This window comes from Mesorhizobium alhagi CCNWXJ12-2 (genome assembly GCF_000236565.1).
Lineage (GTDB): Bacteria > Pseudomonadota > Alphaproteobacteria > Rhizobiales > Rhizobiaceae > Allomesorhizobium > Allomesorhizobium alhagi.
In genome coordinates, this window is sequence record NZ_AHAM01000058.1 from 1 (window position 1) to 52968 (window position 52968).

63 protein-coding genes, 1 tRNA gene and 1 pseudogene (1 of these 65 only partly in view) are annotated in these 52968 nt (G+C 63.9%); 25 read left to right on the plus strand and 40 right to left on the minus strand.

The annotated features are described in order from the left end of the window. Nucleotides 1–174 precede the first annotated feature (174 nt). The 11 genes from MAXJ12_RS08200 to MAXJ12_RS38710 all read right to left on the minus strand — a co-directional run bounded on the left by MAXJ12_RS08200 (nucleotide 175) and on the right by MAXJ12_RS38710 (nucleotide 8731). Nucleotides 175–591, minus strand: a complete 417-nt coding sequence (locus MAXJ12_RS08200) for a phage tail fiber protein (RefSeq protein ID WP_008835344.1) — start codon at nucleotides 589–591, stop codon at nucleotides 175–177. After that, nucleotides 591–1217 (minus strand): hypothetical protein, encoded by a 627-nt coding sequence (locus tag MAXJ12_RS08205; RefSeq protein WP_008835345.1) that lies wholly within the window; start codon nucleotides 1215–1217, stop codon nucleotides 591–593. The genes MAXJ12_RS08200 and MAXJ12_RS08205 overlap by 1 nt, the downstream gene beginning before the upstream one ends. Before the next feature lie 2 nt (nucleotides 1218–1219). After that, the gene (locus tag MAXJ12_RS08210) at nucleotides 1220–1918 is read right to left on the minus strand and encodes a phage adaptor protein (protein WP_008835346.1); all 699 of its coding nucleotides are present in this window, start codon (nucleotides 1916–1918) and stop codon (nucleotides 1220–1222) included. Between the two features lie 10 nt (nucleotides 1919–1928). Further along, nucleotides 1929–2405 (minus strand): hypothetical protein, encoded by a 477-nt coding sequence (locus tag MAXJ12_RS34325; RefSeq protein WP_008835347.1) that lies wholly within the window; start codon nucleotides 2403–2405, stop codon nucleotides 1929–1931. Nucleotides 2406–2505: 100 nt separating this feature from the next. Continuing rightward, nucleotides 2506–2964 (minus strand): hypothetical protein, encoded by a 459-nt coding sequence (locus MAXJ12_RS08220; protein ID WP_008835348.1) that lies wholly within the window; start codon nucleotides 2962–2964, stop codon nucleotides 2506–2508. An 82-nt stretch (nucleotides 2965–3046) separates the two neighbouring features. Then, a complete protein-coding gene (locus MAXJ12_RS08225; RefSeq protein WP_008835349.1) occupies nucleotides 3047–4150 on the minus strand; it encodes a N4-gp56 family major capsid protein in 1104 nt (367 codons plus the stop codon). 140 nt (nucleotides 4151–4290) lie between these two features. Beyond that, nucleotides 4291–4527, minus strand: a complete 237-nt coding sequence (locus MAXJ12_RS08230; protein WP_139043828.1) for a hypothetical protein — start codon at nucleotides 4525–4527, stop codon at nucleotides 4291–4293. A 24-nt stretch (nucleotides 4528–4551) separates the two neighbouring features. Beyond that, a complete protein-coding gene (locus tag MAXJ12_RS08235; protein WP_008835351.1) occupies nucleotides 4552–5499 on the minus strand; it encodes a hypothetical protein in 948 nt (315 codons plus the stop codon). Between the two features lie 82 nt (nucleotides 5500–5581). Beyond that, nucleotides 5582–7843 (minus strand): portal protein, encoded by a 2262-nt coding sequence (locus MAXJ12_RS08240; RefSeq protein ID WP_008835352.1) that lies wholly within the window; start codon nucleotides 7841–7843, stop codon nucleotides 5582–5584. After that, a complete protein-coding gene (locus MAXJ12_RS08245) occupies nucleotides 7836–8267 on the minus strand; it encodes a hypothetical protein (RefSeq protein ID WP_008835353.1) in 432 nt (143 codons plus the stop codon). The genes MAXJ12_RS08240 and MAXJ12_RS08245 overlap by 8 nt, the downstream gene beginning before the upstream one ends. Continuing rightward, nucleotides 8264–8731: a hypothetical protein gene (locus MAXJ12_RS38710; RefSeq protein ID WP_008835354.1), complete on the minus strand. Its 468-nt coding sequence runs from the start codon at nucleotides 8729–8731 to the stop codon at nucleotides 8264–8266. The genes MAXJ12_RS08245 and MAXJ12_RS38710 overlap by 4 nt, the downstream gene beginning before the upstream one ends. Nucleotides 8732–8772: 41 nt before the next feature. Here MAXJ12_RS38710 and MAXJ12_RS39975 point away from each other — a divergent pair, with 41 nt between their 5' ends. Then, nucleotides 8773–8853, plus strand: a complete 81-nt coding sequence (locus MAXJ12_RS39975) for a hypothetical protein (RefSeq protein WP_420492368.1) — start codon at nucleotides 8773–8775, stop codon at nucleotides 8851–8853. 5 nt (nucleotides 8854–8858) lie between these two features. Here MAXJ12_RS39975 and MAXJ12_RS37565 read toward each other — a convergent pair whose 3' ends face one another. The 12 genes from MAXJ12_RS37565 to MAXJ12_RS36605 all read right to left on the minus strand — a co-directional run bounded on the left by MAXJ12_RS37565 (nucleotide 8859) and on the right by MAXJ12_RS36605 (nucleotide 14693). Then, complete coding sequence (locus MAXJ12_RS37565; protein ID WP_008835356.1) at nucleotides 8859–9032, minus strand: hypothetical protein; 174 nt, start codon at nucleotides 9030–9032, stop codon at nucleotides 8859–8861. After that, nucleotides 9029–10606, minus strand: coding sequence for a terminase large subunit (locus tag MAXJ12_RS08255; protein ID WP_008835357.1), 1578 nt, complete (start codon nucleotides 10604–10606; stop codon nucleotides 9029–9031). Before MAXJ12_RS08255 ends, MAXJ12_RS37565 begins: the two co-directional genes overlap by 4 nt. Then, complete coding sequence (locus MAXJ12_RS34330) at nucleotides 10603–11319, minus strand: terminase small subunit (protein ID WP_008835358.1); 717 nt, start codon at nucleotides 11317–11319, stop codon at nucleotides 10603–10605. Before MAXJ12_RS34330 ends, MAXJ12_RS08255 begins: the two co-directional genes overlap by 4 nt. A 2-nt stretch (nucleotides 11320–11321) precedes the next feature. Then, on the minus strand, nucleotides 11322–11738 hold the full coding sequence (locus MAXJ12_RS08265) for a hypothetical protein (protein WP_008835359.1): 417 nt from the start codon (nucleotides 11736–11738) through the stop codon (nucleotides 11322–11324). After that, nucleotides 11735–11974: a hypothetical protein gene (locus tag MAXJ12_RS08270; protein ID WP_008835360.1), complete on the minus strand. Its 240-nt coding sequence runs from the start codon at nucleotides 11972–11974 to the stop codon at nucleotides 11735–11737. Before MAXJ12_RS08270 ends, MAXJ12_RS08265 begins: the two co-directional genes overlap by 4 nt. Next, on the minus strand, nucleotides 11971–12282 hold the full coding sequence (locus tag MAXJ12_RS08275) for a hypothetical protein (RefSeq protein ID WP_008835361.1): 312 nt from the start codon (nucleotides 12280–12282) through the stop codon (nucleotides 11971–11973). Before MAXJ12_RS08275 ends, MAXJ12_RS08270 begins: the two co-directional genes overlap by 4 nt. Then, nucleotides 12279–12710: a hypothetical protein gene (locus MAXJ12_RS08280; protein ID WP_008835362.1), complete on the minus strand. Its 432-nt coding sequence runs from the start codon at nucleotides 12708–12710 to the stop codon at nucleotides 12279–12281. Before MAXJ12_RS08280 ends, MAXJ12_RS08275 begins: the two co-directional genes overlap by 4 nt. Next, nucleotides 12710–12979 (minus strand): GapR family DNA-binding domain-containing protein, encoded by a 270-nt coding sequence (locus MAXJ12_RS08285; protein ID WP_040585455.1) that lies wholly within the window; start codon nucleotides 12977–12979, stop codon nucleotides 12710–12712. The genes MAXJ12_RS08280 and MAXJ12_RS08285 overlap by 1 nt, the downstream gene beginning before the upstream one ends. A gap of 116 nt (nucleotides 12980–13095) precedes the next feature. After that, nucleotides 13096–13968: a helix-turn-helix domain-containing protein gene (locus MAXJ12_RS35070; protein WP_085983895.1), complete on the minus strand. Its 873-nt coding sequence runs from the start codon at nucleotides 13966–13968 to the stop codon at nucleotides 13096–13098. Next, nucleotides 13965–14339 (minus strand): hypothetical protein, encoded by a 375-nt coding sequence (locus MAXJ12_RS08295; RefSeq protein ID WP_008835365.1) that lies wholly within the window; start codon nucleotides 14337–14339, stop codon nucleotides 13965–13967. The genes MAXJ12_RS35070 and MAXJ12_RS08295 overlap by 4 nt, the downstream gene beginning before the upstream one ends. Further along, nucleotides 14327–14467 carry a hypothetical protein gene (locus MAXJ12_RS37570; protein WP_008835366.1) on the minus strand — a complete coding sequence of 47 codons (141 nt, stop codon included), beginning with the start codon at nucleotides 14465–14467 and terminating at the stop codon, nucleotides 14327–14329. The genes MAXJ12_RS08295 and MAXJ12_RS37570 overlap by 13 nt, the downstream gene beginning before the upstream one ends. Further along, nucleotides 14451–14693 (minus strand): helix-turn-helix domain-containing protein, encoded by a 243-nt coding sequence (locus tag MAXJ12_RS36605; protein WP_139043831.1) that lies wholly within the window; start codon nucleotides 14691–14693, stop codon nucleotides 14451–14453. The genes MAXJ12_RS37570 and MAXJ12_RS36605 overlap by 17 nt, the downstream gene beginning before the upstream one ends. Nucleotides 14694–14808: 115 nt before the next feature. On the opposite strand from MAXJ12_RS36605, the gene MAXJ12_RS08300 reads away from it, so the two are divergent. Continuing rightward, on the plus strand, nucleotides 14809–15117 hold the full coding sequence (locus MAXJ12_RS08300) for a helix-turn-helix domain-containing protein (RefSeq protein WP_008835368.1): 309 nt from the start codon (nucleotides 14809–14811) through the stop codon (nucleotides 15115–15117). Here the strand turns inward: MAXJ12_RS08300 and MAXJ12_RS36610 are convergent. Further along, on the minus strand, nucleotides 15104–15304 hold the full coding sequence (locus tag MAXJ12_RS36610) for a hypothetical protein (protein WP_008835369.1): 201 nt from the start codon (nucleotides 15302–15304) through the stop codon (nucleotides 15104–15106). The genes MAXJ12_RS08300 and MAXJ12_RS36610 overlap by 14 nt on opposite strands. A 492-nt stretch (nucleotides 15305–15796) precedes the next feature. Here MAXJ12_RS36610 and MAXJ12_RS38530 point away from each other — a divergent pair, with 492 nt between their 5' ends. From MAXJ12_RS38530 to MAXJ12_RS38715, 13 genes are all read left to right on the plus strand, one after another. Further along, complete coding sequence (locus tag MAXJ12_RS38530; RefSeq protein WP_008835371.1) at nucleotides 15797–16039, plus strand: hypothetical protein; 243 nt, start codon at nucleotides 15797–15799, stop codon at nucleotides 16037–16039. Then, a complete protein-coding gene (locus MAXJ12_RS08310; RefSeq protein WP_008835372.1) occupies nucleotides 16039–16263 on the plus strand; it encodes a hypothetical protein in 225 nt (74 codons plus the stop codon). Before MAXJ12_RS38530 ends, MAXJ12_RS08310 begins: the two co-directional genes overlap by 1 nt. Next, nucleotides 16260–16562 carry a hypothetical protein gene (locus tag MAXJ12_RS34335; RefSeq protein WP_008835373.1) on the plus strand — a complete coding sequence of 101 codons (303 nt, stop codon included), beginning with the start codon at nucleotides 16260–16262 and terminating at the stop codon, nucleotides 16560–16562. The genes MAXJ12_RS08310 and MAXJ12_RS34335 overlap by 4 nt, the downstream gene beginning before the upstream one ends. Continuing rightward, entirely contained in the window at nucleotides 16559–18352 is a 1794-nt protein-coding gene (locus tag MAXJ12_RS08320) for a ParB/RepB/Spo0J family partition protein (protein ID WP_008835374.1), read from the plus strand. The genes MAXJ12_RS34335 and MAXJ12_RS08320 overlap by 4 nt, the downstream gene beginning before the upstream one ends. Beyond that, entirely contained in the window at nucleotides 18349–18852 is a 504-nt protein-coding gene (locus tag MAXJ12_RS08325; protein WP_008835375.1) for a hypothetical protein, read from the plus strand. Before MAXJ12_RS08320 ends, MAXJ12_RS08325 begins: the two co-directional genes overlap by 4 nt. Next, a complete protein-coding gene (locus MAXJ12_RS08330) occupies nucleotides 18849–19190 on the plus strand; it encodes a hypothetical protein (RefSeq protein WP_008835376.1) in 342 nt (113 codons plus the stop codon). Before MAXJ12_RS08325 ends, MAXJ12_RS08330 begins: the two co-directional genes overlap by 4 nt. Next, a complete protein-coding gene (locus MAXJ12_RS37575) occupies nucleotides 19187–19363 on the plus strand; it encodes a hypothetical protein (RefSeq protein ID WP_008835377.1) in 177 nt (58 codons plus the stop codon). The genes MAXJ12_RS08330 and MAXJ12_RS37575 overlap by 4 nt, the downstream gene beginning before the upstream one ends. After that, the gene (locus MAXJ12_RS08335; RefSeq protein WP_008835378.1) at nucleotides 19363–19761 is read left to right on the plus strand and encodes an HNH endonuclease signature motif containing protein; all 399 of its coding nucleotides are present in this window, start codon (nucleotides 19363–19365) and stop codon (nucleotides 19759–19761) included. Before MAXJ12_RS37575 ends, MAXJ12_RS08335 begins: the two co-directional genes overlap by 1 nt. Nucleotides 19762–19966: 205 nt before the next feature. Beyond that, nucleotides 19967–21178: a site-specific integrase gene (locus MAXJ12_RS08340; RefSeq protein WP_008835379.1), complete on the plus strand. Its 1212-nt coding sequence runs from the start codon at nucleotides 19967–19969 to the stop codon at nucleotides 21176–21178. Between the two features lie 3 nt (nucleotides 21179–21181). Beyond that, nucleotides 21182–21538 (plus strand): hypothetical protein, encoded by a 357-nt coding sequence (locus MAXJ12_RS08345; RefSeq protein WP_008835380.1) that lies wholly within the window; start codon nucleotides 21182–21184, stop codon nucleotides 21536–21538. Then, nucleotides 21535–21765, plus strand: a complete 231-nt coding sequence (locus MAXJ12_RS08350; RefSeq protein ID WP_008835381.1) for a hypothetical protein — start codon at nucleotides 21535–21537, stop codon at nucleotides 21763–21765. Before MAXJ12_RS08345 ends, MAXJ12_RS08350 begins: the two co-directional genes overlap by 4 nt. Then, nucleotides 21762–22007: a hypothetical protein gene (locus MAXJ12_RS08355; protein WP_008835382.1), complete on the plus strand. Its 246-nt coding sequence runs from the start codon at nucleotides 21762–21764 to the stop codon at nucleotides 22005–22007. The genes MAXJ12_RS08350 and MAXJ12_RS08355 overlap by 4 nt, the downstream gene beginning before the upstream one ends. Next, a complete protein-coding gene (locus MAXJ12_RS38715; RefSeq protein ID WP_244421460.1) occupies nucleotides 22004–22393 on the plus strand; it encodes a hypothetical protein in 390 nt (129 codons plus the stop codon). The genes MAXJ12_RS08355 and MAXJ12_RS38715 overlap by 4 nt, the downstream gene beginning before the upstream one ends. Before the next feature lie 71 nt (nucleotides 22394–22464). Here the strand turns inward: MAXJ12_RS38715 and MAXJ12_RS08365 are convergent. After that, nucleotides 22465–22539, minus strand: a tRNA-Val gene (locus MAXJ12_RS08365). An 86-nt stretch (nucleotides 22540–22625) separates the two neighbouring features. Then, nucleotides 22626–22988, minus strand: a complete 363-nt coding sequence (gene cpdR, locus MAXJ12_RS08370) for a cell cycle two-component system response regulator CpdR (protein WP_008835384.1) — start codon at nucleotides 22986–22988, stop codon at nucleotides 22626–22628. Between the two features lie 208 nt (nucleotides 22989–23196). Between cpdR and MAXJ12_RS08375 the strand changes: the two genes are divergently transcribed. Next, the gene (locus MAXJ12_RS08375) at nucleotides 23197–24087 is read left to right on the plus strand and encodes an N-formylglutamate amidohydrolase (protein ID WP_008835385.1); all 891 of its coding nucleotides are present in this window, start codon (nucleotides 23197–23199) and stop codon (nucleotides 24085–24087) included. 315 nt (nucleotides 24088–24402) lie between these two features. Further along, on the plus strand, nucleotides 24403–25179 hold the full coding sequence (gene hisN, locus MAXJ12_RS08380; protein ID WP_008835386.1) for a histidinol-phosphatase: 777 nt from the start codon (nucleotides 24403–24405) through the stop codon (nucleotides 25177–25179). Nucleotides 25180–25182: 3 nt separating this feature from the next. Here hisN and MAXJ12_RS08385 read toward each other — a convergent pair whose 3' ends face one another. Together MAXJ12_RS08385 and MAXJ12_RS08390 are read right to left on the minus strand one after the other, a co-directional pair. Continuing rightward, a complete protein-coding gene (locus MAXJ12_RS08385) occupies nucleotides 25183–26133 on the minus strand; it encodes an alpha/beta fold hydrolase (protein WP_040585460.1) in 951 nt (316 codons plus the stop codon). Between the two features lie 398 nt (nucleotides 26134–26531). Next, the gene (locus tag MAXJ12_RS08390) at nucleotides 26532–27560 is read right to left on the minus strand and encodes an isopenicillin N synthase family dioxygenase (RefSeq protein ID WP_008835388.1); all 1029 of its coding nucleotides are present in this window, start codon (nucleotides 27558–27560) and stop codon (nucleotides 26532–26534) included. Nucleotides 27561–27961: 401 nt separating this feature from the next. Here MAXJ12_RS08390 and MAXJ12_RS08395 point away from each other — a divergent pair, with 401 nt between their 5' ends. Then, nucleotides 27962–28432: an Hsp20 family protein gene (locus MAXJ12_RS08395; RefSeq protein WP_008835389.1), complete on the plus strand. Its 471-nt coding sequence runs from the start codon at nucleotides 27962–27964 to the stop codon at nucleotides 28430–28432. 45 nt (nucleotides 28433–28477) lie between these two features. Here the strand turns inward: MAXJ12_RS08395 and MAXJ12_RS08400 are convergent, their stop codons facing one another. Then, nucleotides 28478–29527 carry a threonine aldolase family protein gene (locus MAXJ12_RS08400; protein WP_008835390.1) on the minus strand — a complete coding sequence of 350 codons (1050 nt, stop codon included), beginning with the start codon at nucleotides 29525–29527 and terminating at the stop codon, nucleotides 28478–28480. Nucleotides 29528–29985: 458 nt separating this feature from the next. Between MAXJ12_RS08400 and gltB the strand changes: the two genes are divergently transcribed. From gltB to MAXJ12_RS08420, 4 genes are all read left to right on the plus strand, one after another. Beyond that, on the plus strand, nucleotides 29986–34689 hold the full coding sequence (gene gltB, locus MAXJ12_RS08405; protein ID WP_008835392.1) for a glutamate synthase large subunit: 4704 nt from the start codon (nucleotides 29986–29988) through the stop codon (nucleotides 34687–34689). A gap of 66 nt (nucleotides 34690–34755) precedes the next feature. Continuing rightward, on the plus strand, nucleotides 34756–35028 hold the full coding sequence (locus MAXJ12_RS08410; protein ID WP_008835393.1) for an antitoxin: 273 nt from the start codon (nucleotides 34756–34758) through the stop codon (nucleotides 35026–35028). Between the two features lie 2 nt (nucleotides 35029–35030). Then, the gene (locus MAXJ12_RS08415) at nucleotides 35031–35426 is read left to right on the plus strand and encodes a type II toxin-antitoxin system VapC family toxin (RefSeq protein ID WP_008835394.1); all 396 of its coding nucleotides are present in this window, start codon (nucleotides 35031–35033) and stop codon (nucleotides 35424–35426) included. A 26-nt stretch (nucleotides 35427–35452) separates the two neighbouring features. Further along, nucleotides 35453–36907, plus strand: a complete 1455-nt coding sequence (locus tag MAXJ12_RS08420) for a glutamate synthase subunit beta (protein ID WP_008835395.1) — start codon at nucleotides 35453–35455, stop codon at nucleotides 36905–36907. Between the two features lie 24 nt (nucleotides 36908–36931). On the opposite strand, the gene MAXJ12_RS08425 is transcribed toward MAXJ12_RS08420, so the two are convergent. Next, the gene (locus tag MAXJ12_RS08425) at nucleotides 36932–38203 is read right to left on the minus strand and encodes an SGNH/GDSL hydrolase family protein (RefSeq protein ID WP_008835396.1); all 1272 of its coding nucleotides are present in this window, start codon (nucleotides 38201–38203) and stop codon (nucleotides 36932–36934) included. A gap of 117 nt (nucleotides 38204–38320) precedes the next feature. Further along, nucleotides 38321–39547 carry a lytic murein transglycosylase gene (locus MAXJ12_RS08430; RefSeq protein WP_008835397.1) on the minus strand — a complete coding sequence of 409 codons (1227 nt, stop codon included), beginning with the start codon at nucleotides 39545–39547 and terminating at the stop codon, nucleotides 38321–38323. A gap of 207 nt (nucleotides 39548–39754) precedes the next feature. On the opposite strand from MAXJ12_RS08430, the gene galU reads away from it, so the two are divergent. Then, entirely contained in the window at nucleotides 39755–40657 is a 903-nt protein-coding gene (galU, locus tag MAXJ12_RS08435) for a UTP--glucose-1-phosphate uridylyltransferase GalU (RefSeq protein ID WP_008835398.1), read from the plus strand. A gap of 3 nt (nucleotides 40658–40660) precedes the next feature. Here the strand turns inward: galU and MAXJ12_RS08440 are convergent, their stop codons facing one another. Then, nucleotides 40661–42355 (minus strand): outer membrane beta-barrel protein, encoded by a 1695-nt coding sequence (locus MAXJ12_RS08440; RefSeq protein WP_008835399.1) that lies wholly within the window; start codon nucleotides 42353–42355, stop codon nucleotides 40661–40663. A 147-nt stretch (nucleotides 42356–42502) separates the two neighbouring features. Here MAXJ12_RS08440 and MAXJ12_RS08445 point away from each other — a divergent pair, with 147 nt between their 5' ends. Then, on the plus strand, nucleotides 42503–43504 hold the full coding sequence (locus tag MAXJ12_RS08445; protein ID WP_008835400.1) for a KpsF/GutQ family sugar-phosphate isomerase: 1002 nt from the start codon (nucleotides 42503–42505) through the stop codon (nucleotides 43502–43504). A 4-nt stretch (nucleotides 43505–43508) separates the two neighbouring features. Here the strand turns inward: MAXJ12_RS08445 and MAXJ12_RS08450 are convergent, their stop codons facing one another. The 7 genes and pseudogenes from MAXJ12_RS08450 to omp10 form a co-directional block, all read right to left on the minus strand. Further along, nucleotides 43509–43967: an NfeD family protein gene (locus MAXJ12_RS08450; RefSeq protein ID WP_008835401.1), complete on the minus strand. Its 459-nt coding sequence runs from the start codon at nucleotides 43965–43967 to the stop codon at nucleotides 43509–43511. 11 nt (nucleotides 43968–43978) lie between these two features. Further along, a complete protein-coding gene (locus MAXJ12_RS08455) occupies nucleotides 43979–44929 on the minus strand; it encodes an SPFH domain-containing protein (protein ID WP_008835402.1) in 951 nt (316 codons plus the stop codon). Nucleotides 44930–45068: 139 nt separating this feature from the next. Next, nucleotides 45069–46133 carry a ferrochelatase gene (gene hemH, locus MAXJ12_RS08460; protein WP_008835403.1) on the minus strand — a complete coding sequence of 355 codons (1065 nt, stop codon included), beginning with the start codon at nucleotides 46131–46133 and terminating at the stop codon, nucleotides 45069–45071. Nucleotides 46134–46162: 29 nt separating this feature from the next. Then, nucleotides 46163–48478, minus strand: coding sequence for a bifunctional metallophosphatase/5'-nucleotidase (locus MAXJ12_RS08465; protein WP_008835404.1), 2316 nt, complete (start codon nucleotides 48476–48478; stop codon nucleotides 46163–46165). 142 nt (nucleotides 48479–48620) lie between these two features. Continuing rightward, nucleotides 48621–49876: pseudogene (locus MAXJ12_RS08470) on the minus strand (phenylacetate--CoA ligase family protein). Nucleotides 49877–49902: 26 nt separating this feature from the next. After that, a complete protein-coding gene (locus MAXJ12_RS08475) occupies nucleotides 49903–50580 on the minus strand; it encodes a zinc metallopeptidase (RefSeq protein WP_008835405.1) in 678 nt (225 codons plus the stop codon). 24 nt (nucleotides 50581–50604) lie between these two features. Next, nucleotides 50605–50997: an outer membrane lipoprotein Omp10 gene (gene omp10 / locus MAXJ12_RS08480; protein WP_008835406.1), complete on the minus strand. Its 393-nt coding sequence runs from the start codon at nucleotides 50995–50997 to the stop codon at nucleotides 50605–50607. A 326-nt stretch (nucleotides 50998–51323) separates the two neighbouring features. On the opposite strand from omp10, the gene MAXJ12_RS08485 reads away from it, so the two are divergent. Then, entirely contained in the window at nucleotides 51324–52436 is a 1113-nt protein-coding gene (locus MAXJ12_RS08485; protein WP_008835407.1) for a TauD/TfdA family dioxygenase, read from the plus strand. A gap of 45 nt (nucleotides 52437–52481) precedes the next feature. Here MAXJ12_RS08485 and MAXJ12_RS08490 read toward each other — a convergent pair whose 3' ends face one another. Further along, on the minus strand, nucleotides 52482–52968 hold the end of the coding sequence (locus MAXJ12_RS08490) for a homospermidine synthase (RefSeq protein WP_008835408.1). Its footprint extends 959 nt past the window's final position; 487 of the gene's 1446 nt are visible here — the last part of the coding sequence; the start codon falls outside the window, past its right edge — the gene reads right to left on this strand; it ends in the stop codon at nucleotides 52482–52484.

Consider the following 52968-nt stretch of genomic DNA (forward strand, 5'->3'; position numbering starts at 1 on the left):
TTACGGCGTCAACGGCAAAGTTCATCGTGGCTGCGCCGAACGCCTGGCGCACCGGGTCCGCCACCGCGTCGATCGACACGGAGGCCGAGCCCTCGAAGGTCGTGGCGAAGTATCCGCCGTTCACCTCGAGGGCGTTGATCTCCCGTCCATTGATCGCGCCGCGGCCGAGCAAACTCATGTGATGCTGACGTCCAGTTCGCCGACGCGGATCAGCAGCTCGTCGGTGTTGTAGAGGATCTTCTCGACGGTCAGGTCATCCTCGATGAGGCAGTTGCCGGAAGTCGCGGCGTCCCAAATCGCGAAGTGGGTTATCGTGAGTGGCCCGACGCCATCCATGGCCGGGAAAGCCATCTCCTTGGCGTTCTCCGTCGCCTTGGATGCGGCAGCATCAAAGCCAGAGGCCACTGCTGCGGCGTCTGCCGGGTCCATGCGGACGTAATCCGGCCAAGCCGCCAGCGACACCTCGTTGGCGCCGGTACCGGCCGGGTCGGCCGTGTGCAGCGAGACATAGACGCGGCTGGGGGCAGTGTACGTCACGCCGCGCAGCACGTGGTCGAGAAGGGCGTTGGCGAGATAGATCGAGGCTGCCATCAGAGGTAACTTCCTTTCGTCCGCAGCCGAGCGCCCTGCTGGCCCTTGGCGACACGGAATTTGAGACCGTTGACCAGGCGTTCGAAATCGCTCTCGAGCTTGAGCCCGAGTTGCGGATTGGCGAACTCGCCCGGCGTTTGCAGGATCTTGGCGGCAGCGCCCTTGCCGAGCTCCTCGCCGAACTGGTCGACGAGGAAGGCGGGCAGGGTCAGCGCGGTGCGCGACGGCTTGAGGATGAAGCGCACGGTTAGCGTGCCCGTTGCCGGCGGCACCACTGTCACGCTGTTGAGGTTCTTTTGCGTGATGAAGCGGGCGGAGCCGGCGTCCGCGTCATCGTCCTCCCAGCCCGGGCGGTTGTCATCCAGCCAAGCGATCGTGCGTGGCGTCAGTTCGATGTCATCGAGCTTGGCGCGCTCGATCTCGATGATTTCGGCGTCGGGGATGGTGCAGAGCGCCTCCGCCTCGGGCGTGGCGACATCCAGTGTGTCGTTCTCGCGCCACATGCGGCCGGCCATGCAGATCCGGCGCGCCGCATCGCGGATATTGCGCAGCATCAGGGGCTCGGGTGCCCGTGGCGCATGCGTCATCACTTCGGGGAGGATGGCGTCGATGTCGCGGGAGGCCATGGTCAGCTACCCCGCGCGTTCGGGCTGGTGGCGCGTTCCACCTGGATCTTGAGGCCGACGGCGCTGGCGAACAGCTGGTAGTGCCCCTGCGCGCGGCCGGGATTGCCGCCGAGATCGTCCTTGCCGAGCGCGCGGAACATCACATAGTCGAGCAGCGGCACGGAGTATGGCTCCGGCAGGCCGATTGAGCCTGTGTAGGAGCCGATCACGGTTTCGTCGCCGCTGGCCGCCAGCGGGGCCGGCAGCTGCGATACTACCGCCTCGACGATGCCATTGCCGTCATTGCCGGGGTAGCAGTAGAACTCGAGCGGGTTCGCCTCGTCATAGACGTACTGGCGAACCTCTTTGCGGTAGGGCGTCTGGCCGCGATCGTGCCAGAAGGGATCCACGGCATCGAGCGTCTCGCGCGATGTCGGCGTGACGATGCGGCCACCCTCGCGCGGATCGTTCTGGCTCTTGAGGTTGCGTACGATGCGCACCAGCATCAGGGGGGTGGGAGTGCCTGTGGCCGGAACGCTCTGCAGCGTACCCACTGCCAGGGTCAGGATCCTGCTCGAGGTGGATGCCGATGGCTTGGCGAGCACGATGGCCTTGATGCCATCGTTGATCCAGTCTCGCAGCTCATTGAGCGGCCAGCGGATATGGTCCTCGTCGTTGAGGAGGACCGCAGCGCGTTCCATGATCTCCTGGCCGGTCGGCATCGGTCAGGCCTTAGCTCTGCGGGGCGTTCGCGGCCGCCTCGGCGATGAAGGCCTGCGCCTGCTCAACCCACTTGTCGCGGGTAATGCGGCCCATGAGCTTGAGATCAGCGTCGAGCTTGGCGATCTGCTCCTCGGTCAGGCCTGCAACCGCGGCCATGGTGCCGAAGCCGGCCGCCTCGAGCTTGGCTTTCAAGCCAGGTCCGATTCCGTTGATGCCGATGATGTCAGGCTCGTCGCCGCCCTGTCCAAGGCCCGGCTCGCCGGCGCCCTTTGCCGGATCCTTCGCAGGCTTGGCGGGCTTCGCCTTCTTCTCGGGCTCGGGAACCTCGGGTACTTCCCGGTAGTGGACAACCGAAAGCAGGATCGCGATGTGCCGCTGCTTGTCCACGTGGCAGACGAAGCGGCCATATTTGTCGCGCTGGAAAGTGTAGGTATCGCCGGCGACACTGGTTTCGACCTGGCGGCCGGCGGTGCATTCGATCAGCATAACAGTCCTCCTGTTGGCAAAAGGCGGCCCGCGAAGGAGAGGAGGAAAGTTCCCCCTCGCGGGCCGCCTGTCTTACGGTGCTGCGACCTCGCCCCGATGGCTACGCAGCCACGTACGACACGGTGAGGCCGATGGTGCCCGCGGCCGCGGTGGCGGCGTCCGTGACCAGCTTCGCGCCGATCGAGCGCGCCTGGCCCGTCGCGGTGGTGCGGAAGGCGGTGACGATCGTCGGGCGCGCCACGCCGCCGGCCTGCGAAAGCGTGCTGCCGTCGAAGAACTCGTCGTCGGTGGTGCGGCCGGTATCGGTGCTGCCGACTTCGCCGGACATGATGCCGATGTCCCACACGATGGCGGGCGTGCCGGTGTCGAGATCGTCGCTGTCGAAGATCATGTCGACGACGCGGCAGTTGGCGGGGAGGATGGCGAGTTCCACGGTGTCGCCTTCCACGATGTCCGCCGGCACGGCGAACGCAAAGCGGTGGGTGACAACGTGGCCGGCGAAGGCCGGGTAGGGGACAGGAGCGATGCCCTGCGCCTCGTTGCTCTGATGGATGGTCATCGATGTTCTCCGGGTTTAGGGCGCTTCTGGCGCTGTCTGCGGAACAAGGCGGAAGCCGGCGCGCTGGGCGCGCCGGCTCTCATTACGCTGCGGCGTTCGGATCGGCGGCGGCGGTGTCGATCGACAGGACGCCGAAGTCCTTGCTGTTGAAGCGGGTCTTCTTGATGCCCATGATGATGCCGGAGGCGACGGTCGGCTCGTTGCCGTGGTCGAACGTCTCCTCGGTCCAGGTGAAGCGCAGGCCGCTCGAGGAGCCGTAGGCCACAACGCCGGCCTGGCGGCCCATGAACAGGGCGCGAGCCGCTACGACGTTGGCGCCAGCGCCGTAGTCGTTGAAGCGGATGACGCTCTCATGGCTGTGCAGGACAACCTTGTTGATCATCCCCAGCCCGCCCTTGAACAGCGGGTTGTTGCGCCCTTCGGCCGCCGCGGCGGCTTTCTGGATCTCGAGCCAGCCGCCGGAATCGGCGACGCGCAGATCGTGCTCCTGGAACGGCGACATGAGGCAGCAGTAGTGCGCTTCGCCGTTGATCATCACCGGCATCATGTTGGCGGTGGTGGGATCGGTCGAGCGCATCATGCGCGCCTTAACCTCGGCCTTCTCGATGACCGTGCGGGTCATCTTGTCGGTCGCGGCCAGTCCCGCCTTGGCGGTCACGGCGCCGGCATAGATCAGGTGGCCCGTGTCGGGCGCCTGGATCGAGTTGCCGGCAAAGCCTGCCCAGGTGGTTTCCTCGGTGAAGTCCTCGTTGATGCCGCGCGCACCGGAGAGGTACACGAAGTTCATCTCGTCCGTGTACTTCGACCAGTAGTCGGACAGGCGGTCCTTGGCGATTTTGCGGATGTTGTGGACCGTGCGCTTGCGGCTCATCTTGCCGCCGGCGGACACGCCGTGGCGCATCTGGTCGATATAGACCTCATCCGAGAAGAAGCGCAGGTTTTCCTCGGAGCCCTGCAGACGGGCATCGCCGGTCTTGGGCTTCTGGCGGAGCTGCACGGACAGGTCGAAGGTGATGGTGTCGCCGGCGTCCGATTCGAGATCGGTCAGCCGCTGAATGACCTTGTTGTCATCCTCGCCGACGAACTTGCGGTCGAAGTAAGACTTCTTCACCATGTCGATGAAGAGCGAACCAGACCACTTCTTTTGGGCTTTGGGATCGCCGAAGGCGATGACGGTACCAGCCATGACGTAGCTCCTTTGGAGTTGGAGCACGTCATGCGCTTTTCGAGGTTCTAATTACCGCGATTGCGGCAAAAACACAACTGGCCGAAAGCGGAGGGCGGTTCAGCCGGCCAGAGGCGGCCGGCTGAGTGGTATAGCGAGCGTCAGGCAGCCGATATCTGCCGCACATCCTGCAGCACGCGGCGAGGCTCGCCGGTGATGCCATAGGTGAAGCTGGCCGGGACCAGGCCATCCCCAAGAATGCGGATGGGCGACAGGTTCGTCTCAAACGCGAGCCGAACCCTGGTGCCGGACTTGTGCTTCACCTTCACGACGACGCCGGCGTCGGCATTCTTGCCGATCTGCACCGCCTCTCCGACGCTAACGTCGAGTGCTATCATGCCCATGTCCCCGTTTGCGGCCGTCTAGCTGGCCAGGTACTGTTCGCGCTTCTCGTCGGAGAGCTTCTCCAGCGCCTTTTCGTATTCGACGCCATCGAGGCGATCGAGGTAGGCGAACTCGCTGCCGTCATCCGTCTCCGTCAAGTCGGCCGCCGGCACATTGGCGAGGTTCGGCGGCAGATCGCGCCTCTTGTTCTTGTCGCGGTCCTCGACCTTCTTGCTGCCAGGCACCTCGCCCAACTCGCTGACGATCTTCTGATGCGCCTTTGCCAGGATGGCCGCGCTGAGCTTGCCCGAGCCGTCCGCCTCGGCCTGCAGGGCGCGCACCTCTGCGTCCAGCGCCCGGTAGCGGATCGTCCCCGGCTTGTACTCCGGGTGCGACTTGATGAAGTCCGGCACCGTGCGTTGCTTCCAGGTGTCGATAGCCGATTCGCTCGACAGCGCGGCCTTGAGCAGCTGCTCCTTGATCTGGTCCCGCTCATCGTCGAGGGGCTTCAAGGCCGCGCGCATCTCCTTGGCAGTGAGCTCGCCATCGTCGAACTTCTGCGCGATCTCGTCCTTCTTCGTCTCGATCTCGTCGAGCTTGGTCTTGGCGTCGGCCGGGGCCTTCCATTCGGGAAGCGCCTGCTGGGGCTTCTCCGGCTCGGCATCATCGTCGCCGGCGTCCTCGCCCTTGTCCTTGGCAGCGGCCGCCGCGGTTGCGTCGTCAGCCGTGGCCTTGGCTTCCTCGGCCGCCTTGGCTTTCGCCGCCGCGTCCGCATCGTCGCCACCAGCGTCATCACCGCCGGCGTCGTCGTCATCACCCTTCTTGCCGTCGCCGGCGTCCGCTTCATCGTCGCCTTTGTCGCCATCATCACCGTCGCCGGCGCCAGCGTCATCGCCGTTTTCGTCGTCAGCGTCCTCCAGGAGGCCTTCACGCTCCTCGTCGGTGAGCATTTCGAGGTCTTCTTCGTCGTGTTTCGTGCCAGCCATCGGGCTTTCTTCCTTCGTAAGTTGGGGGTCGGTCGGGGTGAGTGTGGCCTGCGCCTCCTGCGGTTCTCGAGCTCGTGAAGGATCAGGCGGCCTGCATCAGGCCGAACTGCTCATTTGCTGCCTGTGGCTGCTGCGGGGCAGGCGCACCAAGCCCCGGCGCTTGCGGCTGCTGCTGTGCTGCCGCCTGCTGCGCCAAGGCCGCCATGGCCTCGTTCTTGTCGGTCTGCGACACGAATCCGCTCTCGGCGAGGATGTGGTCGGCGATGTGCGTCGCCGGCGGCATCGCGATCGCCATCGCGGCCGCGTCCAGCGCCTTCTGCTGGGCGTCGACGTGGTGTCCGGAGATCTTCGAGCGCAGTTCCTCTGCCTGGGCGGCGATCTTGTCGCCCTCGGCCATCAGCTTCTTCAACTGCGCCTCGAGCATCGCCTGCTGCGCCTGGCCGGCGGCCTGCTGCGCCTGCGCCTGGGCGATCTCCTCCTCGGTCGGCTCCTCGGCGTCCGGATCGCGCTGGCCCGTCGCGGCGCGAATGCGCTTGACGATCTCTTCGCGGTTCGGAAGGTCCATGTTCTCGACAACGAGATCCATGAACAGCACCGCCAGCTCGGGCGTCATCTTGCTCATCGCCTCGAGCAGCGAATCGACCGCGGCCGCGCGCATGGTGGCGTGGAACGCGCCCTCGGAGATGATGTAATCCGCCTTGCAGCGCACAATGTCGTTCTCGGGCAGGCCGTCGTTCACGTCGACATACTCGGGCTTGCCGCGCATGTTGGTGATGCGGAACGACTTCTGCTCCGACATGAACTGCTCGACATTGGCGAGCAGTTTCTCGCCGTGGATCTGCCAGGCCAGCAGCAGGTTGTCGAAATACTTCGCTGTCGCCAGCGAGCCCTGGTCCTGCCGCTTGCCGATCGCCACGCCGGATGTGGCGTTGGTCTTGCGGCCGAGCAGCTCGTCGGTCACGCCGGATGCCTGTTGGATCATGGAAATGGAGCGCGACATAAGCTCGAGGTGCCACTGCGAAAGGTCGCGATCGGCATTGATGTCGATCGTCTTGCCGGCCTTCTTGCGGATAACCGCATCAGGGCGGGAGATTTCCTCCAGGAACTCCTCGATCGTCATGTCGTCGGGCAGCGCATCCTCATCCATGATGACTTTGCTGGTCGACAGGATGTGCAGGGCCTTGGAGGCGCGCTTGTTGATGTCCTTCTGGATGTCCTTCAAGCGCCGGATCATGCCGTAGGGCATGCCGTCGCGGCCGCGGCGATGGCCCCAAATCGGCGTGAACGGGAAACGGTTGTGCCGGTAGGGCGATTCGGAGAACCACAGCATGCCGGCGGTGGTGAAGATGGCGACGTGCATGCGCATCGTCACGCGCTTGACCGTCTCGGCCTCGCCCCGCTCGACTTCCTCGCGGTGGCCGGGGGAGTGCGGATCGTAGATTTCGCCGGTGAAGCGGCCGCCCTTGACCTTCTCGACCTCGACGGGAAGCCGGATCCACATCTCGATCAGGCGAACGCGCCGGCGCTGATAGCCCTGAATGCGATCGCTGGTGCGCGATTGCCCGGCCTGCTCGAGCGAAAGCTCCTGCTCGTCCATGGCCTGGTCGCCATAGTAGTCGAGGTGGTGATAGTCGTCATTGTCGGCCGCCGAGCGCTCGAGCAGGCCCTTGCGCTTCTTGAAGATCGCGCATGCAACGTCGAGGTCGGCCCATTTCGAGCGGATGACGTAGCGGGCGTCTTTCAGGTCCAGTTCGGTCGCCGCGCTGTCCCACAGCATGTTGCGCCAGTTTTCGTAGCGCGTGTAGAGCGGCTCGTCCTCGTCTTCCTCCTGCACGCCGTCCTCGATCCAGCCGAGCCCGACCTTCACGGCGTCCTCGAACGACCGCGAAATGTGGAACGGCTCGCGGTTCACGTCCGACAGGTACTTCAGCAGCTGCGTCTTCTTCTCGGCCGGCTTTGCCTCCTCCTTGCGGCGGGGCAGCACCTTGAAATCGGTGCGGGCGCGCTTCTCGGTGCCTGTGACCCAATCGACCGAAGCGGAGATGACGTTGTAGACCAGCGCATCCTGGCCGCGATCGTTGAGGGTTTCCTTGTCCTCCGCGCTCCACTGGATATTGTCGTAATAGTCCTCGTCGCCGGCCATGTCCTGCCGGTTGTCGAACTGTCGATCGAGCTCGCGGGTGTAGTAGTCGAGCAGCCGGTGGTGGAGCTCGATCATGTCCGGCTTGTCGAGCGCGGCGACGCGCGTGGCGCGCTTGCCGCTCTCCTGGTCGGCGCCGGCGGGGATGGGCGACTTGAACTGCGTCTTTCGGACGGAGCCGTCCTCGGATTTCAGATCAAACATCGCTCAAGATCTCCACTTCCCTGACCTTGCCGGTTTCCCGCTCGGTCACTGTGAGTTCGGCAATTGCCGTTTGTGCGGGGGCGACGTAGGGGGGGATCGACAGCAGATCGCCGAGGCAATCGCGGATGAGCCCCAGCAGGCGGAAGATGGCGCGGGTACCGGTGCCGAGTCGCAGCGGATCGAGGAAGCTTGCCACCTGGTGGGCGGCCTTCGCCATGTCGCCTATTTCCTCGGAGTAGATCCACGCCTTGTCCATGGTGACGACACAGGGGAACGTGTAGTCGCCCAGCTCCTCGCCGGTGCGCACGATCGCCATGCACGGGCGCATCTGCTCGTCGATGCAGATCCACGTGCCTATGGCCGTCAGTTCGCCACGGGTGCGAACCCAGGCGCGTTTGGTCAGGTCGAGAACTGGTGCGCTCATGCTTTGTGATCCTCGTTCGGGGCGAGGATTTGGGCGCTGAGTGACAGCGTGGTGATTCGCCCGCCGGTGTAAACATCGAATTTCGCAGCCGGATCGACTGGCGCGAGGAGCCAGATACACTCGGGACCGGCTATTCCTGCCTTCGACGGGTGCGGATCATGGACAAGCAGCCCGCAGCGCATCAGAACCATGTGGTGTACGCCACGAGGCGAGATGCCCGAGGCCAAGTACAGGATGTCCGGAGCAAAGGTGCCGTGCATCATGATTGCTTCGAAGCCGCGATCGCGGAAGAACCTGTGAAACGACGGCCAGAACTGATCCAGGCCATTGGCGCGGAAGTCGGGGACATCTTCCAGCCTTATGCCAAGGAGGCTGGCGACGGCCGCTTCGGTGCAGTTGCCGCGCTCTTCCCGGGTCGCTGGGTCGTAGAGGATGGTCTGGTCAACAAACGCCGGCCGGTTCAAGCGCGCTTCTCCTTCGCCGGAGGCAGCACGCTGATGACGCTCTGGCCGGCCAGGCAACGCCCAACGAGGCCCGGCAGGCCTTCGCCGACGCGGCGCGCGAGTCGCGGATCCTGGTGGAGTAGGGCGCTCACGCCTGCCTCCGATAGTCGGCCACGGCCTGCTCGAGCACGTCTAGTTCGCGGCGCTTGGTGATGATCTCGAGCTCGGGCCGCTTGTTGCGGCCGGATGAGAACGTATCCAGCCAGGTCGCCTTTGCCCGCGCCATCTTCTCGAGCTCGATCGCCATCTCGGAGGGGCTCATGCTGCCATCCCCGACTTGTTGGAGCGGCGCGGCCGGCTGCGGCCATGCGGGCCGCGCATGTTGTGGGCCATCTGCGCCTTCTGGCGGATCGCGTCGGCCGCGTGCTCATGGCCGTTCTTCTCGATCGCCGGCATGAACAGGCTCATGCGCTGGTTCCACACCTTGGCGAAGCCCTCGAGGTGCTTGATGCCCTCCTTGCAGCGCGTCTCGTCGATGCGGTAGTTCGCGAAGTCGTCGCGCAGCTGGTCGATGCCCACTTCGACATCGAGGATGCGCGGCACGATCTCGATGTCGCGCAAGCCAAGGTCGGTCAGCATGTCGGCCGGCGTCTTCAGGATCTCTGCGCCATCGTGCTTGGTGTCGCCATCGTGCGGCAGGTAGTGCTTGCCCCACACGAAGTTTCGCTCGGATGCCCGCTCCTTCATCACGCGGACAACCGCGCTGTAGGGCTCGCCTGACGATTCGAGGAAATCAATCCAGTGATCCCACGGCCCGACCTTCTGGTGCATCCACACCACCTTGTTGCCGCGCAGATCCCAAAACGTGTTGACCGGCAGGCTGGGCACCAGCGGCACGGCGCATATGCGGCCGTCGCGGCGGGCCTCGGCGATCTGTGTCGACAGCCACAGCCCCTCGGACGAGACGGTGAAGGCCTCCTTGAGCGTGGACGGATACTGCCGCCACATCTTCTCGTCGCTGCCGCCGAAGTCGTTCTTGCGCTTCGCCACGTACCAGGCGCGCTTGCGGGGGCTGATATCGCGCCCGATCTCGCCCTCGAGGCGGTGGAAGTAGGCGTTGTCCTTCGGCGAGATGACAACCAGGTCGGGGTCAGTCTCGTACTCGTCCGCATCCCACCATGAGGCGAAATGCAGCTTGTAATCCATCGGCGAGAGCTTGCGGCCGGTCTCGAGAGTGGCCTGCGCCTCCTTCACCATGTCGGAGAAGTTGCCGTAGGGCGTCTCCACGGTCGATTCGACCACCACAACGCCGTGCTGGTCGACGGAGGGCAACGCGCCCTCCTGGATCTCGTTGGCGTGGTCGGGGTTCTTCGCGCAGATCTTGCCGTACTCGGACACATGCAGGTACTGCAGCGTCGTTCCGCGTGTCGACGTCGCCACGGTGATGGATGAGCCGTGCTGCCAGTCCATCGCGTGCTTGGTGTCGTATTTCAGCGGGAACATTCCGCGCACCGCGGCCGGCAGGCGGTCCCACGCGAACTTGATCTTCTTCTGGAAGATGGTGAGGGCGGTTTGATCGTCCTGGGCGATGACGGCGGCGCCGGTGTTCGGCACGAATATGCAGGCGTCCAGCATCATGATCTGCACCACGGTCGAGAAACCGCGCTGCCGGGCTTTCGGGATGACGTTCCGGTACCAGACCTCGTTAAGGAACTTGTCCTGCTCGGGCCACGGCACGAAGCGGACCGCGTTGCCGTCCTTGTCCGAAACCCAATACATGTTGCGGATGCGCCAGTGCGGATCCTTGAGCAGCTTGACGAGCTCGGCCGCGTCGATCGGCGCGACGAGCTCCGCCTGGTCGATCGCGGACGCCAGCGATGCGTAATCCCCGCTCATGCGTCATCCTTCGGCCGGATGCCACGGGGCGCATCGTCATCCGCCGGCGCGCCGGCGGCCTTGGGCTTCACGCTCTGGCCGATGATCTCGCGTGCCAGCGCCTCGAGCGGGTCGCTGAACTCGACCTTCTTGTTCTCCTTGAACGCCTGGACGTTGGTGTGCTTGCCGATCATCTCGAGGCGGCGGGTACGATCGGAGAGCTTGATCTTCCGCACCAGGGCGATGACGGGCTTTGGCTTGCCGTCCTCCTCGCTGGCGCCGAGCACTTCCTCGACCTCGATGCCCGCCACCAGGCCCTTGCGCCAGATCAGCGGCCACTCGCGCATCGGCAGCAGGTTGCCGTCATCGTCGTACAGGTCGGCGAGGTCCGCCTCTACCTCGTCGACCAGGCGCGCAAGCACCCTGTCGGAATCGTACGTGGCGCGCTCCACCTGGCGCTCCAACTTCGGCTGGCTTAACATGCGCGACGCCTGCGCCTCGGCGGTTTTCGCGCTGTATCCAGCCCGGGTTGCAGCCTGCTTGCCGTTGAAATCCTTGAGATATTCCGCAACGAACAGCTTCTGCTGGTCCGTCAGCACGCCCGCATTGACCTTTGCCGCCGTTTTTGCAGCCGCCTTCACAGGCTTAACGGGCCGCTTCGCAGGCTTCGCAGCAGGCTTGGCGGCCGGCTTTTTAGCCGGCTTTTTGGTGGTCTTTGCGGGCTTCTTCGCCATAGTCAGTCGAACAGCCCCGCAAGGATGCCGCGATAGTCCGCGATCTCGATGGCGCGGCGGCGCTCGTACTGTCGCAAGCGCTGGATCCGCATCTTCTCGGTGAGGCTGACAGAGCGAAGCGAAGCGACGTTCGGATCCAAGGCGCTGACGTACTGGTCGCGCTTCTCTTTGGCGACCTGCGCGTCCGATTTGCCGATCAGGCGCTCGAGGCGGCGCGTTGTGCGCTGCATCCTGCTTTCGGACATCACCTCGCAGGCGTCATCGCCGGCGCTATCAACCTCGCCATCCTTGCCGCCGAGATACTGGCCGACGCCTGGCATGTTGAGATCAGCCATGCTCATCTCGGCCGCCGACTTCACGGCCGAAGGGCCGGCGGCAGCGCCGACGCCAAGGAACTGCAGGAAGGCGCGGCGTTTCATTCGGCCGGCGTCTCCACAGAGTTCAACGCCTCGGCCGCCGCGGTTAGTTGGGCGGCATAGCGCAGTTGCTCATCGGCTGCCGCCCGAATGCTGCGGGCCTCTGCTTCGGTGTCTGCCGCGTCACTGAGCTTTCGGTCGGCGCTATGGGTGGCGCGCTTCGCCTGCTCGAGCAGAAGCTTCTGTGCTTCCGCCATTGGGTGATCCTCGCGGTAAAAGCCCTGTTTGGTGTCGCTCATTGCGTCCTCCTGAGATCAAGCGCCGATCGGCCGGGCAGGGGATCGCCAAGCGCGCGGCTGGTGAAGTTGCGGGTGTCGTCGGCTCGGCGGATGCGCCGGTGCCATTCGTCCTCCTGGTCGCGGATGGCGGCGATCGGCACGAACACGCTCATGTCGCCGGCGTCCTGACCGCGCCTGGCGCGCAGCTGCTCGAGGTTTGCGGCGCGGCGTTCACGCTCGCGGTCGCGCAGCTTGCGCTTGGCCTCGGCGGCCATCTGCAGGCGGGTCTTGCCCCATGGGGCGTCGTCGTCTCTGATGCGGTCAGTCATTGCGGTACTCCTGTCACCATGTACGCTTTGGTCCGGCCCTTCTTGGCCGCCTCCACCTCGACGAGCACGCCATTGGCGAGCAGGTTTGTGATCTGTCCCCTGACGTGCTCGTAGGTCATGTTGCAGCGGTCGCCGATCTCGCGGAGGCTGGTATCGACGATGCCGAAGGCGCCGGCCGCTTCGTCCATAGCCTTGAGCACGATCTTGGCTGCCGGGGAGAGCGGCCGCGCCGGCTTAGGTGCAGCCACCACGGGCTTTGGCGCGGCGGCGCCGGCGTCCTCCTCGGCGAAGATGCCGTCGAAATGGCGCTGGACGTAAGCTGTGGGTGAGACGCCCGCTGCCTTCGCGGCTCGCTCGAGGCGGCGGTTGAAGTCACGGTCGCATCTGACCGTGAACCGATAGACCTGCATGTCGTCGTAGTTGGTCATCACGCCATCCCAAGCGCGGCCATGTAGAGATCGAGGATCGCCTCCTCCTCCTGCCGCTCGGCCTGGTCCTTCTTGCGAAGTTTGATGATGGTGCGGACCGCCTTCACGTCAAATCCGGTTCCCTTCAACTCCTGGAAGATCTCGCGGATATCCTCGGCGATCGTGGCCTTCTCCTCCTCGAGGCGCTCGACGCGCTCGATGAAGGCGCGCAGTTGGCCGGCGGCCACGGTCTGATAGGTTTCCTCCCCGGTTTCCTTCTCGGTGAACATTTCCGTGGTGTTCGGATCCCTGTCGCTGTTCAAGACCTTGAGCGCGGCCTTGACCGTGCTCATCGGGATGTCGCCGGTGTCTTTGCCGCCGCTACGGATGCGGATCGTGGGCTCGCTCATGCCGGTCCTCCTTGTTGCTGGATGTGCTCCGGCCAACGGGTCTTCCGGAGAAATTTGCGTAAGCTGACCGCGCGCTCGACGGCGGCCGGCGTGAGGTCGCGGCGCTTTTTCAGGTCAGCGAGCCATGCGCTCCATTCGGGCCGGTCGGGGGTGATGATGAAATCGCCGTCCTTGTCGAAGGGAGGCGCGCCGTCGAGCTCGCGGAACTGCTTGAGGCGAAGGTAGGGGAGCATGTGGGCAGGTTTGCCGCGCAGCGCCCTGAGGCGGCAGAAGGCCTCGGCGCACAGCGATGCTGTCGCCTGCTCGTCGGGTGTCAGGCGATCGAACACTGTCTCGGCCGCGGCGCGGCTGTCGGGAAGCTGGCTCTGCGGCCATCCTTTCCACAATATCTTGAAAGCCCCCCCAACCTCCGGGCGCGCTTGCGCGCTAGGTGGATTGGTGTTGGAAGATACTGGATTGGTAGTAGGAACGTCGTTCCGGACCTTTCGGAAAGAGGTTCCGGACCTTTCGGAAAGAGCTTCCGCACCTTCTGGAAAAGGACCGGAACCACGTTCCGCACCTTTTTCTACATCTTGTGCCTCTGGCCATGCGGCCTGGTATTCGTGATTGCGCCATTTCTGGCCCCGGAAACCGTGTTCAGTGCGCTTGATCCAACCGGCGGTTTCCGCAATTTCAAGGTGCGTGCGGACGCTGCGATCGGTGAGGCCGGTTGCGCTCGCCAAATCCTCTTGCGTTGGGTAACAGCCGCCACCGAGATCGTTCATGAAACAGGAAACCGTCAGTAGGAGATGCCTAGTCGTCGGTGGCAAGTCCGACCTGATGATGCGGTGACGCCATGACCACGCCCGGCTGATACCTGTCTCACTCATGCGTGCCTCATCCGGCGATTGAACCGGCTCTGGCGGGTGCGGTACTCCTTATCGGTGCGGACCTGCATGCGGTGGTTTGACTTCCTGCGCGGCGAGCAGATCGTGGCGACGATGCCGGCGTGGATGACGAGCCGCATGCGTGGCGTGTTGACGTTGGTGAGCCCAGCGAGGGCTGCGGCAAGCACGGCCGGCGTCAGGATGTCGGCGCGAACCTTTTCCATCGTCGTGCCGGCGGCCGCGCAATGCGCCTTGGCGACGGCGCGGGGGTTCATGGCGTCGTCGCAGGCGATCTCAACGCCGAGGATGCGCTGCACGTAGCGCGTGACGGCGTGATAGCTCACGCGGTGTGCGTGCTCTGCTATCGCGTCCATCGGCCCCCTGGCAGCCTCCCGTACGGCTTGTGACCCTCGATCTCCTGCCGGGCTTTCCAGTCGACCAACTCGGCGATGATGTCGGCGACGGTGCGGACTGGACGCGAATCGTCAGGCTGCTGCGTCATGGGCGGCCTCCTCGACCATCCCCCACACCGAGGCGGGGGCTTCGCAACCCAGCGCAGCGAGATCGGCTGTCATGGCGAGGTAGTATTTCGGCGGGATTTCGCCGCGGTCGCGCCACGCCCATACGGCCTGCGGTGTTTTCAGGCCGTAGCGGGTTGCCAACGCAGAATTTCCGCCGAGATGGTCAATGACCTCATCGACGGTAGTAAGGCTTTTGGTGGGTGACACTTCGCAACCATCCTCATTGGACGTTGGTTGCGGACGTTAATCAACAATTCATTGATCTGCAACCATCAATAAGTTGGTGATGGCAATTGCCTTTGAGTTGTAAGATATTGTTGAAATGGACAGGGGGCTTCCAGATACCAGCAAAGAATCGATCGGCCAGCGCTTGGCGCGGGTGCGCGAAGCGCTGGGCTGGAACCAATCCACGCTGGCAACTTCGCTCGGGATGTCGACCCAGCGATGGAACAACTACGAGAAGGGCAAGACCCTGCCTCCGCCCGACGTGCTCGCAAAATTCTGGCAGACTACCGGAGCGACGTCCGACTACATCCTGTTCGGGCGCCGCGACGGTATGTCCGTTGAGCTGATAAAGAAGTTGGACGCGCAGCAGCGCGCCCAGCGTGGCTCTGGCTCTATCGCTGGATAGAAACGACCTTCTTTTGAAGACTATGGCCGTCCTCCTCATCCCTCTTCGGGGTCAGGAAGTCGTCGAGCAGCTCGCTCATGTAGCGCAGCACGATCCTCGCATCGGCCGCCTTTTCCGGTAACTGCGTAGCGATTTGCATCGCCTGGCGACGTAGCCACGCGTCTCGTCCACGTTCTTCCTCAGTCATTTCGCCCCAAAACTCCAACTACTGCCCGCGAATCGGCCCCGCATCAATCAAGAGCCATCATTCCTGTTGCCTGTCCTGAAATCAATAGATTGTTGAAAAGTGTTTGACTGATCAACAATTCATTGATAGCTTTATGCCATAGTCTGTTGCGCCCCGGGGTATTTTGTCGGCGCTCGGATCATGAGGGAACACGATGGCGAGACACCTCTTCATTGCAGCATTCGCGGCCTGGGCGCTTGTCGGCTTGGTTCTTCCTGACGGCATGCTTGAGTGTCAGGAGCGGCAGAGCTTCGACACCTGCCACACCGTCCTCCATCGGTAACGGGAGTTTGCACGGTGACACACCCGCTTCAACCGAAAGTTATTACATCAAATTGTAGTGATCGCGTTGCAACCGAGCGTCGCGGCCCGGATCGGCCGTTTTCGTCGAAGAATTTTCAACAGGCGGACGCTGCGGAAGGCAATGTTTCCACGCTATCCACAGCCTGCGCCATGTGGTCGCAGTGGCACCTTGATTGCCCTCCCGCTGGCACAACCGGCGATATCGCCCTTGACAAGCGACTTGCCGACGCTTTCCGCGCGCTGATCGCGCGTCCCGATCTCCCCTCCCGGCTGACCTGGCTAGAGGGTGAAGTGTTTCTCACCGACCATTTCCCGAACCCCAACGCGCCGGCTGACCGCTACCGCGCGACGCTCATCCGTTGGTGGCTCGATCTCCATGGGGAGGCGATCTGATGGCACGGACACCAAGGAAGGGCGGCCCCGCATTTCCCGTGGTCCCACCGGACGCGAAGATCCAGGGCAGCTCCGGCATGACGTACCGGCAGTGGCTGGTTGGGCAGGCGATCGCCGGTTGCGCCCACAGTGGCGGCAGCACGTCGCAGTGCGAGCATATGGCGGCCAACGCCCACCGGATCGCCGACGCCGTGATCGCCGAAGGCGAAAAGGTGCATCCATGATTTGGGCCGCCGGCGCTGCCGTCATCGTATTTATTCTGGTGCCAGACGGAGCCGTCGTCGCCTTGGCGTGGGCGTTCACGCGCCAGGCGCACCCCTTCATGGCCAACTGCAGCCACATCGTCGTTGTCGGCCGCCTCAAATGGATCCCCGGCAGCGAGCACACCGGCATGGAGAGCGTCGCCTGGTACCGCTTCCACGCGCAGCACGTCGACGGCCCCCGCCTCATTCCGGCCCGGCCCGAAAAGGCCAGCCACGTAGAGCCAGACGATCAACCCAACGCTGAAAGGACACTCGCATGACGCAGATCCTGGTACCGCTCGATCAACTCGACTTCGGGCACAACGCCAACCCGCCGATCAACGCCCGCAAGACCGGCCGCCTGGTCGAGATCGAGGCGCTTGCCGCTTCCATGACCGCGCACGGCCATCGTGTGGCCCTCGACGTCCAGTCGATCGACGGCAAGTGGTATGTCGGCGACGGCAACCGCCGGCTGGCGGCCTTGCGGCTTCGTGCCGAGCGCGGCGAGATCGCGCCCGACGAGCCGATCAAGTGTGACGACAACTCCGAGAGCGACAGCAACGCCGCCGGCGACGAGCTTTCAGTGGCGCTGAACATCATGCGCGAGCCGCTGCACGAAGCCGACCAGTACGAAGTGTTCCGCGATATGGCCGAGCGCGGACTTGGTGAGGAGCAGATCGCCGCAAGGTTCGGCATCGAGCCCATCCGCGTTCGCCGCAAACTGGCGATCGGCCGGCTTGCGCCCTGCATCCTCGAGGCGTGGCGCAACGGCACGTTCGATAAGTATCACGGCGGCGCCGACACTGTGCGCGCCTTCACGCTCGCCCCGTCGATCGAGGCGCAGGAACGGGTGTTCGAGAAGCTGCTCAAAGACGGCCAGCTCTGGTCGCACACGATCCGCAACGAGTTCGGCGCGAACGGCAACGGGACCGCAAGCAAATGGCTCAAGATCATTGGCGTTGATGCCTATACCGCTGCCGGCGGCGGCATCGTCGAGGATCTGTTCGGCGACCACCACGTCATTCAGGATCCGGCGCTCGCCGAGCGCTTGGGCAACGAGCACGTCGAAAAGGTGATGCAGGACCTGCTCGAGCAGGGCTGGTCATGGGTGGCAAGGTCCGAGGACTGCCCCAACAGCTACTCCTGGGAGAGACTGACGCCCGGCAAGGGCCAGCCGACCAAGGAGGAGAAGCGGCGCATCAAGGCGCTTGAGCACATCCTCAACAAGCCCGGCGGCTCGATCGGCGAGGAAGCCGAGGAGGTCGATGCCGAGTTGGAGAAGCTCGAGGCGGAGATCGAAGCGCGCGCATGGAACGCCGACCAGATGGCGATATCGGGTGTCAAGCTCGAGGTAACCAACTGGCGCGGTATCGAACTCACCTATGGCCTGGTGAAGCCACAGGCTTCGCGGAAGGCGGCCAACGACGGCAAGCCGGCCGAGAAGGCCGCACCCACCGTCTCCGCTGCGTTGACCTTCCGGCTTTCCCAGCAGGCTACGCTGGCAACCCGGGCCGCACTGGCCGAGGAGCCCCGCGTCGGATTCGTCGCGCTGCTGGCCGGCTTTCTGGCTGGCAGCGGGCGTTCACCGGTCAAGGTGGTGCAGAATGGATTTGGCGCGGTCGACCGCTACGGCGTCCGCAACGATGACGGCGATAGGGAAAGCTTTGCCGACGCCTTCCTGCGGCTGTCGTCGATGAAGGATGTCGATCTGTTCCGCATCGCCGCCGGCATCGCCGCCCAGGCGATCGACATGCAGGGCCACTCGCCATTCACCAAGGGCGCTGACGTGCTGGCCGCGTCTATCACACCCGAGCGTATCACGGCGCGCCTGGCCGAGCAGTTCGACGCCAAGGATTATTTCAGCGGTGTGGCCAAGCCGCTGGTGCTGCAGGCGATCGCGGAGGCCGTCAACGAGGACGAGGCCCGCAAGGCCGGCGCTTCGCTCAAGAAGGATGAGCTGGTCGACTTCGCCATCAAGAACGTGGTGCCCACCGGCTGGTTGCCGCCGCTGCTGCGCACCGCCGCCTATGCCGGCCCGGCCGCCGTCCAGCTTGCGGAGGCGGCGGAATGATGACCGCCCAGCATCCACGCCCGACGCGGCTCACGCCAGAAGCTGCCTTGCGCGCTGCGCAGGGCATAGCCGAAGAACTTTTCCGGGCAGGTCACATCGAGCAGCGCGAGCTCGAGGACGCCGCGAAGGATATCGCAAAGCACGCCGGCCGGCACATGGACGGCTACGAATTGGCGAAGACGCTGGACAGCTATGCCCGCTGGGACTGCAATCTGGAAATGGCGGAAGTTCTCGACGGCTTCTCCAGCACGGCCGACGAGGAGATCAAAGCCGCACAGCAGGAATGGGCGACAGCGCACAACATCCAGCCGCCATTCCCCGTAGGCACCCACGTCATCGCCCGCTGGGGTGGCCAGGACTATTGCGGCACGATCGACGAGATCTATCGCCATGGCGTCGCGCAATATGCCGTGAAGGCAGATGGAGAAACCGGCTCCAGCCGCATGATCGTCAATTTCGAGAATGTGCGGGCAATCGATGTTGCAGGGGAATCGTCATGACCCCGCACCGGTTCCACAACGGCCTGCGGATCCTGCTCAACCTCGATCGCATCGAATTAGTGGATGCCGGCGTTCTTCGCCGGGGCGATCACGCCGCATGGGAAACGTTCTGCGGCGATCCCTACCGTTTCTTCATCCGCGTCGACGACGCTAAACGCGAAGCGCTCTGGAAGCTTATCGAGGCGCGTCAGCCGCCTGCAGTGAACCTCATCACGCCGCTACAGGCCGCTTACCATGCGCTCCGGTCCTATCAGTACGGCAACGGCTCGCCGGATCTGGCGATAGCTACCGCCGACGCCTGCGCCGCGGCCCTTACCGAAGCGGGGGCAACGCCATGACGCCCGACACATTCGTCCGCACCGAAGATCTCGCGACGGAGGAAGCGCTGCGCGACCTGTTCAGCATGGGGCGGGACGAGGAAATGCCGCTGTGCATTCCCGTCTGCTCCGGCGAGTGGCGATCCGACGAGGACCGCTGGCGCTTCTTCGCCGATCCGGCCTGGGAGGACTGATGAGCAACCGCCTGCTCCTGCTAAGCGACCGCCGCGCTCAAATCGCGGCGCGCATCTTCGCCTGCGTCGAGGTTGTCCACACGGGCTATATCGACCCCAAGACCGGCCTGCCATCAGCGTGTCACCTGTGGTGCGGAGCCGACAGCGGCACCGGCCGGGGCGGCGGCTATCCGCGCATGAAGCTGAATGACCGCACCGTCGCGGTTCACATCGTCTCCTTCACGAACGCCCATGGCTACGTGCCGGCAAACAAGCAGATCGACCACATGTGCAGGCAGCGCCGGTGCGTCAATGACGAACACCTCGAGATGGTCAGCCATCGCGAGAACCAGAAGCGGCGCGACATAGCGCGCGGCCTGGTGCCGAAGCGCAAGCGCAAGAAACGGGTGCGGGCATGACAGCGGCGGCGGCCTACATGGAAAATCCCGACGAGATCATGACCCTGCGCGAGGCGCTGGAGCGGTTTTTTCCGGCCGCCTATGCCAAGGGCCAAGTTACCCCGGCGACGTTGAGGGCGGAGGCCAGGCGTGGCAAGCTGACTGTCATGCGGATAGGGCGGTCCGATTGGGTCACCGCCGCCGCCATGAGGGAGATGATGAACAAATGCCGCGTCCCGCAAAAGGAGCCCGCCTCGAACTCCGAACAGAACGGATCAAAGACCGATCCGGCAAGCTCGTCCGGATCGAGAAGACATGGATCATCCGCGACCGAGGAGCGTTTTTCCGACGCACAGGCTGCGGCGAGCTCGATAGCGGAGGAGCTGAAAAAGCGCTCAACGACTATCTCTCCGAAAAATTCCAACCAGCCAGCCGGGAAAGTGATCTCAATCGCCTCCCGGTCGCCGAAGTCCTGACCGCCTATGGCCGCGAATATGCGCCTCACAAGAAGTCGGCCGAGCGAAGCGGCTACGCGATCGCGGCGTTGGTACCTTGGTGGGGAACCAAGACGCTCGCGGACGTGCGCGGCAAGACGTGCCGCGACTACGCGGCCCACCGCCGGCGCGGTGGCGTCGGCGACGGTACGATTCGGCGCGAACTGGCCGAACTGTCCAAGGCCATCAACCACTGGCACGCCGAGCATGGTCCGCTCGCTTCGGTGCCCATCGTCACCATGCCCGATGCCGCGCCGCCCAAGGAGCGCTGGCTTACCCGATCGGAGGCCGCCATGCTCTTAGCTGGCGCGCTGGGCTGGTATCGCGAGTTCTGGTCGGACGTGGCGACGCGGAAGGTTCATTGCCGCTGGCGCCGCAATCCGTTCCAGATCAACCGCCACCTGGCCCGCTTCATCCTGCTCGGCCTCGCCACGGGCTCGAGGCGTGGCTCGATGTTCCACGTGAAGTGGATGGCGAACACCAGCGGCGGCTGGATAGATCTCGATCGAGGCGTGATGCACAGGCGCGGCGAGGGCGTCGGCGAGACGAACAAGCGGCAACCGCCCGTGCGCCTCGGCAGGCGCATCATGGCCCACGCCACGCGCTGGAAGCGCCTCGACGACGCGGCGCGCGCCGACGCGGCCGAGCAGGCCGGCGAGCCGGTGGCGCTGTTTCTCAACGTGGTGCACTGGATGGGCCGCGGCGTCTCGTCCGTCCGCACATCATGGGCGAATGCCGTCGACTACGCCTGGCTCGAGCCGCGATCCACGCGCAAAGCCAAGGTCACGCCGCACGTGATGCGTCACACCCGCGCGACCTGGTTGATGTCGAGCGGCATCGAGATTTGGGAGGCCGCCGGCTCGGTCGGCATGTCGGCCAAGACGCTCGAGAAGGTGTACGGCCACCACCATCCCGATTTCCAGAAGAAGGCAGCGGAGGTTTGAGACATGACACCTTACAGCATCGGCCGGTACGACATGCGCAGGGCGCGCGCCGAGCAGTTGATCGGCGCCATCATGCAAAAGGTTGGGCACCTGGTGGAAGATGGGCGGCAGGAGGAGGTTTACTACCTGCTCCACGAGCTGCTCAGCCAAGGCGGGATCGAGGTCTTGAGCGATTACGACCGACAGCGAATCGGGCTCCCGCCACGCGGCCCTGATGGCTGGACGGTAGAGGAGATCATGGCGCTGGAGCAGCGGCGATTGGACGCGATTTTGACGCCGGTTGTTGCCTCCATGCCAACTTATGACCCCAACCTTGGCGCGGCCGCCAACAATCCGCCGCCCGAAGCGAAGCGGCCATGAAGAAAATCACGTACGGCGGCCGTCACGGCGGCAAGGCGCTGGCGGCCATAGAAGAAGCCGCCACCATGAGGGAGCGTGAGAGGTGCGCGCTCGTTGCCGAGGCGACGGCGTTCCGGGCGGAGAAGTTTGAACGTGAGAGGCTTGACCGCCCGAGCTTGGATTTCCAGCGATTCCGCGAGGGCTGCAATGCCGCCGCCGAGAGCATCCGCCGAGGGGACCAGCCATGAAGGAAGTCACCATCACGCTCGACCAGATGAAGTTCGAGACGACGATCGAGTTCATCGAGCCGAGCCCAGCGACCGAGGCGATTCGCAAGCAGCTGGACAATGCGTTCGCCGAGATCGCCGAGGCACTGTTCATGGATCTCGCCGGCGGCTACGCGGTGTCGGAAACCACCACCACCTGGCCGCCCAAGCCCAAGCGCATCGCCCCTGCCGATTTCTGGAAGGTGAAGGAAGTGCGGTCATGAGCCTCACATCGATCGAAGATCCGAGCAAGGATCGAGACCGCGAAGAGTTCTCCAAAGCCCTGAGAAGGCTGCCGCCTCCTGTTTCGTGCTTCTCGAATGGGGCATGTTGCCCTTGGTGTGGAGGTCTCGCAAAGACCGTCACGTTCGGGATGAACAATTGCGAGGAATGCGGCAAATCATATGCGTTTGGCTATCCCGATGGCGGCTGGCATGAAGGGAAAGACCCCATTAGCTGGGTGCCATTCCCGTTTCGTGAGTTCGACGCCACAGGCAGGCGTGCAGACCTCCTTCCTGTGTGGGAGCCCAACGAACGGCTCAAAGAGGTTTACTTCAGGAAGGCCGAAGAGACGCTGGGCGTCTACGCCGACACAGCGCAGGCGAACTGAGGTGCGAGGCGTGGTTTTTGTGCGGTTGTTGTGCGGACGGGAGATAGAGATTGGCTAAGTCTTTGAAAGGATGGTGGGCGTGGCAAGGATTGAACTTGCGACCCCTGCAATGTCAATGCAGTGCTCTCCCGCTGAGCTACACGCCCATCCGAAGCCGCGCATACACCATATTATGGCCGAGCGCGTCAATAGCGAGAATTGCCGAAAGGCCGGCTATCTCCGCCGCGCGCCGTCAGGCGGCCTGCAGCATCTTTTCGACCTCGTTGACGAGATCGCGCAGGTGGAACGGCTTCGACAGCACCTTGGCATCCTTCGGCGCCTTGGAATCGGGATTGAGCGCCACCGCGGCAAAGCCGGTGATGAACATCACCTTCAGGTCGGGGTCGATCTCGGTTGCGCGCCGTGCCAGTTCGATGCCGTCCATTTCCGGCATGACGATGTCGGTCAGAAGCAGCGAGAAGGGCTCTTCGCGCAGCCGCTCATAGGCGCTGGCGCCATTGTCGAAATCGCTGACGTCATAGCCGGCGCGCTCGAGCGCCTTGACCAGAAACCGACGCATGTCATCGTCGTCTTCCGCCAGAAGAATGCGTGCCATGTTTTCCCGTCCGAATCACCTGCAAAGACTGCTTGCAGCCAGTCTGGTTAACCATCTCTATATGAAGAGCCGACGGTAAACATCAAGTGAATGCCGCCATGCCGGCGCCGAAACGCAGCGTCCATGTTTGCACCGTATAGCTGGACAGAATGGCCGCCAGATGGCAGTTTCGAAGCTATGATGGAGTGGCGTTCACGGGCAGGTGTCGATGACGGCGGGCGATGACTTTTCGGCGCTTGCGCCGTTCGAGATCCGCACCGCCGCCGAACAGCGGGTGCCGTTCGTCTTCAACTCACCGCATAGCGGCTCCCACTATCCCGACCGGTTCCTCGCCATGATCCGGCTCGACCGCAACGCGATCCGCCGCTCCGAGGATTGCTATGTCGACGAACTGTTCGGCAGCGCCGTTTCGCTGGGCGCGCCGATGCTGGCGGCGAACTTTCCGCGCGCCTACCTCGACGTCAACCGCGAGCCCTGGGAACTCGACCCGCGCATGTTCGTCGAGCCGGTGCCGCCTTACGCCAATATCCGCTCGGCGCGCGTGGCGGGCGGCCTCGGCACGGTGCCGAAGCTCGTCGGCGAGGGGCTCGACATCTATGCCGGCCGCCTGCCGCTCACCGAGGCGGTGGCGCGCATCGAGGCCGTCTACAAGCCCTATCACGATGCGCTGAAGCGGCTTTTGACCCGCACCCACCAGCGCTTCGGCTATGGCGTGCTGATCGACTGCCATTCGATGCCGGCCAGCATCCGCATCGGCGACAGCGGCGTGCGGCCCGATTTCATCATCGGCGACCGCTTCGGAGCGTCCGCCGCGCCTGCGCTCACCGAAAGAGCAATCCGGCTCCTGACGTCGATGGGCTACACCGTCGCGCACAACAAGCCTTATGCCGGCGGCTTCATCACCGAGCATTACGGCCGGCCGGCGCGCGGCCTCCACGCGCTGCAGATCGAGGTCAATCGGGGGCTCTACATGAACGAGCGGACGTTGCAGAAATCGGCAGGGTTCGATGCGCTGGCCGACGATCTGGCGCGGTTCTGCGCCGACCTGATGGCGATGCCCGACCGCGATTTGGTGGACCTGCCGCTTGCCGCCGAATAGCCGGCGCATCCGCGGTCAAAAAAAACCGCGTTGTTCGCACAACGCGGTCGAAGTCTAGGGAGGAAACGCCCAAGGAGGGCATAGACAGGAGAACCTGTCCGACTGAAAACTTATTGTGCGCTGCACAAATGTCAAGCGCATACATGAATAATTAATTCATATTGATGTGCAGATCGGGCAATCGGCGTCGAATGTTGCGCTCGCGCAACACCAAAAACGCGCCAAATTGCCCGGTTAGCCTGCGGAAATAGCCCTGAATCGACACGAGCACGGCTATAGTCGGCCAAAGTGATTCGTACGTCGGGAGACGGGATTTTGAAGATTTCGGCCGAATTCATGCGGCGTGTCGCCGAGGCTGCCGCCGCCGAGACCCTGCCGCGCTTTCGCGGCCGGGGGTCGGTCTCCAACAAGCTTTCAGCCGGGTTCGATCCGGTGACCGAGGCGGACCAGCGAGCGGAGCAGGCGATCCGCGCGGTCATCCGGGAAGAATATCCCGATCACGGCATACTGGGCGAGGAATTCGGTCCCGAGAATGCCGCGAGCAGCCACATCTGGGTCATCGACCCGATCGACGGCACGCGCTCCTTCATCTCCGGCGTTCCGCTCTGGGGCACGCTGGTCGGCCTGACCGTTGATGGCGACGCGGTGGCCGGCATGATGTCGCAGCCCTTTATCGGCGAGCTCTTTCGCGCCGACAGCGGCGGCACGTTCTATGAAGGCCCCGGCGGCGCCCGCAAGCTGGCGACGCGCAAGAGGGATGCGCTTGCGGAGGCGACTTTGTGCACGACGACGCCGGCGCTGTTTCTTGGCGGCCGGCGCGAATCCTACAACCGGCTGGAAGCTGCGATCCAACTGTCGCGCTACGGGACCGACTGCTACGCCTACGCCATGCTCGCCGCCGGCCATATCGACCTCGTCGTCGAGGTCGGCCTGCAGGCTTACGACATTGTGGCGCTGATCCCGATCATCGAAAGGGCCGGCGGCAAGATCACCAATTGGGACGGCGGACCGGCCGAGAATGGCGGCGAGATCGTCGCGGCCGGCTCGCCCAAGCTGCACGACGCGGCGCTGGAGTTGCTGCACAAAAGCTGATCCTCAGCCGCCGCTTCCCGGGATGAACGCATCGAAGGCGGCGAAGAACTGCTCGCGGAAAATGTCGGCTTCCTGCAGGATTTCGTGGCGAGCGCCATAGATGGTCAGCAGCGAACCATTGCGCAGCCTGCGCGCCAGATCCTCGATCGGGCGGAAGGCCACCACCTCGTCGGCTCCCGCCGCGACGATCAGGATCGGCGTCTGGATTTTCGCGATGAAGTCCGGATCCTGGACGGTCGCCGAGGCTTCGGCCGCCGCGCGGATCCACGCCACAGTCGGGCCGCCCAGTCCCAGCAGCGGATAGGCCTCGTAAAGCTCGCAGTTTCGCGCATAGCGAGCCGGGTCGGACGTAAGCTTGTTGGAAGCGAACGGGTATCGTTGGAGCGGGCGCGGACCGCCGGTGACGTAAAGCCGGCCCAGTCCGAGACAATAGAGCGCCGTTGCCAGACGGCGGATGGTCGTGAGCGTCAGCGTGGTGCCCGTCACCATCAGGAAGGGTGCGATCAGCACCATGCGGCTGACGCGGTTGGCAAGGGCGGGCGCCGCCAGAAGCGCCACCAGCGCTCCTGCCGAATGGGCGAGCACGTAGTAGGGGCCGCGGCAGTCGGGCAGCACGAATTCGGCGAAGAACTGGTCGAGATCGTTGGCGTAATCGAAGAAGCTGCGCACATAGCCGCGCTGCGGGTCCTTGATCAGCCGGTCGGAAGCACCCTGGCCGCGCCAGTCCAGGGTCGCCACGGCGAGGCCGCGCGCGGTCAGGTCGCGGATGGTCTCGAAATATTTCTCGATGCACTCGTTGCGGCCGGGCAGCAGGATCACCGTTCCCTTGAAGGGACGCGCCGAGGCCGGAAAAAAGGCATGGCGGAGCACCTTGCCGTCGCTGGCCGTAAAAAAACCGGCGGTGGCGTTTTCCGGGACCGGATTGCCGGCAAGTTCATGGAAAGGAGTGCTCATCATCCACTTCGCTCTCGGCGCGCCGAAAGCGACAGCGCTGCCAAGGTGATAGAATCATGACGGGCAAAAGCAAAGAAAATCCGGGAGCAAGTCCATAACGTAAGAGACCGGAAGCTGCTTGCGGCTGGCTTCCGGTCTCTGTCGATCCGGGAGGAAGGGACGTTACACCCGGCTCGGCTTCGTCGCGATGCGCACCGGCGCATCGCCGAACCTGATTTCGACGCCAAATCTAACAGCCGCCGCCTGAACGCTCGCCGAAGCCGCGGTTCATCCTGCGTTCATGTTCGAGACCGTTTTAGAGCCCCGCGCGCGTCCTTTTTCGGGCGCTAGGCTTTGGATATCCAAAGTGGCGAGCGCTGGCAGGCGATCGACGTCGGGCACAGCCTTCCTTCCCGCGCTCAAGATGCCTTGGCGCGACGCGGCTTGCGCAAATGCTTGATGCCGCGCATTTCCACGAAATTGGTCGCCGCTTCCCACAGATAGTCGCCGTAAAGGAACGGTTCGAAGGGGTTAGCGCCCGGGACCGGAAGAGGCGTTATCTCGGCGTCGACGCGAGGCTCGTAAAAGAACGGAATGGAGTAGCGCGCCCGGTTCGGGGCAATCACCCGGTGCAAGGTGGCGCGCACCCTGCCGCCGGTCCAGCGCTCGAGCAACTGGCCGAAATTGACCGCAAGCGTTCCATCGGCCGGCGGCACGTCGATCCATTCGCCGCCATGGTCCTTCGCCTGAAGACCTTCCACGCCATCCTGCGCCAGCAGCGTGACGAAACCGGAATCGACATGCTCCTTCCCGATGATTGTGCGTGTCTCGCCCTTGTGGACGACCGAATAGTCCGGGCCGCTGAGATCGACCGCGGCTTTCGCATCGCGCAAAGGATATCGGATCAGACGCAGGGTCGAGATTCCGCCCTTGAAATAGGCATCGAACGTGTCTTGCGGCAGGTCGAGGCCGCGGGCGATGGCGCGCATCAGCGTGTTGCCGACCTTTTCCATCGCCCTGTAATAGTCGGCCGCAGCGTCCCGCCATCCGGGAAGTTCCGCCTCGTTCGGCAACGGCGTAGCTTCGCACAACGGATCGTTCGGATCGAAGGCGGCGTCCTCATGGGCGACGTCCGGCCCCATGTCTATGCCTTCCTTGTAGGAAACCGCCGTCGGCTGCAGCGGGAACCAGCCGCGATAGAAGTTGGATTTGGTGTTGTCGAAGTTCCAGCGCAGCAGATCGGCCTTGCGCGCGTCGGGAAGGCTGAATATGCGGAGCAGCCGGGCGCGGTTCTCGCCGGTCAACAGATCGCTGCCCGGAAAGCCCGCTATCGTCATGAATCCGACGCCGGAAGCCGCCTGCAGCACCGCTTGGTCGGCTGCGTCGCGTTCGGGCGAAGCGGGTCCGAACAAGGCCTTGATGTCGATTGCAGGAATGCCTTCGCTCATGATCAGTCTCCTCTAAGAATCTCTATTTCCCCATGCGGAAGGCGCCCGACGCGATGCCATTCGCGGGATTTGGCGGAATGATCAGGCCGTAAGGATCGACCGCTCCTACTAGGTAAGATGGGGGAGGCGGAGCCGCAGGTGCAATGGGGTGATCCGGCCATCTGGGTGCAAAACTCAATGTTATGCACCGATGAGAGGGATAGCCGGGGCCTGCCACTACCAACGATCTCCTGCGCCCAGCCGCGAATTATTCTGGCCGGAAATGCCTTGAAAGCCGTTTTTCCGCTTCCCAAATTAGTGCCGTGGCCGCCGAAACGGGGCCACTGGTCCATGCAATACGCCGCTCAAGGGTTTGCACCGGGCCAAACGCAAAACAGTGTTGCTCAACAGGAGAACAGACCATGCGTCACGTTGATTTTTCGCCCCTCTATCGTTCGACCGTCGGCTTCGACCGGCTTTTCACCATGCTGGACTCGCTTGCCCAGCCGGACAACGGACAGACCTATCCGCCCTACAATATCGAGCGGACCGGTGAAGACGCCTACCGCATTTCGATGGCCGTCGCCGGCTTTGCCGAAGACGAAATCGCCATTGAGGCGCATCGTAACGTGCTGAGCGTCAAGGGCGAGCGGAAGGATGAAGGCAATGGCGAGGGCTCGGAAGTCCTCTATCGCGGCATTGCCTCGCGCTCTTTCGAGCGTCGTTTCCAGCTTGCCGACCATGTCGAGGTCAACGGCGCATTCCTCAAGAACGGCCTGCTTCACATCGACCTGAAGCGCAACGTTCCCGAGGAGATGAAGCCGCGCAAGATCGCGATCGCTACGGCGCCTGCCAAGGCCGCCAAGCAGATCGAGGCCACGACTACCAAGTAATCGCTCCTCCCAAGCGAATGGCGGCGCCTTCGGGCGCCGCTTTTTTTATGCGATCAGTTCGCTGAAGCGGTCGATTTCCTCGGCCGTCGTGGCGAAGCTGGTGACGAACCGGCATATCGTCTCGTCGCCGCCGATCGCGCCGGCATATCCGTGCGGCGTGTTCCAGAGATGGAAGACCGCGCCCGCCGCGGTCAATCTCTCCGCCAGATCCTTGCTCATGATCGCGAAGAGTTCGTTGGCCTGCGGCTCCCAGGCGACGCGGACCCTGGACGACGCTTCGACGCGCGTGGCGAGTCGCCGCGTCATCTCATTTGCGTGCCGCGCCGTTTCCAGCCAGAGCCCGTCCCTGAAATAGGCGTCGAACTGCGCAGCGATGAAGCGCGACTTGGAAAATAGCTGCGCGGCGCGCTTGCGTATGAACGAAAAATCCCTCGCCCGCCCGGTGTCAAACAGCACCACCGCCTCGGCGCACCAGCAGCCGTTCTTGGTGCCGCCGAACGAAACGATGTCGACGCCGCGCTTCCAGGTCATCTCGGCCGGGGTCGCATCGAGCGCCACCAGCGCATTGGCGAAGCGTGCGCCGTCCATGTGCAGCGGCAGGCCGTGCCGTTTGGCGATCGCCGAAATCGTCTCGATCGCATCGAGGCTGTAGATGGTGCCTACCTCGGTCGCCTGGGTGATCGAAACCGCCATCGGCCGGCCGGCATGGACGAATTCCGGCACGAAGCGCCCAATCGCCTTCTCCAGCGTCTCGGGCGTCATCCGGCCGAGAGCGCCGTCGACGGCATGAAGCCGGGATCCGCCGGTGAAATGTTCCGGAGCCCCGCACTCGTCCTCCAATATGTGAGCCTCTCGGTGGCAGAACGAGATGCCGCCCGGCCGATTGTACAAAGCGAGTGACAGCGAATTGGCCGCAGTGCCGGTGCCGACGAAGAAAACGGCCACCTCGCGCTCGAAAATCTCGTTGAACCGCTCGGCGACCATCCGGTCCAGCGCACCGTCGCCATAGGCGGGGTCGTAGCCGGATGCATGGGCCGAAAGCCCGGCTGCGATATTTGGGTGCGCGCCGGCCCAATTGTCTGATGCGAAAATCATTTTCTTTCCAAGCGATCGAGGAAACGCGACATTCACCGGTTTTGCAGCCGTAGTTCAAGGGGCCGGTTGTCCCATCCGTGTCGAACCACATATTGCCGCAGTGGAAATGGCTGAAAGTTACCTATGTCGGCCCTGAGGCGAAATTTTATGTCGTGCACGTATCAAGATGTTTGCAAATCGGTCTTGTTTCACCGGGAAAATTCTGACATAAGAAATTTAGGACAGCAGTGCTGTCGTATTTATCTTCGCAATGTGTGCTGGATTTGGCGTATGATCGCGCCTGTCCGGCTGCCGCTGCGGGTGGCGCCGGGACATCGACAGGCGGTGACGGCGCCGCAACAGGCGAAAACCATCTGGCTTGTCCGGATGTTTTCGCCGAATTTCGCAACATTTCCGCTCGTCGGGCGCCGTCAGGCACTGCGATGAAGCGGCGCGCGAGCAAGAACGGAGGAAGGACGATGATGGACATTTCATCTGTGACGACGGAGCAGACAGCCCCCGCGCAGACGAAAGCCGTCGCCGTCAAACGCGCCGTCGAGCACGGCCTCTACGATCCGCGCAACGAGCATGATGCATGCGGCGTCGGCTTCATCGCGCAGATGAAGGGCGTGAAGTCGCACCAGATCGTCGAAGACGGTCTGGCCATGCTGCAGAACCTGACGCATCGCGGCGCCGTGGGCTCGGACCCGCTGATGGGCGATGGGGCGGGCGTGCTGGTGCAGATTCCCGATCGCTTCTTTCGCGAGGAAATGGCCAGCCAAGGCATCGAACTGCCGCCTGCCGGACAGTATGGCGTCGGCCACTGGTTCATGCCGCAGGACGCGGCGATGCGGGCGCATGTCGACGAGATCATCCGCGAATCGGCGCAGTCGGAAGGGCTGCCGCTTATCGGTTTTCGCGACGTTCCGGTCGACAATTCCTCGCTGTCCAAGGCGCCCGATATTGCGGCCGCCGAGCCGTACCACCGCCAGGTCTTTATCGGACGCACGCCCGACATCGACGATGACGAAGAGTACGAGGCGCGGCTCTATCTTCTGCGCAAGGTGATTTCCGGCCGCATCTATGCGGAGAATAACGACCGCGACATCGGCGCCTACTGCGTGTCGCTGTCGGCGCGCACGATCGTCTATAAGGGCATGTTCCTGGCCTACCAGGTCAGTTCCTACTACAAGGACCTCAGCGATCCGCGCTTTGAGACGGCGCTGATCCTCGTCCACCAGCGTTTTTCGACCAACACCTTCCCGTCGTGGAAGCTGGCGCACCCTTACCGCATGGTCGCACATAACGGCGAAATCAACACGGTGCGCGGCAACAACAACTGGATGGCGGCGCGCCAGGCGTCGGTCGATTCCGAACTGTTCGGCAACAACATCTCCAAGCTGTGGCCGATCTCCTATGAGGGGCAGTCGGACACTGCCTGCTTCGACAATGCGCTCGAATTCCTGTTCCAGGGCGGCTATTCGCTCGCGCATTCCATGATGATGCTGATCCCGGAAGCCTGGGCCGGCAACAAGCTTATGGATGAAGACCGCAAGGCGTTCTACGAATACCACGCAGCCCTGATGGAGCCGTGGGACGGCCCCGCCGCCGTTGCCTTCACCGACGGCCGCCAGATCGGCGCGACGCTGGACCGCAACGGGCTGCGCCCCGCCCGTTATATCGTGACCCACGACGACCGGGTCATCATGGCGTCGGAAGCCGGCGCGTTCACCGTGCCGGAGGAAAAGATCGTCAGGAAGTGGCGGCTGCAGCCCGGAAAGATGCTGCTGATCGACCTCCTGAAGGGCCGGATCATTTCCGACGAGGAGATCAAGTCGGAGATCGCGGGCAAGCATCCCTACAAGAAGTGGCTTTCCAACACGCAGCTCATCCTGGAAGAGCTGAAGCCGGTCGAGCCGCGGGCGCTGCGCAAGGATGTGACGCTGCTCGATCGCCAGCAGGCCTTCGGCTACACGCAGGAAGACGTGAAGCTTTTGATGTCGCCGATGGCGACGACGGGCCAGGAAGCGGTCGGCTCGATGGGCACCGATACGCCGATTTCGGCGATGTCGGACCGCTCCAAGCTGCTCTACACCTATTTCAAGCAGAACTTCGCCCAGGTCACCAATCCGCCGATCGACCCGATCCGCGAGGAGCTGGTGATGAGCCTGGTCTCCTTCATCGGGCCGCGGCCGAACATCTTCGACCTCGTCGGCTCGTCGCGCCGCAAGCGGCTCGAAGTGCCCCAGCCGATCCTTACCAATGCCGATCTCGAAAAGATCCGCTCGATCGGCCACACCGAGGACCGGTTCGACACCAAGACCATCGACGTCACCTATTCGACGGCGGAAGGCGCCGCCGGCATGCAGGGCGCGGTCGAGCGCCTCTGCGAGCGCGCCGAGGCGGCGGTCGCCGGCGGCTACAACATCATCATCCTGTCGGATCGCCAGATAGGTCCGGACCGCATCGCCATTCCGGCGCTGCTGGCGACCGCGGCGGTCCATCATCACCTTATCCGCAAGGGCCTGCGCACCTCCGTCGGCCTCGTGGTCGAATCCGGCGAGCCGCGCGAGATCCATCATTTCTGCTGCCTCGCCGGCTACGGCGCGGAGGCGATCAACCCCTATCTCGCCTTCGACACGCTGCTCGACATGCACAAGCGCGGCGAGATGCCGGCCGAGGTCGATGCGGGCGAGGTCGTCACGCGCTACATCAAGTCGATCGGCAAGGGCATCCTCAAGGTCATGTCCAAGATGGGCATTTCGACCTACCAGTCCTATTGCGGCGCACAGATTTTCGACGCGGTCGGCCTGCGGACCGATTTCGTCGACAGGTATTTCACCGGCACCGCGACGATGATCGAGGGCGTCGGCCTGGAAGAGGTCGCGGCCGAGACGGTCAGCCGGCATCACGACGCGTTCGGCAACGATCCGGTGCTGCGCAACGCGCTGGAAGTCGGTGGCGAATATCTGTTCAGGATGCGCGGCGAGGCCCATATCTGGTCGCCAGACGCGGTCGCCTCGCTGCAGCATGCCGTGCGCCAGGGTTCGTGGGACACGTTCAAGGAATATTCCGCCCAGATCGACAGCCACACGGCGCACGCCCAGACCATTCGCGGACTGTTCAAGATCAGGACCGCCGAGGAGAGCGGGCGCAAGCCTGTGCCGATCGAGGAGGTCATGCCGGCGGCCGAGATCGTCAAGCGCTTCTCGACCGGCGCCATGTCGTTCGGCTCGATCTCCAGAGAGGCGCATACCACGCTGGCGCGCGCCATGAACCAGATCGGCGGCAAGTCGAACACCGGCGAAGGCGGCGAAGAGCCGGACCGCTACCTGCCGCTGCCTGGCGGCGGCCGGAACCCCGAACGCTCGGCCATCAAGCAGGTCGCCTCGGGACGGTTCGGCGTTACCGCGGAATATCTGGTCAACTCCGATGTCATGCAGATCAAGGTTGCGCAGGGCGCAAAGCCCGGCGAGGGCGGCCAGTTGCCGGGCCACAAGGTCGATGCGACCATCGCCAAGGTGCGCCATTCGACGCCGGGCGTCGGGCTGATCTCGCCGCCGCCACACCATGACATCTATTCCATCGAGGATCTGGCGCAGCTGATCTTCGACCTGAAGAACGTCAATCCCGAAGCGGATGTCTCGGTCAAGCTGGTCTCGGAAGTGGGCGTCGGCACGGTCGCCGCCGGCGTCGCCAAGGCGCGCGCCGACCACATCACGATATCCGGCTATGACGGCGGCACCGGTGCGTCTCCGCTTACGTCGCTCAAGCATGCCGGCTCGCCTTGGGAGATGGGCCTCGCCGAGACGCACCAGACGCTGGTGCTTAATGATCTGCGCAGCCGAGTGGCGCTTCAGGTCGACGGCGGTCTCAGAACCGGCCGCGACGTGATCATCGGTGCGCTGCTCGGCGCCGACGAGTTCGGTTTCTCGACCGCGCCGCTGATCGCAGCCGGCTGCATCATGATGCGCAAGTGCCATCTGAACACCTGTCCGGTCGGCGTCGCGACGCAGGATCCGGTGCTGCGCAAGCGCTTCAAGGGCACGCCAGAACACGTCATCAACTTCTTCTTCTATGTCGCGGAAGAGGTGCGCGCGCTGCTGGCCGAAATGGGCTTCACCCATCTCGATCAGATCGTCGGCGATACCGATCTCCTGGAAAAGCGGGCCGTGATCGAGCACTGGAAAGCCCGGGGCCTCGACTTCAGCCGCGTGTTCTACAAGCCCGAGGCGCCGCGCGATGCGACGCACTGGACCGAGCGCCAGAAGCATCCGATCGATGAGGTGCTCGACCGCAAGCTGATCGAGCTCGCCGGGCCGGCGCTCGAATCGAAGCTGCCGGTCAAGATCGAGGTCGACATCCGCAATGTGGATCGCTCGACCGGCGCCATGCTGTCAGGCGAGGTGGCCAAGCGCTACAAGCACAAGGGGCTGCGCGACGACACGATTTCGGTGAAGCTGACGGGCACGGCCGGCCAGTCCTTCGGCGCCTTCCTGGCGCGCGGCATTTCGTTCGAGCTGATCGGCGACGGCAACGACTATGTCGGCAAGGGTCTGTCGGGCGGCCGCATCGTCATCCGCCCGCCCGACGATGCGAAGATCGTCGCCGAGGATTCCATCATCGTCGGCAACACCGTTCTCTACGGCGCGACCGAAGGCGAGTGCTATTTCCGCGGCGTCGCCGGCGAACGCTTCGCCGTGCGCAATTCGGGCGCTGTCGCGGTCGTCGAAGGCGTCGGCGACCATGGCTGCGAATACATGACCGGCGGCGTGGTCGTCGTCATCGGCCAGCCCGGCCGCAACTTCGCCGCCGGCATGTCGGGCGGCGTCGCCTATGTGCTCGACGAGGCGGGCGACTTCGCCAAGCGCTGCAACATGGCCATGGTCGAACTCGAGCCGGTTCCCGAAGAGGACGACATGCTGGAGAAGCTGCACCACCATGGCGGCGACCTCGACCATAAGGGCCGCGTCGACGTCTCCGGCGATATGACCAGCCACGACGAGGAGCGCCTCCATCTGCTCATCTCGAACCACGTGCACTACACAGGCTCGACGCGCGGCAAGGAGATCCTCGAGAACTGGGCGAGCTACCGGCCGAAATTCCGCAAAGTGATGCCGGTCGAATATCGCCGCGCCCTGCAGGAGATGGAGCGGCTGCGGATGAGCGTGGCGGCGGAGTAGGCCCCGAAACTTGAATTAAAGGCCCGATTGGCATATGCTTTGTCATATGCCAACTGGAGACTTGCCATGAACGCGCACGATAGGCAGCTGGAAAAACGCACTGCTCGACTGTTCCGCAACGGGCGTAGTCAGGCAGTCAGAATACCAAAGGAGTTCGAATTTGAAGGAGATGAAGTTGTCATCACCAAAGGGCAAAATGGGAAGCTGATCTTGGAGGGTGCGAAAAAAAAGCCGTCACTCCTGGAGGTTTTGGCAAACCTTGAACCGCTGAGCGACGAAGAGGCTCTGCCGGAAATCACCGATGACGATCTTCTGCCTCTCGACGATGTCGAGTTGTGAGCATGTATCTGCTCGATACGAACATGATTTCGGACCTTGTCAAGAACCCGCTTGGTCAGGTCATGCAAGGGATCAAGAAGGTCGATGCGAAAAACATCTGCACCAGTGTGATCGTGACTGGAGAAGTGCTTTTTGGTTTGGAGGATCGCGGCGGGCACCGCTTGAAGAAGAATATCGAGGGCGTTTTGGCTTCCATCCCGACATTGCCGCTTCAGGCACCCGCCGATCAGCACTATGGACGAATCCGGGCGCATTTCAAACGCCAAGGCAAACCTATTGGCCCAAATGACCTATGGATCGCCGCACACGCGCTTGCGCTTGATGCGATTCTCGTCACGGCAAACGAGAAAGAGTTTCGTCGGGTACCCGATTTGAAGATCGAAAATTGGTTGCGGTGAATACCGCGAATTGAGTTGAGACTGATATGGGCAAGGTAACAGGTTTTCTCGAGATCGACCGGCAGGTGCACAAGTACCAGCCGGCTTCCGACCGCATACGGCATTTTCGCGAATTCACGCTGCCGATGTCGGACAAGGAGGTCGAGAAACAGGCCGCGCGCTGCATGGATTGCGGCATACCTTTCTGCCATGGCCCGACCGGCTGCCCGATCCACAACCAGATCCCGGACTGGAACGACCTCGTCTATGCCGGCGATTGGGACAACGCGATCCGCAACCTCCATTCGACCAACAATTTCCCCGAGTTCACCGGCCGCATCTGCCCGGCGCCGTGCGAGGAAGCCTGCACCCTTAACCTCGAGGACATCCCGGTCGCCATCAAGACGATCGAGCAGGCGATCGCCGACAAGGCCTATGAGCTCGGCCATATCCGGCCCTATCCGCCGGAGAGGAAGACCGGCAAGCGCGTCGCTGTCATCGGCTCCGGCCCGGCGGGCATGGCGGCGGCCCAGCAGCTCGGCCGCGCCGGGCACGATGTGCATGTCTATGAGCGCGAGAGCCGCCCAGGCGGGCTGATGCGCTTCGGCATTCCCGACTTCAAGATGGAAAAGCATTTCATCGATCGGCGCGTCGAACAGATGCAGGGCGAAGGCGTCACCTTCCATTGCGGGGTCAATGTCGGCCTCGACAAACCAGTCGAGGAACTGCTCGCCGAGTACGATTCGGTGCTCTATTGCGGCGGCTCCGAAACGCCGCGGGCGGCGGGCATTCCCGGCGACGACCTCGACGGCGTGCATGACGCGATGCCTTATCTCGTCCAGCAGAACAAGCGCGTCGGCGGCGAGGACATCCAGTCGGTGGCGTGGCCGGAAAAGCCGATCGTGGCGGCGGGCCAGCACGTCGTCGTGGTCGGCGGCGGCGATACGGCGTCCGACTGCGTCGGCACCGCCTTCCGGCAGGGCGCGGTGCGCGTCACCCAGCTCGACATCCGGCCGCAGCCGCCGGAAAGGGAAAACAAGCTCGCGGTATGGCCTTACTGGGCGACCAAGATGCGGACCTCGTCCAGCCAGGCGGAGGGCGCGGAGCGCGAATTCCAGGTGGCGACGCTGGAATTCATCGGCGAGGAAGGGCAACTGACCGGCGTGCGATGCTGCGAGGTCGACGAAAAGCGCCAGCCGATCGCCGGCACCGAATTTGTCATCCGCGCTGATCTCGCCTTCATCGCAATCGGCTTCGCCGGACCCTTCCGCGATGGCGTCGTCAAGGAGCTGGAAGGAAAGCTAGCAATCGGCACAGACGCGCGGCGCTCGACCAACGTCCAGGCCAATGATCGCGACTACCGGACCAGCGTCGAGCGGCTCTACGCCGCCGGCGATGTCCGCCGCGGCCAGTCTCTCGTGGTGTGGGCGATCCGCGAGGGCCGCCAAGCCGCTCGCTCGATCGACGAAGCCCTTATGGGGTCCAGCGTCCTGCCGAGATAGCGTCGTTCGCGGCAACTATCCCGCTTAGCGGCCGATTGCAGTCGTCGTCTCCGCGTCCTCGGGCGTGGCGGCTGGAGCGGGCGGCTTGCGCGGCCGCGAAAAATCGTCGGCCCTGCCCGGAGCCGCTTCGGGCGCCACGCCCTCGATCGCCAGTCTTTCGCCGGGGGTGCGGGCCTCTTGCTTCTTGGGCGCCTGCGCGCCGAGAAGCTCGGTCGCACCATCAAGCTGCGGGTCAGCGAGCGAGATCGGAGCCGTGCGGTCGACAGGCGCGGCGTTCGGCGCACCGGGTGCAACGGCCGGCAGCGTCGCCGGCGCCATGGCGACCGGTTCCGGACCAGTGGTCTCGCCCAGGATCTTGTTCAGTGGCTTTTCGGCGTAGAAGGCGAGCTTGCGCTTGCCGGCCGCCGTCATGTTGATGCCGTCGCCCGAGCGCAGCCGCGCCGGCTGTCCGTTCACGTCCGGGCCGGTGGTCACGAAGGCGCCGTTCTCGTCCACGAAGCCATCCCAGATATCGATGAACTCCGCACCGGCGCCCTTGGCCGAAGTCCGATAGATGTCATTGAAGGCGAGCATGTCGGAGGTCATCTTGGATGATTTGAAAGCCGGCATGCCGACCCAGATGAACGGCACCTTGCCATCCGCTATGGTCTTCCCGAACTTGTCGGCGCGCAGGGTGTACTCCTTGGTCCAGCCTTCGGACCTGACCGGTTCGCGCTCTCCCGCCGCCTTCATCTGCTGGCGGTCGTTGGAGCCGAGCATGACCACTATCGCGGAAGGCTTTTCCTCCTCGACAATGCCGGCGATTTCGCCCGGCCAGTCGAAGAAGTCGTCGCGCACTAAGCCCGACGAGCCGTTCGACCTGTCGACCACTTTCACACGCGGGTTTTCGGCATAGGCCTCAGTCAGCCCCTCGGCCAGCCCACTGGCAAGAAAATCGCCGACCACCAGCACGATCTTTGCGTCGTCAATCTTTTCGACGGCCTGTACTTCCGGCTCCACCGCCTCCGCCCTCTCCGCCCTCTCGACATTGCGACGGGGAACCGACTTGCGCGCCTGGCCAGTGCTCCTGCGGACGGCTTTCCGTCTTACCTCGCGCCGCGGCACGGTCCGCCGAATGACCCGCCGCTCCCGCTCCCTGCGCGGAAATACCCAAAGATTACGCAGCCACGGACGATATTCCTGCGCAGCGACCTGAATCGGCGCTGCAATCGAAATGCCGGTGACCAAAACCGCGAGCGCAAGCACCAGGGCAAACAAGCGCCGTGCGGCGAACCAGATGCGCTGATGCGATGGCAATGTCTTCTCCCGCTAGGAACCAGAAGCGAAGGTTCGCGGAGCGTCGCGAACCTTCGGTAGTGCGCTCAGGTCAATAGATCAGAGCCCCTTCCGGTTCCACCCGGAACGGAATGTGCGCTAGCGCTGCCTGAGCGTCGACAGCACTTCCATGCTCGGATGGCCGTCCGGCTCCAGGCCCAACTGGACCTGGAAAGCCTTGATCGCAGAGCGGGAGCCTTGGCCGATCTTGCCATCGAACTTGCCGTCGTAATAGCCGTGAGCGGACAGCCTTTGCTGAAGCTCCTGCTTTTCCTCGAACGTCAGTTTGGTGAACGGCCGTTTCCAGTCCTGCACAAGCCCGCCATAGCCGGCGATTTCATCGGCGAGAAGGCCGACCGCCAGCGCGTATTTGTCGGCATTGTTGTAGCGCTTGATGACGGAGAAGTTTTTTGTCATCAGGAATGCCGGTCCGCCGCGTCCGTCCGGCACTTTCAATTCCGCGCTATCGGAACCGTGCGGGAAACCCTTGCCATTGACGCGGGTGACGCCGATGCTCTGCCACTTCGCGAGCGACATCGAGCCGCTGGGGAATTTCCGGCCCGCCGGCAGGGTGACTTCGTAACCCCAGGTCTTACCGGCCTGCCAGCCATTCTTGCGCAGGAGATTGGCGGCGGTCGCCAGCGCGTCCGGGATAGAGGTCCAGATGTCGCGCCGGCCGTTGCCGTCGGCGTCGACCGCGTAGGCCTGGTAGGAGGTCGGGATGAACTGCGTGTGGCCCATGGCGCCGGCCCAGGAGCCGGTGAGGTGGCTCACGTCTATGTCGCCGCTTTGCAGGATCTTCAGCGCCGCTATCAACTGGGTGCGCGCGAATTTGGCGCGCCTCTTGTCGGCGTAAGCGAGAGTGGCGAGCGAGCGCACGACACTCCGCATCACCTTGTCGTTCTTCAGGATCTCGCCGTAATTCGATTCCATCGACCAGATGGCCAGCAGGATGTGCCTGTCGACGCCGAATTTAGCCTCGATGCGGTCGAGCCACGGTTTCCATTTGCGCGCCATTTGGCGGCCGACCGCGACCGAATTCTCATGCACGCGGTTGTCGAAATAGTCCCATACCGGCGCGGTGAATTCCGGCTGGTAGCGGGCCTTCTCGAGAACCTCGGGATCGATGTCGGTGACACCCCGGAAGGCGCGGTCGTAGGTCGCGCCCGAGACGCCGTTCTTAGCGGCGGTGGCCCGGAAGCTTGCGACCCAGTTCTGGAAGCCGGCGTCGGCCAAGGCAGGGCCGGCCGAGAAGAAAAGGGCGAGCGATAGGCCGGCAGCCGCCAAGACGCTCCCCAGGCGAATTGAGGTCTTGCGAACGAGCATCTTTTTCCCTCCTTGGACGTGCGGAAAGCTCATTTTCGTCGAAGCCGGTTATCAATCGGTTTACCATAGCCCCGCGGGAACCAAAATCGGCCGGAACGATTGACTGCTCCGCACTGAAATTTGATTTTTCGCACTAATGTTCAATTCTGGCATCAACATGTCATTCTTTGTGATTGCAGCCGGCCCATCGGAACGGATAATTGCCGCATGAAAAAAGTCCGCAAAGCAGTCTTCCCGGTCGCCGGCCTCGGCACGCGCTTCCTCCCGGCTACGAAATCTATCCCCAAGGAAATGCTGACCATCGTCGACAAGCCGGTGATCCAGTATGTCGTGGACGAGGCGCGCGAAGCCGGCATCGAGCACTTCATCTTCGTGACCGGCCGCAACAAGGGCGTCATCGAGGATCATTTCGATCTGCAGTTCGAACTTTACGACACGCTGGCGCAGCGCGGCAAGGATGACCAGCTTGCACATCTTCAGCGCCTGCAGCCGGGTCCGGGCCAGACCAGCTTTACCCGCCAGCAGGTTCCGCTCGGCCTCGGCCATGCCGTCTGGTGCGCGCGAGACCTGGTCGGCGATGAGCCGTTCGCGCTGCTCCTGCCCGACATGATCATGCAGGCCGACAAGAGCTGTCTGAAGGCCATGGTCGATCTCTATGCCGAGACCGGCAACAACATCATCGCCGTGCAGGAGTGCGATCCGGCCGAAACCCACAAATACGGCATCGTCGGCAAGGGCGAGGACGTCCATACCGGCTTCGAGATCACCGGCATGGTCGAGAAGCCGAAGGCTGGAACCGCACCTTCCAATCTCTACATCAACGGCCGCTACATCCTCCAACCCGAGATTTTCAAGGTTCTGGAAGGGCAGGAGCGGGGCGCGGGCAATGAAATCCAGCTCACCGACGCCATGCTGAAGCTCGAAAAGCAGCAGCCCTTCTTCGGCTATCATTATCGGGGGCGCACCTTCGATTGCGGCTCGCCGGAAGGCTTCATCGAGGCCAATGTCGCGTTCGCGCTGTGGCGCGCCGATATGCACGAGAGCATGTCGGCTACCATTGAGGCACTTCTGGACGATATCCAGCCGCTTGAGCGCCGCGAGGTGGGCTGAACGCTACCGCTGCAGCTTCAAACCCAGAAAGACGCTGTTGGCCTCGTATTCCCGGTCGGGTAGATTGCTGTCCATCGTCTCGTGACGCAGCCGGCCGCTGAGGCCGGCATAGCGGTTCAGCCACCATGTCGCGCCGGCTTCGGCGGTCAGGATCAGGTCGTGGCCGTCGGATTCGGCATAGTTGCGGTAGCCGGCGCCGACCGAGGCGTTGGCCGTCAGATTGGCGCGGATTTCGCGCTCGACCCCTATGCGCGCCGCATGCAGGATGGAGCCGCTTTCGCCGGCGGTCGTGGTGCCCTCCACGGAGGTCGCCGCCGCAAGATTGACGATCGTGCCGCGCTCGGGCGACCAGGCGAGGTCGGCGTTCAGCGTCGGGCCCGAAAGCGGGTCCAGCCGGTCGTCGTCGAACGTTTCCCGTATCCACCCTGCCGAGAATTCGCCGGTCAGCTTTTCGGTGAGGTCGAGTTCCAGTCCCGCCCGCGCGCCGACCCGGTCCGAAGACCGCTGGAAGCCGCTTGCATCTTCTTCCAGCGTATATTGCCGTCGGCCGAATTCGGCCTCGACGAAGGGCGTCAGCGCCGGTGAAATCTCGTAGCCGCCGCGCAGCACGACGGCCCCCAGCGTGAAATCGCGGTCTTCCTGCGAAAGCGTTCCGCCGCTCGACAGATCCGCGTCGCCATAGGTGTGGTGTTCGACCAGGCCGGTGATGCCGAAGCGGGCCTTGCCGACATCCTTTTCGAAACCGAGGCTTCCGTTGAAGGTCTGGCGCAGCGGCTGCGACGCGGTTCCCTCGATCACCACCGGCGACGAAGCCGATTCCGGCCCGGCCTCGTAGCCGAGTTCGGCCAGTGCGCGGTAGTCGTTGGCAAGATCCAGTTCCAGCGCGGCGTCGATGCCGCCCCTGGTCTCGTCTATCTCGTCGCCTGAAATCGTCTTGCGGAAATTGCCATAGGCGTCGACCCTCGCGGTGTGGCGGCTCCAGTCCGATATGGCGTTGAGCCGCAAGGTCGTTTCCGAAAGCGTGGCCGGCTCGCCGCCGCTGCTCGCATCGGCGTTGGACGTCGCCGTCACGCCCTGTTCCAGCGTCGGCCGTATGATGAATGTGCCGACCCGGATGCCCGTGGCGGCGAACGGATTGTCCTCTTCGATCCCGTCGAGCCCTTCGATCGCCTCGATGCGTCCCGCGCCTTCGTCGAGCACCAGATCTGCCGCCGAATCGATGGTGTCGACGCGCTCCGTCCCGGTGATCACTTCATCAACTGTAGCGCTTTCGGTGGTTTCGGCCGTGCGCCGCTCAGACTCCGTCTGATCTGATGATACGCGTGCCCGCGCTTCCTCGGCGCGCTGCCTGGCGGTCGTCGGCACGCGGGAGGGAATGGGCGGATCGCCGGCGAAAGGATCGTCGGCGACATCCGCCGGCGCGAAAATGCTGTCGGTTTCGGTTTCGTCCGGCACCGCGCCGGGGCTCACTGGGAGATAGCGGGGGAAGGGCTGGTTCTGCGGGATAGCCGCCTGGCCCGCGGCGCGCGGCAGCAGCGAACCGGTGATCTCCGTCTCGGCGACGGCTCCGCGAAGGCTGCTTTCCTGGGCATGAGCCGGCGCGGCCCACAGCAATGCCGCCGCGCTCGCCGACAGCAGCCGGTAACCGGCTGCCGGGCGAGGCGCGCTTCTCGTCGATACTGGGCGAACCTGCGGCATCGTCACCTTGCTGGAAGGCGCGCTGGCGCCATGCTTACCGAACCGTAAACGGCGATGGTTAATGGAGGGTTGAGGCGGCGTCCTCGAACTGTCGAGCCTGCGATAAATGTTGGACAGCCGCGCGGCAAAACGCTAAGCGCATCGTCCATGCATGTAGAGACTTTGAAGAAGCGCAAGCCCGAGCGGGAGGCATCGATCGCATCCGCGCTCCGCACGGTCCGCACCGAACAGGCCGGCGTGGCCGCGCTCGCGGACGCTCTGGAGAACGGCGTCGCCGGACCGTTCGCCGAAGCGGTCGAACTCCTGTCGCAGATCAATGGCCGGGTGATCGTCACCGGCGTCGGCAAGAGCGGCCATATCGGCTCCAAGATCGCCGCCACACTCGCCTCGACCGGCACGCCCGCCTTCTTCGTCCACCCGTCCGAGGCCAATCACGGCGATCTCGGCATGATCGCGCGCGACGACGCCATCGTGGCCATATCGTGGTCGGGCGAAACCGCCGAACTCAAGGGCATCATCGCCTATTCGCGCCGCTTCCTCAATCCGCTGATCGCGGTCACCGCCGGGCATAGTTCGGCGCTGGCCCGCCAGGCGGACGTGGTGATAAGTCTGCCGCGCGCCGCGGAGGCCTGCCCGCACGGGCTGGCGCCGACCACTTCGACGCTGCTGCAGCTCGTCGTCGGCGACGCGCTGGCGATCGCGCTGCTTGAGGCGCGGGGCTTCACGCCCGACCATTTCCGCACCTTCCATCCGGGCGGCCAGCTCGGCGCAAACCTGACCCAGGTGCGCGAGATCATGCACACCGGCGACGAACTTCCACTCGTCCGGCTGGGCGCCGGCATGCCGGAGGCCATCCGGGAGATTTCGCAGAAGGGTTTCGGCTGCGTCGGTGTGATAGCCGCCGACGGGGCGCTGAAGGGCGTCATCACCGACGGTGACATCAGGCGTCACCTCGGCAACAACCTTCTGGCCATGACGGTTGAAGAGGTGATGACCAGGGAGCCGAAGTCGGTCGGGCCTGAAACGATCGTCGCCACCGCGCTGCAGACGATCAATTCCTCGTCGATCACTAGCCTGATGGTCATCGAGGGCGGCCGCACGGTCGGCCTCGTGCATCTGCACGACCTGCTCAGGATCGGCGCGGCTTAAAAATTCAGATCGCTTCGACGATCAGTTCCGAATCCGATGCGGCCTTGACCCGGACACGCGTGCCGGGCGGCAAATCAGGTCCCGACACCCGCCAAAGCGTGTCGCCGAGCTGGATACGCCCGCGTCCCTCGCGGATCGGCTCGGTCAGGGTGGCGGTACGCCCGATCAGCTGTTCGGCGCGCAGATTGAGCAGCGGCTGGTCGCTCACCGTGTTCCTGCCTCCCATGACCCTGTTGCCTACATAGGCCGAGACCAGCGCCAGCGCGAGGAAGGAGATGACCTGCACCTGCCAGGTCCAGAACGCGGCATCCCACATCAGCAGCGAATTCGCGCCGATGATCAGCGCGGCAATGCCGATCCAAAGCAGGAAAACGCCGGGAACGAGAATTTCCAAGGCGAGCAGCGCGAAGCCGAGAACAATCCAGTTCCAAGGTCCGAGTTCGACAAAAATGCTTTCGAGCATTGCCGCTATCCTCAACCCTGGTCGGGCCGCACCACCGGCGGCCTCGCCGCCTGGCGCTGCGCGCCCGCGGTGCCTTCGTTGCGGAAGACCTCCTGCGCAATTGCGCCGATGCCGCCCAGCGAGCCGATCAGCGAAGCGGCTTCTATCGGCAGCAGCACGACCTTGCTGTTGTTGGCGGAGCCGATCTTGGCCATCGCCTCGGTATATTTGAGCGCGACGAAATAGTTCAGCGCCTGCACGTCGCCCTTGGCGATCGCCTCGGAAACGACCTGCGTGGCGCGCGCCTCGGCCTCGGCCGCGCGCTCGCGCGCCTCCGCGTCGCGGAAAGCTGCTTCCTTGCGGCCCTCGGCCTCCAGAACCTGCGCCTGCTTCAGGCCCTCGGCCTCGAGGATCTGGGCCCGCTTGGTGCGCTCGGCCATCATCTGCCGGGCCATGGAGTCGACCAGATTGGCCGGCGGGTTGATGTCCTTGATCTCGACGCGGGTCATCTTGATACCCCACGGGCTCGCCGCCTCGTCGACGATGCGCAGCAGGCGGTCGTTGATGGTGTCGCGGTTGGACAGCAACTCGTCCAGATCCATCGAACCCATGACCGAGCGGATGTTGGTCATGGTCAGATTGAGGATCGCGTTCTGAAGGTTTGTTATCTGATAGGCCGCCTGCGGCGCGTTGAGCACCTGGAAGAAAGCCACGCCGTCGACCGCGACGATGGCGTTGTCGCGGGTGATGACCTCCTGCGTCGGCACGTCCAGCACCTGCTCCATCATGTTCATCTTGGCGCCGATCCGGTCGATGAAAGGAATGATCAGGTTCAAGCCCGGCGTCAGCGTCTTGGTGTAGCGGCCGAAGCGCTCGACCGTATAGTTGTAGCCCTGGCCGACCGTCTTGATGCCGGTGAACAGCACCAGCAGGACGAGGATAACGAGGACCGGAATGATGATGTCGAGGCCAGTGAACGGCATGAAGCTTCCCCCTGTGTTGCCCGGCGCGGCCTTCGCAACAGCTCAGGGCCAGCGTCCCGCAAACATCTAAGTGGGAAATTGCGCGGTTACAATCGCGCTGCCGTCAATTGTTGGTTGAATCGCACTGGACGGCAGACTCTCAGATCCAGCCTGACAATTCGCGGCGCACCAGGGCCTCGATCACCGCCATGCCGCCGGGGCTGTCGTTGAGGCAGGGGATGTGGGCGAAGTTCGCGCCGCCCGCATGCAGGAAGATTTCGCGGGCCTCGACCGCGATCTCCTCCAAGGTCTCGATGCAATCCGACGAGAAACCGGGATTGACGATTGCGATCGACTTCACGCCTTCCCGAGCGAGCCTTTCCACAGTCTTGTCGGTATAGGGCTGCAACCATTCCTGCGCGCCGAAACGCGACTGGAAGGTGGTGATCAGCTTTTCCTCTCCCCAGCCCAGCCGCTCGCGCACCAGCCGCGTCGTCTCCAGGCAGTGCCAGTAATAGGGATCGCCCTTGTCGGAATAGGGTTTAGGGATCCCGTGATAGGAGGCGATGACCACCTCCGGCGCGAAATCGAGAGAGACGAGGTGGGTCTCGATCGAGCGGGCGACGGCATCGACATAGACTGGATCGTCGTAATAGGCCGGCACGCTGCGGACAGCCGGCTGCCGGCGCATTTTCGCAAGGGCGGCAAAGAGCTTGTCGTTGGCGGTTGCAGTCGTCGTTGCCGAGTATTGCGGATAGAGCGGCAGGACCAGCAGGCGGTCGCAGCCCTGCGCCACCAGGCGATCGGCCACGCTTTTCGTGGACGGGTTGCCGTAGCGCATCGCCCAGCCGACGACGATTTGCGGCTCGTCGCGCAACGCCTCGGCAAGCTTCTCGCTTTGCGCCCGCGTATAGGTGCGCAGCGGGGATTCGTCGCGCTCCCGGTTCCAGATCTTGCGATAGTTCGCGCCGGATTTCGTCGGCCTGGTGTTCAGCACGATTCCGTAGAGGATCGGGTACCAGGCGATGCGCGGCAGCTCTATGACGCGCGGGTCGGACAGGAATTCCCTGAGATAACGCCACATCGAGCCGAAATCGGTGCCGTCGGGCGTGCCGAGATTGACCAGCATGACACCGATCTTTGGAGATTTCAGCGCCGGATGCGCGACCGGCAACTGCCTGCCTGCCTCGGCTTTCGATGTCTTGCTGGTTTTCGCGGCATCCATTCAGCGCTTCTCCGGTAACGGCCGGGAACCTAGCCGGGTGGCCGTGGAATACAATGCTGCGTCTGGCCGCACCTCGCCATGAAAAAAGCCCGCCCGGGCGTTCCGGACGGGCTCTCCTTCATCGTAGCCGAAACGCTCAGCTTGCCGGCGGCACCTTCAGCGTCACGCCTATCGGCAGCGCCTCCGGCTTGTATTCCGGATTGGCCTCGGCGAGGCCCTTCCACTTGAAGCCGTCGCCGTAGATCTTCTCGGCGATATCCCAGAAATTGTCGCCGGGAGCGACAACATGGCTGTCGGACGTGGCCGCCGCTGCAGGCTCGGCCCCGGCCAGGGGTCGCCCCCCCTTCCGCGTCGGCCGGTTTTGGGGCCTCGGCCGCGGAAGCGGGCTCAGCGGCAGGGGGGGGGGCCCCCCCCCCTGCGGCCCCTGCCGCTGAACCCGCTCCGGCCGCCGAGCCCGCGAAACCGGCCGAACCGGAAGTGGCGGCCGGGCCCGCGGGAGGGGGCTCAGCGGCAGGCGCTGCCGCTGCGGTTTCAGGCGCGGCTTCGACCTTCGGCGCGGCCGCTGCGATCTCGCCGGAGGCGGCCGGCAAATCGGGCAGCTTGATCGCGGCTTCGGGCGCGGGGGTTGGTTCAGCGGCGGCGACAGCCGGGGCAGGCTCTGCCGCCGGGGCGGCCTCAGCGGCCTTCGGAGCTTCCGCCGCCGGCGCAGGCTCCGCTGCCGGTGCTGCCGCTGCGGCCGCTATCTCCGTGATGCGCCCGTCGAGCTTCGGCGTGTAGGGCTGGTTGGCCGCGAGATAGTCAGCGACCACCTGTTCCAGGCTCGGGCCGTAATCATAGGCGTTCTGCGCGTTCTCCTCGAACAGCTTGTAGCCGTCACCGCCGCCGCGCACGAAATTGTTGGTGGCGATCGTGTAGGTCTTGGCCTCGTCGATCGGCGCCCATGCGCCGCCTTCCATCACTTCCAGCGACTTAAGCCGCCCCTCGTTCGGCGCGACCGATTTGTCGAAGGAATATTTCAGGCCGGCAACCTGCGGGAACTTGCCTTTGCCTTCCTCGATCTCGGAAAGCCCGGCTTCGATCGAGGCCTTGAGGTCCTTGCCGGTCAGCTGGAAGGTCGAGAGTGTATTCTGGAACGGCAGCACGTTCAGCACTTCGCCCATCGTCACCTTGCCGGCGTCGATGGAGGCGCGGATGCCGCCGCCGTTCTGGATAGCGATCGTCACGCCCTGGTCCTTGGTGCGGTCGATCATCGCGTCGGCAATCAGATTGCCCATCTCGCATTCCTTGGCGCGGCAGGTTTCGCGGCCGCCGTCGATCGGGGCGGTGGTCTCGGCGACCTCCTTGTTCTTCAACTCCTCGATCGGCGCGCCGAGTTCCTTGATGCGCGCCAGTACCGCCTCGTCCGGCTTGATGGAATTGTCCAGGTAGAGCGGATCGCCCTTGGCCTCCTTGACGACGCCATTGTCGTCGAAGGTCACGGTGAACTCGCCGAGATATTTGGAATAGGACGCGGCCTGCGTCACCGGAACCTTGTAGCCCTCGGGGTTGTCGACCATGGTCGGGTAGGGGCCTTCGGCCTTGTCATCGGTGTTGGAAAGCAGCGAGTGCGAGTGCCCGCCCACCACCACGTCGACACCCGGAATCTTGGCGATAAGCTCCTTGTCACGGGGATAGCCGACATGGGTGAGCGCGATGATCTTGTTGACGCCTGCGGCCTTCAGCTTCTCGACCTCGGCGGTAATCGTCTTGATGTCGTCCTCGATCGTTATGTTCGGGCCGGGCGCGGCGACTTCGGGCGTGTCGTTTGTGACAGCCCCGACGATGCCGATCTTCTGGCCGCCGACGTCGAGCGTGATCGACGGCTCGATGCGGTCGCCGACCTTCGACTGCGCGTTGGCGCTTACATTGGCGGAGAGCACGGGGAATTTGATCACGTCGAGGAACGGCGCCAGCGCATCTTCGCCGTCGTCGAACTCATGGTTGCCGACGGTCATGGCGTCGAACTTCATCAGGTTCAGGAATTCGGCTTCGACCGCACCTTTGAAGGTGGTGTAGAACAGCGAGCCCTGGAAATTGTCGCCGCCATTCAGCAGCAGCACGTTCTGGCCTTCGAGCGCCTTGCGGCGGTCGGCGATCGCTGTGACCAGGCGGGCTGCGCCGCCGATGCACTCGCCCTTGCCTTCCTCTTCGGCCGAGCAGGTCGATTCGTATTTGTTGTTGGATTCGATGCGGCTGTGCCAGTCGTTGATGTGCAGGATGTTCAGCGTGTAGTCGGCAAAGGAAGCGCCCGCCGACATGGCGACTGCCGATGCGGATAGGGCTGCGATGGCGGCGAACTTCTTCATTTCTGTCTCCCGAGTGATCCCCTGTCGGAGCGCTAACGCGACTCCCTCGACCGCTCTGCGAGACGGTCCCCAAACCATGTTCACATTGCGGTTTGCCGGATGCAAGAGGAATCCCGGGCCTTGGTGGGACCTTCCAGTGCAATCAGGCGCTGTAGTCGCGCTCGTCGGAAATGACCTTGCCGTCATTGGCGAGCGAGCCGGGCGCCGCCAGGCGAACCGCGCCGCCGAGCTTGGTGATTTCACGCAGCGAAGCTTCGACGGCGGGAAGATCGGGCGCTGCTCCGCCTGCTGCCTCGACATGCAGCACCATCGCGTCGCGGTCGCCGTCGCGGGCGACCACCAGGCGGGCCTTGGCTATCTCTGGGTGCCGCCGGACTACCGCCGCGATCTGGGCCGGATCGACGAACATACCCTTGACCTTGGTGCGCTGGTCGGCGCGGCCCATCCAGCCCTTGATGCGGGCGTTGGTCCGGCCGCAGGGCGACAGGCCGGGAAGGATCGCCGACATGTCGCCGGTGCCGAGCCGCACCAGCGGATAGCCGGCGTCGAAGCCGGTGCCGCGACGATCTCGCCGACCTCGCCCTCGGCGACCGGGTCGCCGGTGCCGGGTCGGACGATCTCGACGATCAGCTTCTCATTGAGGATCATGCCCGGATTGGGCGAGCCGTCCGCGGCAGCGCTTTCATAGGCTATGACGCCGAATTCGCCGGTGGCGTAGCACTGGAAGACCTGGATCCCGCGCGAAAAATACTCGGCGCGCAGCGAGGGAAACAACGCTCCGCCCGACACCAGCGCCAACTTGAACGAGGACAGGTCCTTGCCGGTCTCGGCGGCGCGGTCGAGAATCACCTTGAGGAAATCCGGCGTGCCGCAATAGACCGAGGGCTTCAGCGCCGCCGCGGCCTCGACCTGCATGTCGGTGTTGCCGGCGCCGGCGGGAAACACGGTGCAGCCGAGCGCGCGTGCGCCGGCGTCGAGTATGAAGCCGCCCGGCGTCATATGATAGGCGAAGCTGTTGTGGACGATGTCGCCGGCGCGAATGCCGGCAGCGAAGAAGGCGCGGGCGGTGTTTTCCGCAACTTCGGCGCCGAGTTCAGGCTCCCATAGCGGGCCGGGCGAGTGGAACACGCGGTTGCCCCGCAATGCCGCCGGATCGGCGAAGCCGCCGAAGGGCGGATCGCCCTGCTGGAATTCCATCAGTTCGGATTTCCTGAGCACCGGCAGGCGAGCGAGCTCCGCGCGGCTCGTCACCGCCTCCGGGTCGATATCGCCGAGCCAGCGGGCCAGGCCGGGCGCTGCCACTGTCGCTTTGCGCAAAAATCCGGGAAGCGCTGCAAGCAGCGCCGCCTCGCGCTCGGCGGGGTCTCGCGTTTCAAGGTCGTCGAAATGGGAGGCCATGAATTTCCGTCCGTTGCCAGATGCCGTTATCGCAGCAGCCTTATCCAGCGCGCAAGGTTGATCAACGATATGAGTGCGCCCGCAAGATAGGTAAATGCGGCTGCGCGCAGGACGCTTCGTATGGCCGGCATGTATGCGGCGTCGACATAGCGGCCTTTCTCCAGAATGGGCAGCGCCTTGGAGAAGCTGGCGTCCATCTCCACGGGCAATGTGACAAGGTTGACGAGGACACGAACTGCCAGCAGTGCAATGCCAATTCCGAGCACCGCAAAGAAAGCCATGGGCGTTCGCGTAAGGGCGGCGAGCAAGGGAGCAGCTATGAAAAAGATGCCGGCAATCCGATCCGTGATGGCGGTAAACCTGGCAAGGCGCTGACGCAACGCCAGCAGGCGCTCGCCGCGCGCATCCTGAAGCGCATGAGAAACTTCGTGCGCTGCGATCGCAACGGCGGAAAGAGAGCGGCCGTCATGATGCTTGGCCAGCAGCCTCACTGCCTTGGCATCCGGATCGTAGTGGTCGCCGCGGTCCGTCGTTTCAACCTTGACGTCGGCGAGGTCGAAGCGATCGAGAAGGTGGCGTGCAAGTTCTGCGCCCGTGCCTTGCAGATCCGGACGGTCGGTCCCGTGCCGGTCTATGGTGAACCGCACCCAGATCTGCGGAAGCACGATGACGCAAATGAGGGCGAAAAGAATGACGACCGCCATTCCTGCCGCCTCCAGCGGCTAACGTCAGCCGACCGCCGGACGCCTCGTCAGCACGAATTGCTGGCCGGTGGAGCTCGTGCAATTGAGCTGGTTGGAGGCGACCAGGGCGCAATTGACGCTTGAGGTCGTCTGGCGAATGAGCGACCTGACTGTGATCGCGACGTTCCGGTTGTCCACCATCTGGTAGCTGCCGTCGGCAAGCTTGTTGCCGGTATCGAGAGCCGAAGTCTGGAACACCCCGCCCGAGAAGCGCGACACGGCGACGCCGTCGGTGCTCAACCATTCGCCTTCCACGCCCGTCGGGGCGGCGGCCAATGGTCCCCCGCCGCCGGGGCCGCCGGTCATGCAGCCGGCGAGGCTCGCCGCCACAGCGGCAATGGCAGCCGCGGAAAACAGTTTGCGCACCATGGCGATCATCCCTCTCTTTTCAAATCGTGATTGTGTCGCTTGGCGCACGCGGAAAATCAAGGCGCTCGCCGTTTTCAGGTCCCGCCTGGCCGGGTTTGCCCGAAAACTGTTTCGCATTTGTCACGGTCCCGCGCCCCCCCGCAAATATTCTGCTTGCAGCTTCAGGCGCGAAGACTAGCATCCCGGCGAACGGAAGCGACCCCGATGCTCACCGAACCAAATCGCAATCCCGGATCGCACCGTTATGGCAAGCCGAGCCTGTGGTGGCCGCCGCCGCGGGCGGAATGAGCTTTTTTCATCCGAGAGAAGTGAATTCCAGCTGACGAGACATCACCATGAACACCATGCTTTCCGTGAATGCCGGGGAGGCCGGGCTTGCCGTCACCTTCGCGTCCGGCGAAACCGTTTCCTATCCGTGGCTCTGGCTGAAGGACAACGCGCCTTCGTCATTCCATCCCCAAACCGAGGAGCGGATTTTCGACCTGACCAGCGTCGAGCCCTCGCTCCAGCCGCTGCGGGTCGAGGCGACCGGCAACGGCGTCGCCATCACCTGGTCGAACGATACCGCCGAGGACTTGCTGCCGGCGGGTTTCTTCGACGCCCATCGGCCCGGCCGCGCACGCGACGACCCGGCCGACATCGCCCCCCGGCTCTGGGACGGATCGCTCCGCTTCGAGGCTGTCCCGCGCCGTGCCGCGCCGGCGCTCATGAAGGACGATGACGCCCTGCTTGCCTGGCTCAAGGCCACTGCCGCATTCGGCCTTTCCATCGTGGACGGCCTCGACGACGACCCCGAAGCGGGCAGGCTCGTGGCGGAACGGATCGCGTTCCTCAGGCAGACCAATTTCGGCACGATTTTCGAAGTTGTTTCCATGCCCAATCCCAACAACCTCGCCTATACGCCCGTCGCACTGCCGCTGCACACCGACCTGGCCAATCAGGAGGTGCCGCCCGGCTACCAGTTCCTGCATTGCGTTTCCAACGGGGCGGAAGGCGGCGGATCGACCTTCGCCGACGGGTTCGCCGTCGCGGCGGCGCTGAAGGACGAGGACCCGGAGGCCTATCGCCTGCTGTGCGAAGTCGAGATTCCCTTCCGGTTCCATGACGCGGATTACGATATCAGGGGCCGGTTTCCCGTGATCGTCACCGACAGCAGAGGCGAAGTCACCGAACTGCGCTTCAATGCGCATCTGGTCGACGTCATCGACCTTCCTTCAGAGAAGGCGGTATCGTTCTACGCTGCCTATCGAAAGCTCATGGGCATGATCCGCAGCGAGCGGTTCATGATCGCCTACCGGCTGAAAGCCGGCGAGATGGCGGTGTTCGACAATCGCCGCGTGCTCCACGGGCGGCAGGCGTTCAACCCCAACACCGGACGCCGCCATTTGCGCGGCTGCTATGTCGATCGCGGCGAGTTCCTGAGCCGCATCCGGGTCCTGTCGCGGTAGCATCCACCGAAAGGAAAATGGCGGCGTCGCCGCCGCCATTTTCAGTCACCGGACCAGTATGTTGCGGAACTGCCAGGCGTCCTTCGTATCGAGGTCTTCCGGGAACAGGCCGGGGCGGCCCTCCAGCGGCGTCCAGTCGGTGTAATAGCCCCTCACCGGCCCGAGATAGGGCGTCTGCACTTCGAGGCAACGCCGATAGTCCATCTCGTCGGCCTCGACGATGCCTGCCTGAGGATTTTCCAGCGCCCAGACCATTCCGGCCAGAACCGCAGAGGTGACCTGCAGGCCGGTTGCGTTCTGGTAGGGCGCCAACTTGCGCGCCTCGGCGAGCGAAAGCTGCGAGCCGTACCAATAGGCGTTCTTCGCGTGGCCGTAGAGCAGCACGCCGAGTTCGTCCACGCCGTCGACAAGTTCGTCCTCGTCGAGCACGTGATGCACCGGCTGCGCGTTGCCGCCCGACCCGAACATCTCGTGCAGCGACAGTATGGCGTCATTGCAGGGATGGTAGGCGTAGTGACAGGTCGGACGGTAG

Bases quoted from the DNA above. Each gene is read 5' to 3' on its own strand.
- MAXJ12_RS37570 (WP_008835366.1), bottom strand. From the start codon at position 14,467: ATGACGCAGCAGCCTGACGATTCGCGTCCAGTCCGCACCGTCGCCGAC.
- omp10 (WP_008835406.1), bottom strand. From the start codon at position 50,997: ATGATCGCCATGGTGCGCAAACTGTTTTCCGCGGCTGCCATTGCCGCT.
- MAXJ12_RS08200 (WP_008835344.1), bottom strand. From the start codon at position 591: ATGGCAGCCTCGATCTATCTCGCCAACGCCCTTCTCGACCACGTGCTG.
- MAXJ12_RS08395 (WP_008835389.1), top strand. From the start codon at position 27,962: ATGCGTCACGTTGATTTTTCGCCCCTCTATCGTTCGACCGTCGGCTTC.
- MAXJ12_RS08275 (WP_008835361.1), bottom strand. From the start codon at position 12,282: ATGACTGACCGCATCAGAGACGACGACGCCCCATGGGGCAAGACCCGC.
- MAXJ12_RS38530 (WP_008835371.1), top strand. From the start codon at position 15,797: ATGTGGTCGCAGTGGCACCTTGATTGCCCTCCCGCTGGCACAACCGGC.
- MAXJ12_RS08345 (WP_008835380.1), top strand. From the start codon at position 21,182: ATGACACCTTACAGCATCGGCCGGTACGACATGCGCAGGGCGCGCGCC.
- MAXJ12_RS08430 (WP_008835397.1), bottom strand. From the start codon at position 39,547: ATGCTCGTTCGCAAGACCTCAATTCGCCTGGGGAGCGTCTTGGCGGCT.
- MAXJ12_RS08455 (WP_008835402.1), bottom strand. From the start codon at position 44,929: ATGCCGTTCACTGGCCTCGACATCATCATTCCGGTCCTCGTTATCCTC.
- MAXJ12_RS08415 (WP_008835394.1), top strand. From the start codon at position 35,031: ATGTATCTGCTCGATACGAACATGATTTCGGACCTTGTCAAGAACCCG.
- MAXJ12_RS08350 (WP_008835381.1), top strand. From the start codon at position 21,535: ATGAAGAAAATCACGTACGGCGGCCGTCACGGCGGCAAGGCGCTGGCG.
- MAXJ12_RS08335 (WP_008835378.1), top strand. From the start codon at position 19,363: ATGAGCAACCGCCTGCTCCTGCTAAGCGACCGCCGCGCTCAAATCGCG.
- MAXJ12_RS08485 (WP_008835407.1), top strand. From the start codon at position 51,324: ATGAACACCATGCTTTCCGTGAATGCCGGGGAGGCCGGGCTTGCCGTC.
- MAXJ12_RS37565 (WP_008835356.1), bottom strand. From the start codon at position 9,032: ATGAGCCCCTCCGAGATGGCGATCGAGCTCGAGAAGATGGCGCGGGCA.
- MAXJ12_RS08245 (WP_008835353.1), bottom strand. From the start codon at position 8,267: ATGAGCGCACCAGTTCTCGACCTGACCAAACGCGCCTGGGTTCGCACC.
- MAXJ12_RS36610 (WP_008835369.1), bottom strand. From the start codon at position 15,304: ATGACTGAGGAAGAACGTGGACGAGACGCGTGGCTACGTCGCCAGGCG.
- MAXJ12_RS35070 (WP_085983895.1), bottom strand. From the start codon at position 13,968: ATGAGTGAGACAGGTATCAGCCGGGCGTGGTCATGGCGTCACCGCATC.
- MAXJ12_RS08300 (WP_008835368.1), top strand. From the start codon at position 14,809: ATGGACAGGGGGCTTCCAGATACCAGCAAAGAATCGATCGGCCAGCGC.
- MAXJ12_RS34335 (WP_008835373.1), top strand. From the start codon at position 16,260: ATGATTTGGGCCGCCGGCGCTGCCGTCATCGTATTTATTCTGGTGCCA.
- MAXJ12_RS08280 (WP_008835362.1), bottom strand. From the start codon at position 12,710: ATGACCAACTACGACGACATGCAGGTCTATCGGTTCACGGTCAGATGC.
- galU (WP_008835398.1), top strand. From the start codon at position 39,755: ATGAAAAAAGTCCGCAAAGCAGTCTTCCCGGTCGCCGGCCTCGGCACG.
- MAXJ12_RS08325 (WP_008835375.1), top strand. From the start codon at position 18,349: ATGATGACCGCCCAGCATCCACGCCCGACGCGGCTCACGCCAGAAGCT.
- MAXJ12_RS34325 (WP_008835347.1), bottom strand. From the start codon at position 2,405: ATGCTGATCGAATGCACCGCCGGCCGCCAGGTCGAAACCAGTGTCGCC.
- MAXJ12_RS08340 (WP_008835379.1), top strand. From the start codon at position 19,967: ATGCCGCGTCCCGCAAAAGGAGCCCGCCTCGAACTCCGAACAGAACGG.
- hemH (WP_008835403.1), bottom strand. From the start codon at position 46,133: ATGGATGCCGCGAAAACCAGCAAGACATCGAAAGCCGAGGCAGGCAGG.
- MAXJ12_RS08270 (WP_008835360.1), bottom strand. From the start codon at position 11,974: ATGAGCGACACCAAACAGGGCTTTTACCGCGAGGATCACCCAATGGCG.
- cpdR (WP_008835384.1), bottom strand. From the start codon at position 22,988: ATGGCACGCATTCTTCTGGCGGAAGACGACGATGACATGCGTCGGTTT.
- MAXJ12_RS08235 (WP_008835351.1), bottom strand. From the start codon at position 5,499: ATGGCTGGCACGAAACACGACGAAGAAGACCTCGAAATGCTCACCGAC.
- MAXJ12_RS08440 (WP_008835399.1), bottom strand. From the start codon at position 42,355: ATGCCGCAGGTTCGCCCAGTATCGACGAGAAGCGCGCCTCGCCCGGCA.
- MAXJ12_RS08220 (WP_008835348.1), bottom strand. From the start codon at position 2,964: ATGACCATCCATCAGAGCAACGAGGCGCAGGGCATCGCTCCTGTCCCC.
- MAXJ12_RS08230 (WP_139043828.1), bottom strand. From the start codon at position 4,527: ATGATAGCACTCGACGTTAGCGTCGGAGAGGCGGTGCAGATCGGCAAG.
- MAXJ12_RS08295 (WP_008835365.1), bottom strand. From the start codon at position 14,339: ATGGACGCGATAGCAGAGCACGCACACCGCGTGAGCTATCACGCCGTC.
- MAXJ12_RS08255 (WP_008835357.1), bottom strand. From the start codon at position 10,606: ATGAGCGGGGATTACGCATCGCTGGCGTCCGCGATCGACCAGGCGGAG.
- MAXJ12_RS38715 (WP_244421460.1), top strand. From the start codon at position 22,004: ATGAGCCTCACATCGATCGAAGATCCGAGCAAGGATCGAGACCGCGAA.
- MAXJ12_RS08210 (WP_008835346.1), bottom strand. From the start codon at position 1,918: ATGCCGACCGGCCAGGAGATCATGGAACGCGCTGCGGTCCTCCTCAAC.
- MAXJ12_RS08450 (WP_008835401.1), bottom strand. From the start codon at position 43,967: ATGCTCGAAAGCATTTTTGTCGAACTCGGACCTTGGAACTGGATTGTT.
- gltB (WP_008835392.1), top strand. From the start codon at position 29,986: ATGATGGACATTTCATCTGTGACGACGGAGCAGACAGCCCCCGCGCAG.
- MAXJ12_RS08420 (WP_008835395.1), top strand. From the start codon at position 35,453: ATGGGCAAGGTAACAGGTTTTCTCGAGATCGACCGGCAGGTGCACAAG.
- MAXJ12_RS08205 (WP_008835345.1), bottom strand. From the start codon at position 1,217: ATGGCCTCCCGCGACATCGACGCCATCCTCCCCGAAGTGATGACGCAT.
- MAXJ12_RS08385 (WP_040585460.1), bottom strand. From the start codon at position 26,133: ATGAGCACTCCTTTCCATGAACTTGCCGGCAATCCGGTCCCGGAAAAC.
- MAXJ12_RS34330 (WP_008835358.1), bottom strand. From the start codon at position 11,319: ATGGCGAAGAAGCCCGCAAAGACCACCAAAAAGCCGGCTAAAAAGCCG.
- MAXJ12_RS08320 (WP_008835374.1), top strand. From the start codon at position 16,559: ATGACGCAGATCCTGGTACCGCTCGATCAACTCGACTTCGGGCACAAC.
- MAXJ12_RS08400 (WP_008835390.1), bottom strand. From the start codon at position 29,527: ATGATTTTCGCATCAGACAATTGGGCCGGCGCGCACCCAAATATCGCA.
- MAXJ12_RS08265 (WP_008835359.1), bottom strand. From the start codon at position 11,738: ATGAAACGCCGCGCCTTCCTGCAGTTCCTTGGCGTCGGCGCTGCCGCC.
- MAXJ12_RS37575 (WP_008835377.1), top strand. From the start codon at position 19,187: ATGACGCCCGACACATTCGTCCGCACCGAAGATCTCGCGACGGAGGAA.
- MAXJ12_RS08240 (WP_008835352.1), bottom strand. From the start codon at position 7,843: ATGTTTGATCTGAAATCCGAGGACGGCTCCGTCCGAAAGACGCAGTTC.
- MAXJ12_RS08465 (WP_008835404.1), bottom strand. From the start codon at position 48,478: ATGAAGAAGTTCGCCGCCATCGCAGCCCTATCCGCATCGGCAGTCGCC.
- MAXJ12_RS08390 (WP_008835388.1), bottom strand. From the start codon at position 27,560: ATGAGCGAAGGCATTCCTGCAATCGACATCAAGGCCTTGTTCGGACCC.
- MAXJ12_RS08225 (WP_008835349.1), bottom strand. From the start codon at position 4,150: ATGGCTGGTACCGTCATCGCCTTCGGCGATCCCAAAGCCCAAAAGAAG.
- MAXJ12_RS08445 (WP_008835400.1), top strand. From the start codon at position 42,503: ATGCATGTAGAGACTTTGAAGAAGCGCAAGCCCGAGCGGGAGGCATCG.
- MAXJ12_RS08375 (WP_008835385.1), top strand. From the start codon at position 23,197: ATGACGGCGGGCGATGACTTTTCGGCGCTTGCGCCGTTCGAGATCCGC.
- MAXJ12_RS08355 (WP_008835382.1), top strand. From the start codon at position 21,762: ATGAAGGAAGTCACCATCACGCTCGACCAGATGAAGTTCGAGACGACG.
- MAXJ12_RS08475 (WP_008835405.1), bottom strand. From the start codon at position 50,580: ATGGCGGTCGTCATTCTTTTCGCCCTCATTTGCGTCATCGTGCTTCCG.
- MAXJ12_RS08310 (WP_008835372.1), top strand. From the start codon at position 16,039: ATGGCACGGACACCAAGGAAGGGCGGCCCCGCATTTCCCGTGGTCCCA.
- MAXJ12_RS08330 (WP_008835376.1), top strand. From the start codon at position 18,849: ATGACCCCGCACCGGTTCCACAACGGCCTGCGGATCCTGCTCAACCTC.
- MAXJ12_RS08285 (WP_040585455.1), bottom strand. From the start codon at position 12,979: ATGTTCACCGAGAAGGAAACCGGGGAGGAAACCTATCAGACCGTGGCC.
- MAXJ12_RS08410 (WP_008835393.1), top strand. From the start codon at position 34,756: ATGAACGCGCACGATAGGCAGCTGGAAAAACGCACTGCTCGACTGTTC.